This window comes from Methylovulum sp. (genome assembly GCF_028687615.1).
Classification (GTDB): Bacteria; Pseudomonadota; Gammaproteobacteria; order Methylococcales; family Methylomonadaceae; genus Methylovulum.
In genome coordinates, this window is sequence record NZ_JAQTZU010000021.1 from 1 (window position 1) to 57671 (window position 57671).

Below are 57671 nucleotides of genomic sequence, written 5' to 3' on the forward strand. Positions count from 1 at the left end.
ACATTTAACATTTAACATTTAACATTTAACATTTAACATTTAACATTTAACATTTAACATTTAACATTTAACATTTAACATTTAACATTTAACATTTAACATTTAACATTTAACATTTAACATTTATTAAATTGATTTTTTAAAAAAGTTAAAAATATCAATTGGTTATTTTTATAACAAAAAATTGGCATATATTTTTCAAAAAAGCGGGATACCTATCACAAAAAAATCTGTTAGTTTTAACAAAAAACTGGTGGCTATCTCACAATTTGGAAAAATGGCCTTAAATGAATTAGTAAACATCTACCTGAGCAAATTGGGAGCTTGTCCGTCTGGTCGCGCTAATAATTAAAACATACCGGGATTTACCACCTCTTACCAAGAGCATTTTTCTACCAGAGGATTTAACCGGAATAGACAACCTTATGGATCAAGCCCGGATCCCACGACCTTAAAATCCAATAATGCACCAAAGCTTAAACCAGCTTTGCCAAGGCTTTACCTAAGACCACAAACGGCAATAAATCCGCAAGCGGGGTGTTATTTACCTCCTGATAAACCCGCCTATAGTTTGCCAAGGATGGGTTGCCTGCCGTCATCGTAAAATAATCGGCGCATTGGTAAATGCGGCTGACCAGCATTTGTTTGATCATTTTGCCCGTGGTTTGCTTGATGTCAGCTTGCAAATCACGGGCGACGGTATGCTCCCACACGGTATGCAACGGCACTTTTGCCAACCGCGCCAGCACAGCGTCTATACCTAAAAACTCACTAAGCTCATGGTACAAAGCCAAAATCGTGGCGATTTTCTGGGTGTTGCCCGCCAAGGCGACCATGAACGCGAAATCGTCCATACAGGCCAGCACCGCCAAATCTTCCGCCAACCCAAGCGGAACGCCCGCTTGTTGATGTTCCTGGCATTGTGTCATGTACAACAAGCTGGAGTTTTGTTTGACATAACCACGGTAATCTTCGAAATAGCTCCGATATTGTGCCAAGGTTCCCGCGTCAGGGCGTAGCGGCTGCCCATGCGCCAAAGTCCATTGGCAAGCCGTCAGCAAGGTATTTTCCAATTGCAGGCAGCAAAAGTATTGCGAACCGGCGGAAAGCTGGTTGTCCAACGCGGCAATTGCGGCCCGCAGGGTGTCGCCGTCAAAAATCCTGTCAAAACTCAAATAACAACTGACTGCATCCAGCACATTGTCGGTTTCGGCGGCGAGGTTTAAAAATCCACAACCCGCTTGGTTGATGATTTTATTGCTGATCATCGTGGCTTTGATTTCTTTCGCCAAAGGATGGCTGCTGAGATGCGTTTGATATTGCCCAACAATTTGTGCGGGGAAATAAGCCTGCAAATAACAACCGCAACAATCGTCATGCAATAATTCGGCTTGGTGTTGGATTTGGGAGGTCAGATAGCGTTTGCTGGCAGCCAACAACACGGCAAATTCGGAGCGGGTGAGGGTTTGCGTAGGCCGCGTCAAAATGGCTTTGTTGGGCGGAAACGATTCCACGGCCTTATCAAGAAAACCCGCCGCTTCCAAGTGTTCGGCAAGATGCAGATAAGCTTCGGCCTGGCCTTCACTTCGGCATTGCTCCAGCGATAGGCACAAACTTTGGGCGATATTGTTCGCCAACACCAATTGGCAAACCGCGTCGGTCATATCCGTGAACAAGGCTTGGTAATCGTTGATAAGATTTCTTTTCTGCAAGCCCTTGAGCAGGATTTTTAAATTCACCTCATGATCGGAAGTGTCCACGCCCGCCGAATTGTCCACGGCATCGGTGTTGATGCGCCCGCCACGCAAGGCAAATTCAATCCGCGCTTTTTGCGTGAAGCCCAAATTCGCGCCTTCGCCGACAATCTTGGCCTGCAATTCGGCGGCGTTGATGCGGACATTGTCATTGCTGCGGTCGCCGACTTCCTCGTGTTTCTCGCTGCTGGCCTTGACATAAGTGCCGATGCCGCCCAACCACAACAAATCTGCGGGAGCGGCCAACAAGGCCCGGATCAATGCCTCGCCGTCCAAGGTTTTATAGCGTAGGCCTAGCCATTCCTTGAGTTCAGCGGAGATGGGAATATCTTTGTCGCTACGCGCATACACGCCACCACCAGCGGAAATCAAACTACGGCCATAATCATTCCAACTCGAACCCGCCAAGTTAAACAAACGTTTACGTTCGTTAATCGCACGGTCATCAGCAGGTGGATTGGGATCGATGAAAATATGCTGGCCGCTAAATGCCGCCAGTAAGCGAATGTGCGGCGACAACATCATGCCATTGCCAAACACATCGCCATCCATGCTACCGATGCCGACCACGGTAAAAGCCTGGTTTTGGATGTCTGTGCCAATTTCCCGAAAATGCCGTTTGACACATTCCCATGCTCCCCGCGCCGTTATCCCTAAAGCCTTATGGTCATAACCATGCGAGCCGCCGCTGGCAAACGCATCGCCCAGCCAGAATTGGTATTCGTCGGCAACGCCATTGGCAATGTCGGAAAACGCCGCCGTGCCTTTGTCCGCCGCCACCACCAGATACGGATCAGGATCATCGTAAACCACCAGATTAGGCGGTGCGACGATATGTCCGTCCACCCAGTTATCCGTCAAATCCAGCAAACCGTGCATCAGTTTGAGATAAGCTTGCTTGCCGGCGGCGCGAAAATCCAGCTTGCCGCCGTTCTTTTTGACGACAAAACCACCTTTCGCCCCCGTAGGGATAATCAGCGCGTTTTTGCTGATTTGGGTTTGCATCAGCCCCAAAATTTCGGTGCGGAAATCATCAGGACGGTCAGACCAACGGATGCCGCCGCGTGAGATTTTGCCGCCGCGCAAATGGATACCCTCCATATCGACGGCATGAACGTAAATCTCGGCCTGCGGTTTTGGCATGGGCATGTCGATAACACCCAGGCTATTGATTTTAAAAGAGATAAAATAATCATCTACATCACGACGGACATGAAAATTGCTACGCATGGTCGCGTCGATCAGATTAAACAAAGTCCGCAAAATACGGTCGGCGTTCATGTCGGTAACGCTTTTCAGGCTGTCCAACAATTGCAAACGCAACGGGAACAACGCCTGTTCTTCGCGGCGCATCGGGTCTTGCCACTCAGGATTAGGCCGGAAACGCGCGTCAAAATAAAGGCATAAACCTTTTGCCACTTCAGCATGGCCAGTCAAGGCATGGTGGACGCTGATCCGGCTGGTGTGGTGGTCTAGCTGCAAAAAATAATTGCGGTAAGCGCGTAGCAAATCAATGTCTTGCCAAGGCAAACCCGCCAATACGCACAATTTATTGAGCGGGTCATTTTCGATTTTGCCGTCCATCACCGCTTGCAAGGTCGCCAAGATCCGGCTACGCAATCTCGGGAAATCCTCATGCGGGATTTTCGCGGCGTGGATGGTGAAGCTTTTGATAAAAAACAATTTATCATCCGCGAATAGCCGAAATTGCACTTGATCCATCACCCGCAGGTTCAAGTTTTCCAAAAGCGGGATGTATTCATCAAGAAACCGCTCTTGTTGGCTGTAAAAATGCAGACGAAAATGTTCGACGCCTTGGCAAGGTCTTAACAGACTGACGCTTTGTGCATCCGCACCGCCCAGTTTCTGCAAATGTAGCAGGTCTTGCAAGGCGTAACGTGGCGATACCAAAATCTGGTATTCGCTACTGAACAGCGTTTGATAGCACTGGATGAGCTGGTCTGCACTGGCTTTGCCGATGGCTTTTGCCGCCAATTGTCCAAGCCGGGTTTGCCAAGATGGGTGCTGTGCCATTGTGGTCATAAATACTTGATGATTTCCAACACATTGCCGTCGGTTTGCCGTGTATAGGTGACCGAATCCATAAAAGTCCTGATGAAAAACAAGCCCATGCCGTTTTCTTTAGGATGCTCGAAATCCGGTGCCGGCACTTCTTCCAAATCAAATCCTTGGCCGTGGTCATAAACTTTTATCGTCAGTTGCCGTTCTTCGATGTGTATGCAAATCCTGACCGTGTCTTTGGGATCTTTGTCCTGTGCATGTTTGATGGCGTTGGCGGTGGCTTCCGTCAAAACCAGATTGAGATGGTAAGCCAGCGCGTTGCGGTCCCCCGAATAGCTATCCAGCTCTTTGGCGATACGCTCGCCAATGCTGCCGATAAGGTCAAGATAACGGGTTTGCGTGGGGATAATGACATCGACTTGAATGATCGCAGGACTCATGGCGCGGCTCTGTATTATGCTTGCGTGGCAAGGGCTTCATTGAGATCGGCATAAATCTCAAACACCCGGTTTAGGCGCGTGATTTCAAACATCGCCAGCACCGGTGGCTGGATATTGACCAAAATCAACCTGCCGGATTTGGCGACCGCCTGTTTATGCCCGGACAACAACGCCCCCAGACCGGAACTGTCGATAAAACGCACTTGCTCCAATTGCACAATGATGGGTTCGCCGCCCTGCTCGACCCGTTGCAACAATTCAGCTTTTAAGCCCGCTGAATTATGCGCGTCGATACGTTCGTCCTGAATGGACAGCACTTGGCATCCATTGATGGTTTCCTGCTTGAAGTTCATGGTGGGTTTTCCTAAGAAGATTTCAGTTGTTATACCACTAGCTGGAGCTTAAGCAAAAACTGCTTCCATCGAAATAACTGGGGCCAGAGTAAACTTAACACCCTGCTATACTGTTGATGTTTATATCTATCGACTTCGGGAAAAACAAATGGCGAGACTGGCCCGCGCGTGTCCAATCGAAATTCCTCAGTAAACAAAGGCATGGCGCTTGGCAGCGAGCGATTTAAAGCGGAAATAGAAAATTTGAGCGGTCGGCGGATGGCCGCCAAAAAAATGGGTAGGCCTGTCGGCTGGCGGAAGAAAAGAACGGATCAGTGATATATAAGTTTACTCTGACCCCAGTTATTTCATCGTCAGATTTTTTTACATGCCTAACTAACAAGCCCCAAAAAAATATGCTATATACTTATTTCATATAAATAAAGATTTTTTGGCACTCATATTGCTTGTTATAGAGGGCGATTGTCATTTTTCAAATGTCGCAATTTTAACCAAACCACAGAGAGAACTATCATGAATAAATATTTACTAATGGCTTCATTAGCCTTGGGGTCATCAAGCTTTGCAACCAGCTCACAAGCCCTTTCCCTATCTGGCGGCAGCTTCACCAATGCCGAACAGACCACTGAAATTAACCAAACTGGCTTATTGAACTTGTTTGACTCCACGTTAGGTATTCTGACAGGAGTAACCTTCACGTTCACAGGCTCAGGCACAACTTCATTCAATGCAACAAACAATGCGGCGCAAAGCCAAACATTTAAAATCGATTCTACTGTAAACCTGTTCTACAGTTCCACCAATGGAGCAATCCAAGCCGCATTAACCACATTGAGTAATCCGTTAGTGATTTTGACTGCCACTACGGGCTTCCAAACATTAGGAAGTAGTGCGAATGCTTCATACGGGCCATTTACCGACAGTGATTTATTAACAACCAGTGCGTTTGGTGGTTTCTTAGGCAATTTCCAAAATGCTGGCGGTGGTACATTTGATGTTGGCTGTAATTCATTATCAGGTGTAGCAGTAACTGGCGGCGGCGGCAATATCGCTACAAGTCAAACAACAACCGCTGGTTGTGGCGCATCAATTTCTTATGAATACGATCTAGCACCACCTCCAAGCCTTCCTGCTCCAACTAGCTTGAGCTTGATCGGTGTTGGTGTTGCAGCATTTGCAGCTTTACGTCGCCGTAAAGCCGCATAAATTTGGCTTGATTGCGGATTGCCCAAGCAATCCGCAATTTTAAAAAATAACTGGGGTCAGAGTAAACTTAAACATCTGCTATACTGTTGATGTTTATATCTATCGACTTCGGGAAAAACAAATGGCGAGACTAGCCCGCGCGTGTCCGATCGGAATTCCTCAGCATGTGATCCAACGTGGCAACAACCGACAGGTCTGCTTCGCCAACGAGCAAGACTTCGCAGCTTATGCGGGTTGGCTGGAAGGCCACTCAAAGAAATACCAGGTGGATATTCATGCCTGGGTATTGATGACCAACCATGTCCATTTGCTGTGTACGCCGCGGGGCCAAAATGCGGTTAGCCACATGATGCAGTCACTGGGCAGGCACTATGTGCGCTATTTCAATTTCAGCCACAAGCGGACGGGGACGCTTTGGGAAGGGCGGTTCAAATCCTGTCTGGTGCAGGAAGAAACTTACCTCATGCAACTTTATCGTTACATCGAGTTGAATCCGGTCAGGGCCGGGATGGTAGGGCAACCGTCCGATTATGCCTGGTCGAGCTACCCGGTAAACGCATTAGGAAAAGCATCAGGACTCTGTACGCCCCATGCCGTATACCTTGCGTTAGGCCAGGATGCAAACGGGAGGCAAGCCGGTTACCGTGAATTATCCAGGCATCATGTTGACGGGGCATTGCTGGAAGATATCCGGCTGGCGGTAAACAAAGGCATGGCGCTTGGCAGCGAGCGATTTAAAGCGGAAATAGAAAATTTGAGCGGTCGGCGGATGGCCGCCAAAAAAATGGGTAGGCCTGTCGGCTGGCGGAAGGAAAGGACGGATCAGTGATATATAAGTTTACTCTGACCCCAGTTATTCTGACCCCAGTTATTCCATACCGTAGGGTGCAATAGGCGATAGCCGTATTGCACCGCATGTTGGCGTTCAAACATCCGGCGCATTACGCTATCGCTAATGCGCCCTACGCGGGCTAAAGATTGCCCATAATTAAGGTGTAGTGCAGATGACAAATAAATATCTTCTTTTGAAAAAATATCAGGAAATGGATTCTTTTGAACAGGTTAATCTTTTGAGATTTGATCAAGCTGGTATTGATGAAGAAACCCCATTACATATAGCAAGTTATGGAGGCGACATAGATGAATTAATAATAATGCTGAATACGGATGTTGATATAAATGTTAGAGGGGATATTGGAAACACTCCTTTACACGATGCAGCATCGAAAAAGCATGAAAAAGTTGTCTCCGCTCTTCTGAAAGCCGGTGCTAATCCAATGATAAAAAATGATTATGGTGATTACGCAATAGACTTTGTAATGAGTGATGATGGGACAAACATTAAGGCAATACTTTTATCTGCAATGAATGCTTGCAAATCATAAGTCAGGTTAGCACGTAGGATGCGGTGAGGTACGAACCGCATCGTTCGAGAAAAAATATGGGGTCAGGTCTTGCAAAATAACACACAGGCGTTTTGAATATGATAACTGATGTTACGCACCGACTACGAACTATCAATAACTTACAACCCGTAAGGCGCATACCGTAGGGTGCAATAGGCGATAGCCGTATTGCACCGCATGTTGGCGTTCAAACATCCGGCGCATTACGCTATCGCTAATGCGCCCTACGCGGGCTTGTCGTGCACCAAACCAAGGATTGGATTATTGTGGTGCCAACAACGATCCAACAATTTATCTAAAAAATGCCTTTAATAAAAAACAGTGCGGTTCTTTGGGTTCGACAATAGAACACGAGGTTTCTCATTCTTCACCGTTAAATTATTCGGAAACGGATGCCTTCGTTCTTGAAAGAAAGACATTTAGTACTCCAATGCCTACACCTGAACAATTCTCAGATAAATATCCAGAATAACTGGGGTCAGAGTAAACTTAACCCCCTGCTATACTGTTGATGTTTATATCTATCGACTTCGGGAAAAACAAATGGCGAGACTGGCCCGCGCGTGTCCAATCGGAATTCCCCAGTAAACAAAGGCATGGCGCTTGGCAGCGAGCGATTTAAAGCGGAAATAGAAAATTTGAGCGGTCGGCGGATGACCGCCCAAAAAATGGGTAGGCCTGTCGGTTGGCGGAAGAAAAGGACGGATCAGTGATATATAAGTTTACTCTGACCCCAGTTATTTATAGCCAAAATGCTGGGATTCCTTGCGTCATCCCAGCCTACGAGCTTATTTGCAGTGATGGCAAACAATGAAGCACTTATTTTTTAACGATTATAATTGTGTCACCTTGAAAACAGATGGCATCAATTTTTTTTGCCAAAGCAATTTGTATAGGTGCTGGACGGCTCATTTGATAACTCAGATGTTTTTTTCCACGCCCACCCACCAAATAAGTCAAACGGCTGAAATAGGTAAATGCATCTTCATAAGAATCTGCATGAGCCCCTTCATTTTTAGGCGAAAAACTGGTGTTTATATCTTCAATAACAAATATACCTCCATCCGCCACAGTTTGAAAAAGTATTTCAAAAGAAAGTATCTGATGCGACCAGAAATGGCTGGCATCATCAATAACAATTTTGTTGGAGGGATATTTTTTTGCCAACATAGAAAGAAAATCTAAGGAACTCAAATCCCCTATTTCAATATCAACACGCTCCGTTTCTACAGTTTTTGCATCAGGCCGAATATCAACCCCGACGATATTGGCATTTTGAAAATAATCACGCCAAGTCAGCAATGATTTGCCTTTATTCCGCTGTGGGCCAACTCCTAGCTCAAGCAAGGTAAAGCTATCCTCTTTAAATTTTGAAAAATAAAACTCATAAAACCGCATATAGTCATGGCGATCACTTGATTTATCAGTGCCATGATGTAAAGAAAGCTCATCAAGCTCGCCCTTTGCAAAAAAAATTTTCGTTGTTGAAGCCATATCGTTTCTGGTTATATGTAGAGTGTTTAAATTGTGGAATTGGGAATCTTCAGTTATTTGGCCAAATGGCTCGTGCTTGACCTGTATAGTGAGCCTAGCCCAGTCATAATAATATTAAAAACTAATGGCGGGCAATGGATATTTATTATCCAAACGTTAATGCACCACTCTCTTCTCCGTCCCGTCCACCTGAATAAGCACACTGGCTTCCCGATATAAATCTTCGTCAAACATCCCTCAAACCGCTACGGACTTTCTCATTCAATTTGGATGCGTTTGGGGACAAAAGCTTTGACAGGTATTTTCGCCGGATTAGCCCCAGCCAACACCGCTGGCGCGATACGCCCGATTTCCGCACCAACTTCCTGGTAATCCGTGTGCTATATCAAATAGCGAACCGATTAATGACCGCGCAGGCTTAGAAGCCAAAATGCTGGGATTCCTTGCGTCATCCCAGCCTACGAGCTAGGCATTCATCGATTTCAACAACACCAGATAAGGGTTCTCGTACACTTCGCACCATCGCAATTCGAAACCGATGCAACATAGCCCATGTGGCACGGTATCTACAAGGCTTGAGTTTTTATGTTTTTTCAAGGGGGCGGAGTAGTTATGTATTTATACGTTTATTTTTATAAATTCGCCTATAATCCTGCTGTTAAGACATAACAAGTCAGTCACAGGACTGTTCGCCATTCCGTCTGGCTAAGTTTGTTTTTTTCACGGGTAAGCGGCTTCGCTTAAGGCACTCAAGCGGGCACCCTTACCGTAACGTTAGACTCCACAAGATAAGCCGAGTGTAGAGTGGGCAAGCGTCTTTTTGCTTGCCTACCGGGAACCGGGAGCAATCGGTGGGCGCGATAGATCCGCGCCAACCCTGCCTAGCTTGTTGTGTTTGCAACCTTAATATTTTCTGGAGCCGCTATGTCCATCAACCAATCTTCCGCCACCAGCGCCATTCGCGTGGCTATCGGCATCTTCGGACTCGGTTCTGCTTGCATCGCATCGACAATGGCACAAGCGGCGACAGTCGCCTACGACAATCTCGACCTATCCCGCTCCAACGGCGTGGACTCCATCAATCCCGTTATCGGCATAGGCCCTGCGGCTGATTCCTTTACCGCCAGTGCCGGGAACCGGCTGACCGATATTAAGCTGGATCTGTCCCGTGCCAACCTCGGCTCGACGGGGAGTTTTACGGTTTCGCTCCTCAGCGATAACGCCTTCACGCCCGGCTCGACCGTGGCCACCTTGGGGACGTTCAATGACAGCACCTTGGACGGCACGCTCAGAACGTATGATTTCTCTAATTTCTCTCCGGTCAACCTGACCATCGGCAGTCGTTACTGGATTCAGGTCGCAGGTTCCGCCAATTCCTCGGCAAGCTGGTCGTGGTCGTCAAACCTCAGCGGAACGACGGGCGTGGTGGGCGAGCGTTATGCCAATAAACTGGGCGAGTATCCCAATAGCGGCGGCCCTTACCAGATGCAGGTCACCACCGCGACTTACAACAGCCTGTTCGACAACTCGGCCTTGGCCAAATCCTCCGGTGTCGATTCTATCAATCCGGTCAATGGCTTAGGCCCCATCGCCGACTCCTTCTTCAGTCCCAAGGCAGAACGGCTGAGCGATGTGAAGCTGGCGCTCTCCCGTGCCAACCTTGGCTCGACGGGGAGTCTGACGGTTTCACTCTTCAGCGATAGTTCCTTCAAATCGGGTTCGTTCTTGGCCAACTTGGGGACAATCAGCGACAGCCTGTTGGACAACACGCTGAAGCTGGTCGATCTGTCTGGTTTTGGGATCATCGATTTGGCGGCCGACACCCGCTATTGGATCAAAGTCGCCGCTTCCAGCGGTTCCTCGGCAAACTGGTCGTGGTCGACCGACATTAGCGGGACGGGCGTGGCCGGCGAGCGTTATTCCAATAAGCTGGGCGAGTATCCTAATAGCGGCGGGCCTTACCAGATGCTAGTCAGCGCCGTGGATATCCCCAGCGGGCCGACCAGTGTCCCGGAACCTGGCAGCATCGCCCTGTTGATGGCGGGAATCGCGGCCTATGGTTTCGGCAGGCACCGCATGGCCCGGTCTTAAGGCCCGTAGGGCTGATAACGCGTTGCAGGACGTTGCCGCCGTATTCGCTTTTAGCGACGGGTTCGATGGTCGAAAGGGAATTTAGCGCTGAGCGGTGCAGCCAGCGATTCGGTCAGGCGAATTTCAATGGTGCAGTTTGGGCAGGTGATAGTCGGTTCAGTCATTTGCTTTAGTGCCAAGGGTGATTTAAATTGGGCAGTAGCCGATAGGCCATCGATTTGGCTTATAATACAGAAAATTTGACCACGGCAACGTAACCGTAATCTGTTAATCCGAGGTGTTATGACAGCTATCACGCAATTGTCCCAACTGGATTTAAACGCCACTTACAGTTATGCCGATTATCTGACCTGGCGGCTGGAAGAGTCGGTGGAGTTGATACGCGGGAAAATCATGCTGATGACCCCCGCGCCGAATGTGAAGCATCAGCGGATTGTCACTAATTTGGGCGGGGCGTTGTTTAATTATTTCCATAAAAAGCCCTGCCAATTGTTTTATGCGCCTTTTGATGTCAGCCTGTACGATAGCCGAAAATCACGTTTAGCGGACAGCGAAATTTTCACCGTCATGCAGCCGGACTTATGCGTGGTTTGTGACCCTGAAAAACTCACCACGCAAGGCTGTAATGGTGCGCCCGATTGGATTATTGAGGTGTTGTCGCCTGGCAATAGCAAGCGGGAAGTGCAACTGAAATACCAGCTTTATCAAGAAAACGGCGTGAGTGAATATTGGCTGGTTTACCCTTATGAACAATCGGTCTACCAGTTTGTGCTGAACCCGGAAACCGACAAGTACCAATTACAGGCCATGTACGCCGAAGATGATATTGCCATACCATATCTTTTCCCCGATTTGAATATCGACTTGGCAGACGTGTTTGCCGAATAACCCATTAACGCCATTCCGGCATGGCTACCGAAATTCAGTCGCCAAGCATGGCTATTTTAGAATGCCTCAATAATAAGGAATACACCGACTATGACCACCTGGGAAACCGTTATCGGCCTAGAAATCCACACCCAATTGTCCACCCATTCAAAAATCTTTTCCGGCGCATCCACTGCCTACGGTGCTGATCCTAACACCCAGGCTTGCGCGGTGGATTTGGGTTTTCCCGGCGTATTGCCGGTGTTGAACGAGGCCGCCGTAGAAAAAGCCGTAATGTTTGGTTTGGCGATAGACGCGGACATTGCCCCGCGTTCGGTGTTTGCGCGGAAAAATTATTTCTACCCAGATTTACCCAAAGGCTACCAAATCAGCCAGATGGATTTACCGATAGTCGGTAACGGACACATGGATATTGAAGTCGATGGCGAAACCAAACGCATTGGCATCACCCGTGCGCATTTGGAAGAGGACGCGGGCAAATCCCTGCACGAAACTTTCCACGGCATGAGCGGCATCGACTTGAACCGCGCCGGTACGCCGTTGCTGGAAATCGTTTCCGAACCGGACATGCGCTCCGCCAAAGAAGCCGTGGCTTACATGCGCAAACTGCATGAACTGGTGCGTTATCTGGGGATTTGTGACGGCAATATGCAGGAAGGCTCGTTCCGCTGTGATGCCAACGTCTCCGTGCGTCCGCTTGGGCAAGCCGAATTCGGCACCCGTGCCGAAATCAAAAACATCAACTCTTTCAAATTTGTTGAAAAAGCCATTAACCATGAAGTCGAGCGGCAAATCGAACTGATCGAAAACGGTGGCAAAGTCGTGCAGGAAACCCGTCTGTATGATGCCAATAAAGACGAAACCCGCGCCATGCGTAGCAAGGAAGAAGCCAACGATTACCGCTACTTCCCCGACCCGGACTTGTTGCCCGTGGTCATCACCGAAGAATTTAAGGCACAAGTCAAAACCACGTTACCGGAATTGCCCGAAGCCAAAAAACAACGCTTCAAAGACCAATACCAGCTTGATAATGAAAGCGCGGTGATTTTGACTTCATCACGTCCATTGGCGGATTATTTTGAAGCCGTGGTCGCCGAATGCGGCGCGGGTTCCCGACCCGCCGCCGCACTTCCACCATCCCTGGCGGTCGCGGGTTGCGAAGCCAAGTTGTGTGCCAACTGGGTGACAGGCGAATTGTCCGCCGCGCTCAACAAAGCCGATTTGGAAATTACCGGTTCGCCCGTCAGTGCCAGTCAATTGGCGGGCTTGTTGGCGCGGATCAACGACGGCACCATTTCCGGCAAAATCGCCAAGCAAGTGTTTGAAGAGCTTTGGCAAACGCCGGATTCAACTGCTGACGGCATCATCGAAGCCAAAGGCTTGAAACAAATCACCGACACCGGGGCGATTGAAGCGGTGATCGACCAAATCATCGCCGATAACGCCAAGCAGGTTGAACAGTATCAAAACGGCAACGACAAAGTGTTTGGCTTTTTTGTCGGGCAAGTGATGAAAGCCATGCAGGGCAAGGCGAATCCGGCGGAGGTGAATAAAATGTTGCTTGGTAAATTGAAGAAATGAGCAAGGGCTTATATGCGTTTGTTGAATACGCAATGGTTTTTTAGCAATCCTGATTTCTCCATCATTTTTATTCCCTAATATTGGAGCGTTTTATGTTGCCGCTATCGCCACGCATTTAACTGGGCTTGCGTTTCGCTGCAAGTTACGATGAAATAGAAAACATCCTATGTCCTCCAGATTTTGTTAAATTTGTAATGAACGAAAAACAAAAAATTGTTGTTGAAGCCACACCGCATTACTTAGCCTCGCAATCTGCGCCGCAGCAGCATCGCTATGTTTTTGCCTACACCGTTACGATTACCAATCATGGTACTGAACCCGCCAAACTGTTAAGCCGGCATTGGCTGATCACGGATGCTAACGGCAAAATCCAAGAAGTCCGGGGTGAGGGCGTGATTGGCGAGCAGCCTTATCTTAAGCCGGGGGAAATGTTCCAATACACCAGTGGTGCGATGTTGGAAACACCCGTTGGCACGATGCAAGGCGAATATACGATGCGCTCTGATGATGGCGGGCAGTTCAACGCGATGATCCCTAAATTTACCCTATCCATACCCAGGACTCTGCATTAACAAATGGCTATCTACGCTATTGGCGACGTTCAAGGCTGTTTTGATGATTTATTAAAGCTGCTGGACTTAATCGCATTCGATAACACTACCGACCAATTATGGTTTGCCGGGGATTTGGTCAACCGTGGCCCGAAATCCCTGGAAACCCTGCGTTTTGTCAAAGGGCTGGGCGACGCGGCGGTTATAGTGCTGGGCAACCATGACATGCACTTGCTGGCGGCTTCTTGCTCCCCCAAAATAGCCAACAAAAAAGACGCGCTCACACCGATATTGGAAGCACCTGATTGTGGTGAATTGATAGATTGGCTACGCTTCCGTCCATTGTTCCATTACGATCAGGGTTTTTGCATGATCCATGCTGGCTTGCCGCCGCAATGGGATTTTAACAAAACCCAGAAAATGGCCGCGCTGGCGGAGGGCACGTTAAAAAGCCCTGATTACGCGATATTTTTGAAACAAATGTACGGTAATAAGCCCAATATGTGGTCAGCCAACTTAAAAGGCATGTCCCGTTTACGCTTCATTGTCAATTGTTTTACACGGATGCGCTACTGCGATGCCGAAGGCCGTTTGGATTTTGCCAACAGTGGCCCTATCGGTTCTCAACCTAGGGGCTTGATGCCGTGGTTCCAAGTCCCCGGCCGACAAAATGCGGATATGCGTATCATCTGTGGACATTGGTCGACGCTGGGCTATTACGAAGGTGACAATTGTTATGCGATTGATACCGGTTGTCTTTGGGGGGGGCAATTGACTGCGATCAAGCTGGGTGAGCCGGTGGAGCGGTTCAGCATCGACTGCCCTGGGGAGAAAAAACCCAACAAGCTTCGCGTCATGGAAAAACCCACGCCCACTTGCGCGAATGATGCGCCGCTTGCATCGGCGGCTGTTTCTGCAAATTAAAACAGTCGGCGAATTAAAACAATTATTGGGCGACCTTAAGGAACTTGCGGTAATCAATTGAAACCTTAAGCCCCGCGAAATTGCCCGCCATGATAATCAGTTCCTGGTTTTTTTTATCAAAACTCAGCTTGACTTCATTCAAGGCGTTTTTTTCATAGCCTTCTTCGATACGCGGCGTGTCGAGCAGGAAACGGTAGAGATACACTTCCTGCCCGGGTTCATCCTGGATCGACAGCGGCTCACCCAATTTTGCCAGCACTTCAGACTTTTTGGGTAACGCGGCATTAATTTTTCCAACTAAATCGGTGTTGGCTTTCAGCGACTGATTTTCCTTGTCAATCTCCCCGCCGGCAATTGAGCGCAACGACACTTCCAAAAATGCCGGCGGGGCTATTTGTAAAAACAGCGATGAAAACGACCAGGCGGTGAGTTTCTTTTCTGCGTTAAAAGCCATATCCGAATAAAATTTGATGTCTGGCTTGACCAGATGGTTGTCCTTGTCGACTTTCCGAAACCAGTAACGCCAGCTTCTGCCGTCTTTAATGAGATTATCTTCGCTGGGATACAGCTTGGCGAGGGCGATGAAATCTTCGCTATACATTTTGGGGTCGTTAAATTGCAAAGTGAATTGGTCGGTGACCGCCACTTTGAAATAGCGGTCAAATTCGCTCATCTGTAAATAAGTTTGGTAAGCGCGTAGCCAGTATATGCAGCCAGTCAATGACGCCGCCAGAATGAACAGGCCGACAACCCGAAAACTGCGTTTGATCAATTTAGTTGGCTTCATGGTTTGCTCATGTTGGGTTAATGGCGGGTTTCTGACGTGATGCCCAGGCCATCCTGGGTCAAAATACTTTCTATATCGACTTTGTCAAATTGATAATGTGCACCGCAAAATTCGCAGATCACTTCAATCTGCTGTTGTTCGCGGAGAATGTCTTCCAGTTCGGCCCTGCCCATCGCCCGCAGGGTGCGTTCAATACGCGGACGTGAACAGGCGCATTGGAAGGCAATCGGTTCCGGCTCGAACAAGCGCACTTTTTCTTCATTGAACAAACGGTACAAGACTTGTTCGCAATCGAGTTCCAACAATTCCGTGCGGGTGATGGTGTCCGCGAGCATTTCGATGCGCTCCCAATCCGCCTGAAAATGTTTTTGCGCGGGCAATTCCTGTAGCAACAAGCCCGCCGCATGATGTTGATCGGCAAACAACCATAAACGGGTTTTGAGCTGTTCCGATTGTTGGAAATAAGTTTCCAAGGCATTCGCCAGGGTTTCGCCCTCTAACGGCACAATGCCTTGATACGGGTCACTATCAACCATCTCTATGGTCAGCACCAAACGGCCTTGTCCAAATAACGTTTCCAGAGTGCCGCCATCAACGTCAACATTGCTACGCACCAAGCCGCGGATTTTACGGTCATGGGTTGCTTGGGCGACCAAGGTTTTGATGTTGCCATCACCTTGCGCTTGCAAAATCATCGAGCCGGTAAATTTGACCGTGGCGGACAACAGGCTCACCGCCGCCAAGGCCTGTCCCAATAATTGCTGGACAAAGTCTGTGCCCTGTTGATGCTGGCGGGCGGCCTGCCAGCTTTGGCTTAACTTGACCCATTCACCACGCACACCCAGCTCTTCAAATAAAAATCGGTGTAAAATATCTTGCTTACTCATGTTGCCCTCAGAAAAAGTCCAAGCTTTATTATAAGGCAAATTCCTGATAGTCTTAGGAAAAAGCAACGTCAACATATAGGGTTATTATGAGTTTATTCAATATAAAACAAAGTTTGCCTGATCCTGACGAAGCCTTGCCGGGTCGGGATATTCCTATGCCTATATACAATCGGCATTTTGTCACGGGCAATCCGATTGCGCCGCCGTTCCCTACACATCTGCAACAAGCCGTGTTTGGGATGGGCTGTTTTTGGGGGGCGGAACGGAAGTTTTGGCAGCATCCAAACATTTATAGTACGGCGGTAGGCTATATGGGCGGCTATACGCCCAATCCGACGTATAAGGAATTATGCACCGGATTTACAGGCCATAACGAAGTCGTCAAGGTTATTTATGATCCTGCAAAAACGCATTATATGGATTTGTTACGCATTTTTTGGGAAGCCCACGATCCCACCCAAGGGATGGGTCAAGGCAATGATGTCGGCACCCAGTACCGATCCGGCCTTTATGCGTATACGGAAGAGCAACTGGATATGGCATTGGCCTCCAAGCAACATTATCAGGAACAACTGAGCCGTGCGGGATTGGGGATAATCACTACCGAAATCATGCTCGCCAGCGAATTTTATTATGCGGAGGAATACCATCAACAATACCTAGCCAAAGACCCACAAGGCTATTGTGGCTTAGGCGGCTTGGGTATTTCTTACGATTTATACAAATAAGCTATTGTTTTTAAATGAAACTTATGATTAAGATGCAAAAACGGCGGGCAAAAAAATAGGCGGTTTTTGCAAACCGCCTCAAGAGTATTAGGAAGGATATAACGCAACTTTCAGCCATTAAGCTCTAAGAGCTTTAAAAGTTAGGTTAATAATATCAACACATAGTGCAAATAAAAATGTGACATATTGTCGCAGGAGCAAATTAAATCAATATGATATTGTCTTTGATATACAAATGCTTGTGCAAAATATCCCCAACAATCTGCTGTTCCTGTGATTGTGGCTTTCGTTCTGCTTCGTTCAAATCGCCAGGTCAACCCGTTTTCTCGAACTAAAAAAACGGTAGGCTTTAATATTTATTGGATCTATTTTTCAATAAGTTAGTCATTAAAAAATGTGAATTGCAGCGCATATCTCATAATCTCGTTCCAGCGTGTCCGCCAATTTTTCCGCCACCATGATTCAAAATAGTTTTGAACCTTTCCCCCGTGTTTCGGAAATGATCTAGCAATGACAAGATAAAAACGTCCCTTGTCAGGGTTCGGAATGGTTTCCGAAAGTTCAGGCGGACATTGTGTTGCCTGGGTTTATTTCTTAAGGGTTTTGTAGTTCTGTGCTAAGCACCTATCCACAAAACCCGCATGACACCGCTCACTTGGAGAATTAATCAATGAACAATAAAACGCAGGCAAACAAGGCCTACAGCACGGGGCTATTTAGCTTAGCCAAATTAACGGCGATGCTGACGCTGGTTTTTGCAACAGAGGCGGCTTATGCCGAACCTAGCCGGTCAACCAATATCATATTGACCAAGGATGGGGCGCATTTGATCAACCTCAACCAGGACAACCATTCAGTCAGTATTTTTAAAGTCAACGCCGCCGGAACGGGCGGCAACTCGCTAAAAAAAGTTACGGAAATTGCAGTGGGTTTTGAGCCGCAATGTGTTGCCGTGAAACCCGATAACAGCGAAGCTTATGTCACGACTGCCGACGGTTCGGTCGTGGTCATTTCATTGGATGTGGGCAATACGCCTTTTTCTATTTTAAAACGTATCGTGGTCGGTACTGAGCCGCGCGGTTGTGCGCTAACTCCAACGGGTAATGTACTATACGTTGCCAACCACACCTTGGGTACGGTATCGATCATCGACACGGCCACCCGTAAAGTGGTTAAAACGGTGGCAGGTTTTAACCGTCCTTATGCCGTCGCCATATCCGATAATGGCAATAACAGCGACACTGATGAATTTATCTTTGTCAGTGAGTTTTTAGCCGAGCAAATCCCCAATGGGCCGGGTGAGCCATTTGATACGGGCAAACGTGGGGTTGTCCGTGCGTTTCCTTTTGGGCTTGCGGTATTTTTGCAAAAAATAGCCTTGTCACCGCTTCAAGACGCCGGTTTTACCGCAGACCGTAGCGCGTTTTGTCCCTTGACCAATGCCAATTTGCAAAGCCAGGTCTACTGTCCTGATGTGACGGGCGGGCCTGGCGACCCTGATAACGTCAATGCCGCGCAAGGGGCGTTTCCCAATCAGCTCCATGCCTTGCTGATCCATGACAATAAACTGTATGTGCCTAGCATCGGTGCCGCCCCTGCTCCTCCGGTCAAATTCAATGTCAATGTCCAGGCCTTGGTGCATGTTGTCGATCCGGTTTCATTGAAAGAAATCAAAGCCAACACCGTCAACCTGAACGCCCAAATCAAAACCGAAACCGCCCCTGCCGATCCTTTTAGCAGTTTGGGTAAATTATTTGGCAACGATATTGTCGCCATAGATGCCAAAGCCAATAATTTCGCCTTGGTCAGCCGGGGTGGCAACTATGTGTTACGCGCGGGTTTGGTAGGTGGCAAACTGAATATCGGCGCACCTAACAATGTTGTGCGCCTGCAAACTGGGCATATACCGACAGGCATTGTCATCAGTGGTGACGGCAGCCGCGCTTACACCAATAATTTGGTCGGACGTTCTGTGTCGGTGCTGAATTTAAGCAATAATACGGTGGTTGCAACGGATATTGAATCGACTTCTTTGCCGCTATTAGGCAGTTTTGAACATAATTTGTTGATGGGCAAACTGACATTTTTTACGGCCTTAGGTGTGCCGGACAATGGCTTGGCAAGCTTGCCGATACGCAGCATCAATCCCTTGGCGTTTCGTGGCAAACAATCGGACAATGCCTGGAGCACTTGTGCATCCTGCCATCCCGCCGGTTTGGCGGATGGCGTCACTTGGATATTCGCCGATGGCCCACGGCAAACCATTTCGCTGGATGCGACCTATTCCAAACGCAGTGCGGCACATGATACACGCTTGTTAAACTGGAGCGCGGTGCGCGGTAGCAATACGGATTTCAACAACAATTCGCGTGCAGTCCAAGGTGGTACTGGGTTTACCACGAATCCGGCGGCGGTGTTTAATCATGGCCCGACGCAAGGGGTTAGCGAAGCCTTGGATGATGAAACCTTATGGATTCAAAGCATACGGCCTTTGCAGATGCCGCAAGGAAATGTCGCAGCGGGCCGTAAGCTCTTCCAGGACAATTGTGCTTCTTGCCACGGCGGGCCAAAATGGACGAAAAGCCAGATCCTCTATCGTGAAAATCCGGCCTTGCTTGCCGGTGCGCCTCGTGACCCTGGCGTCACCTTAGCCGCCGGTGGTGGTGGGCAAATCCAATCCTTCACTTTAGATGGCAAGACCTTGGCGTATCTGGAAAAAGTCGCCACGTTCGATGGTGCCAATCCGCTGGAAATAAAAGGCAATGGCACCAAGGCATTGGGTGGCGATGGCTTTAACGTACCGTCCTTGTTGGGTGTGCGCTTTAACGCCCCTTATTTGCATAATGGTTCAGCCTTGCAATTGACGAATGTGTTTGCCAAGCATGGACTCAATGGCGGCACGATAGCCAATCAATTGGACGCAACCAAGCAGGCCAATCTGCTTAAATTCCTGAATACGATTGATGGCCGTACGAAACCGTTCACTTCTGACGCTGATGATTTCAGAAAGCCTTAATTCTAGAAAAATCATTTCATCCACGAAAAACACGAAAATTTTCAAAGAGATACCGAACTGTAGGCCGTCATCCAAAGGGTGGATAGCTAGATCAACACAACATTCCGATTTCTTTCGAGTCTTTCTTGATTTTCGTGGACTGGTTGCGGTTTTTAGGTTAATTAAGTTAGCGGCCTGTTGTTTATAACTGACCGCTGATCCACTATCGGGCGGCACAGCGTAAAACTGTGCCGCCCGATTTTTTTGTCTAGGAGTCCGTTTGTCAATGATGCGGCGATGGCCCGCTGTGAAAACAGCTTTGTATACCACCCTGATCGGGTTTCTGGTTTGCCCCATTGGTCTGGCAAGTGGTCTGGCAAGCTCCGATCCCAGCCTATTGTCCGCGCTTAAGTCTGGTCGCTTTGACCTTTTCCTGCGCTATCGTTTTGAGGCAGTCGAGGATGCCACGCCAAACTTGGCCCCGGCGTATGCGTCAACCTTGCGTTCAGCCTTGGGCTATCGGACAGGGGCTTTCCACAATGCCGATGGATATTTGCAAGTGGAGGATGTGCGCGTGGTCGGTGATGACAAGCTGTATAACGACGGTGGCGCGAATGGCGTCAGCCAAAGGGCGGTCGTCGCCGATCCTGAAGGTTTTGAGTTGCAGCAAGGGATTTTCCGTTACAGCGGTTTGCCGCGTACCGTGTTTACCGTAGGCCGTCAGGAAATCACCCACAGGCAAGCCCCGCTACATCGCTATATTGGCAATGTGTTGTGGCGGCAAAATTGGCAAAATTACGACTCGCTGCGTTTGCTCAATTTGTCTATACCTCACACGACGCTGGATTATGCCTATGTTTGGCAAGTCAACCGCATTTTTGGCGGGCATAACCCTCGCCCCGATGCCGGGCATTTTGAAATGGACAGCCATTTATTCAATCTCCAATACGCTGGCTTAAGATTCGCCAAATTGGAGGCTTACAGTTATTTGCTGGATTTTACGACACCCACCTCAACGGCCTTATCGACGGCGACTTTGGGTTTACGTCTGCAAGGCGATAAGCCAATCATGGGCAAAGCTCGGCTATTGTATGTCGGCGAATATGCCCGGCAACTGGATTACGGCAGCAATCCTAACGCCATCAGCGTCAGTTATTTGCTGGCCGAATTGGGCGTGAATTTTACCGTTGGCGGTTTTTTGCAAAGCATGGCGGTTAAATTCAGTTATGAACGCTTGGAAGGTAAGGGCGGTGTCAACGCATTCCAGACGCCGCTAGGCACTAACCATGCGTTCCAAGGCTTTGCCGATAGGTTTCTCGTCACGCCACCCGATGGCATACGCGATTATTTTGCCACCTTAAGCTTCAAATTTGCCGGGAGCACCCAATTGATTGCGGCTTACCACCATTTTGGCGCAGACCAGTGTGCGTATGCCTATGGCGACGAAGTCAATGTGGTGCTGGAACAGCCCTTCGGCGAGCAGCTTTTGGCGGGTGTCAAATACGCCGATTATCGTGCTGACAGCAATCCTGCCAACCTCATCCGTAATACCCAAAGCGGCCAAGCTTATGATTTGTCCAAATTCTGGGTTTATCTGCAATATTCCTTCTGAAAAAAAACAGCACGGCCTTTTGTCGGCAAATTTTTTTTAGTTGGGCATGAACCCTTATAACTTTTAGGGGAAATAAGGCTAAGAAGGACTTTTGTTTGGTTTTAGGTAGAATGACCGAATTTAACTACGATGCCAGGAGTAGCGATGATTCGTCATGCCGAACAAACGCAAGGCCTAAACGAAATAGCCCAAGAGAGTGAAAAGCAAGGCTTATTATTGATGGGCAAGATCGCTAATCAGGATCGTAAAGCTTTTGAAGACTTGTACTTTGGCTATACCCCCAGAATAGGCAGGTTTTTGATGAAATTGTTAAAAAAACGGGAGTTGGTCGATGAGGCGGTCAATGATGTCATGCTGGCGGTCTGGCAACAGGCAGGACGTTACGATCCGGCACAAGGCAAGCTTTCAACTTGGTTGTTCGGTATTGCCCATAACAAGGGTTTGAAACTATTGGAGCGGCAACGCCGCCATCAATGCGAAGAAACTTTTTTAAGCCAATCATCTCCTTCTGAAAATGGGCAAGAGCCTTCCGGCGTCGATGCCGAGTGGATCGGCTCCGACAATCCAGAGCGGACGGTTATGGGCTGGGAGATGGGCGAGCATTTGCTGTGGGCGATGGAGTTGTTATCCCTTGAACACCGTACCGTGATTGAATTGGCGATAAATGAACAGTGCAGCTATCAAGAAATTGCCTTGATTACCGATTGTCCGGTCAATACCGTCAAGACCCGCATGTTCCATGCCCGCAAAAAATTGGCGGAATTGTTAGCCAGTAAAGATTATCCATAGGCTGGTTAAAGGCAAAATTCTTGTTGAAAATAATGCCTTGCGATCCCCCCTACCTGTTAATTGATTTTAAATACACGGTATGAATTTGAAAAATAGTGACATTACTATTCCTGTTGCCCTTGGGTCCTTTTTTCCCCAAAATTTGGAAGAGTCCGCATTGATGAACAGAAAAGCTGACGATGGACATGGCATAGTCGCCGAATTGCTGCCTTGGTATGTAAACGGTACGCTGGGATCTAAAGAGCAAGAATGGGTGGCGGGGCATTTAGCCGATTGTCCGAAATGCCGTGTTGAGCTTGAGCAATATCAACAACTTAGCAGCGTAATTTCAAACAATACTGAAACACCGGATTGGCAGCCTTCTCCAGCCCATTTTGGACAAATTTTGTCCGCCCTTGATGCTGAAGAAAATGGAGTGATTAGAAACGTTGCCGTGGTAAAAAAGCCCTCGTTTCTTGGGCAATGCGCCGATTGGTTGCAAGCCCAGGCCAAACCGCTAGTCTGGGCATTGGCGTTGGAAACCATCGTGTTGGCGGCCTTGGTTTTGTTTGTGGTGTTGCCACGGCTTGACCAACAAACCTCCGGGCAAACGGTATTTCAAACCTTGTCGGATGCCCACGCGCCCACTGTTGCCGGACTGCCTCGCGTCCACATCGTTTTTGCCGACGATATAATGATTGGTGATTTGCGTCTGTTGCTGGTTTCAGTAAACGCGCGGCTAGTCGATGGCCCGTCAAAGCTGGGGGTTTATACCGTCGAATTGGCGACGGTGGGCAATCCTGATGCTACGGCTCTGGCAATCGCCACATTGAGAAAACATTCTAAGGTCAAACTCGCCGAGCCTGTGCATCCGTGAACCCAAAATGCCGTGGCTACCGGCTAATCCTGACGCTGGTTTGGTTATTGGCAAGCACGGGATGCGGGATGTTGCCTTTAGGCACAAATAGTCTCGCCAATACCCCCAAGCAGTTGCAGCCTAAGCAAATTATCGTCACCTTGTCGGAAAATAACCGAAGGCATTGGCTGGCGATTGATTATGAACTGCGAAAAAAATACGCCCTGCAATGGACAGGCGAGTTTCCGCTGACGTCCATCCGTGTCAATTGCCTCGTTTACCGTGTGCCCGAAACCCTTGCTGTTGACGAGTTGATCCATCGTTTGGGTGCGGACAAACGGATACAACTGGTGCAGGCCAACCAAGTGTTTGCCGGATTACAAGGCGGGGAAAGCGATGCCTATGCAGGTTTGTCTTATGGCCCGCAAACCATCCATGCCGATGCCGCCCACAAGATTAGCACGGGTAAAGGCGTGGCAATCACCATCATCGACACGGGCGCGGACAAGAACCATCCTGATTTGAAAGGGCGAATCGGACAGATCCGCAATTTTGTCGAAGGGGGCGAAGAGTCATTTAGCGAAGACCTTCACGGTACGGCGGTGGCGGGCATCATTGCCGCCCGCGCCAATGATGGCCTGGGCATTTACGGCATCGCCCCCGAAGCCGATATCGCCCAGTACAAAGCGTGTTGGTACATCCTACATTCTGATGATAAAGCCTTATGCAGTAGCTGGACGCTGGCAAAAGCCCTGGATGCGGCGATCACTTCAGGCAGCCGCATCATTAATCTCAGCCTCAGCGGCCCCGCCGACAAATTGCTCCAACAACTGCTAGAAGCCGCCCATCAACGGCATATTGTTTTGATAGCCGCCGCTACAGAGGGTGGTGAACCCGGATTTCCCGCCATTTTGGATTTTATTGTCCCCGTCCTTGCCTCCGGTCCCGATGGAAAAACTACGCTACCTTCTTGGGCGGCAAACCGCCATCCCTTGATAGCACCAGGCATTGAAATCCTGACCACCACGCCAAGGGAGGGTTATGATTTTCTGTCCGGCAGTTCTATGGCGGCAGCCCATGTCAGTGGCACGGTGGCGTTATTGCTGCAATACCAACCCCAGCTTAAACCTGGGCAAATTCAAGGCGTTTTACAAGCGACCAGCCAAGCCAGTGCATTAGGTGGCGCAAAAGTCATTGATGCTTGCCGGGCTTTGCTGGCTTTAGGTGCGAAGGTGGCTTGTCCATAAACGCTGGCTAGAGATTTTGATAAACCAAGTTATTTCTTATCAACCGGTTTTAAGGCACAATTTGGGACATAGCCATTAACCACAATGCTTCGATGCTGAATAAAACCCCATTCAAACCCGCCTGGTGGTTACGCAACCGCCATTTCCAAACCCTGTATCCGGCCTTATTACGCAGGACGCCCAAAGTCCCGCACTTATGGCGCGAACGGATAAGCACCCCTGACGGTGATTTTTTAGACTTAGACCATTGCGGAACAGGGGCTGGGCCACGGGTGATTTTGCTGCATGGTTTGACGGGCAGTTCCGGTTCCGGTTACATCAAAGGCCTGCAAGTGGAGTTTTTGCGTCGGGGTTGGCGCAGTGTGGTGATGAATTTTCGCGGTTGTAGCGGCGAATCGAATAATAAAGCCCGTTGTTACCATTCCGGTGAAACCGAAGATATTCAATTCGTCTATGAAAGCTTGCGCCAGCGCGAACCCGGCACACAGTGTGCCGCAGTTGGTTTTTCCCTAGGCGGCAATGTCTTGCTGAAATGGTTGGGTGAACAGGGCGGTCGCGTGGACTTGGCGGCGGCGGTTGCCGTGTCCGTACCCTTGGTGCTTAACCTGTGCGCCAGCAAACTGGATAACGGTTTTTCCAAAATCTACCGCGCTAACTTATTGAAGAGGCTTAAGACGTACATGCGTTTGAAACAAGCGCATTTGGAGCGTAACGGCCACCAGGCCGAAGCGGAAAAAATCAGGCGATTAGGCGATTGTTCCAAAATCAGCTCGTTCTGGCAATATGATGATGTCGTGGTTGCCGGTTTGCATGGTTTTAAGGATGTCCATGATTATTACCAACGCTCCAGCTCACGGCAATTTTTAAAACACATCACGGTTCCCACGCTAGTCATCCAGGCCGATGATGACCCGTTTATGACTTCGGCGGTGCTGCCTGCGGTGGATGAATTGTCCGCCCATGTGCAACTGGAAGTCACCTGTGGTGGCGGACATGTCGGTTTTGTCGCCCGTCAAAAGTTTTTTAAGCCGTATTACTGGTTGGAACAGCGGATTCCTGAGTTTTTGGGGCATTATTTGTGATGCTTTCTTTCAACTAAAACAAAATTACAAAAAGAAATAGTTGGATGATGTCATCAATTGGTCGCCTGATTGGAATTGGTGTTATTTCAAAGGTGAACAGTTGTTCGCCATTACAGCGGATCAAGGGCTGTTGGGCAGATTCTTAAAATATTGCACTTGGAACTTGAATCAACGTATTCTGGGCAAGAGTTTAAAAAACAGCGGGCTTGATAGGAAAAAGAACAAACCACATGAAACCATACCTGGACTTACTAACTAAAATCATCGCCGAAGGCCATCACAAAGCTGACCGGACTGGCACGGGTACGCTGTCACTATTTGGGCATCAGTTACGTTTTAACCTGCAAGAAGGCTTTCCGTTGGTGACCACCAAAAAAATCCACATCAAGTCGATCATCCATGAATTGCTGTGGTTCCTGCAAGGCGATACCAATATCGCTTATTTACGGGATAAAAACGTCAGCATCTGGAACGGATGGGCGGATGGACAAGGCGATTTAGGCCCGGTTTACGGTAAGCAATGGCGTTCCTGGCCGACGCCGACGGGTGGGTCCATCGACCAAATCAGCCAAGTCATCACGCAACTGAAAGAAACGCCCGACAGCCGCCGTATCATTGTGTCGGCTTGGAATGTGGCGGATTTGCCGGATGAGAGGATCAGTCCGCAAGCCAACGTGGCGCAAGGCAAAATGGCCTTAGCCCCTTGCCATGCCTTGTTTCAGTTTTATGTCGCGGATGGCACCTTGTCATGCCAGCTTTACCAGCGCAGTTGCGACACTTTTTTGGGCTTGCCGTTTAACATTGCCAGTTACGCGCTATTGACGCATATAGTCGCGCAACAAACGGGTTTGCAAGTCGGTGAGTTGGTTTGGACTGGCGGCGACGTGCATTTGTATCTGAACCATCTGGAACAAGCGCGGCTACAATTGACACGGAGTCCGTTTCCTTTGCCGCAATTAAGCTTAAAACGCCAACCCAACTCCTTGTTCGACTATGATTTCGATGCTTTTGAAATCAGCGGATACCAAGCGCACGACACGATCAAAGCCAAGATTTCGATATAGCGGCACTGAACCAAACAAAAGAAAATACTGAAAATTGACATCTATACGTCCCTGTTTTAGAGTTCGCCCACAACCATTCTGACTCAGTGGACACCGGTTGTTTGATAATTATAATTTAAAGAGGAGTGACAATCATGGCTAGACCTTTAATACAATTGGCATTGGATTCGCTGGATTTTGACCAGACCCTCAGCCTTGCCGAACAAACCGCGCCGTATATCGACATTTTTGAAATCGGCACGCCCTGCATCAAACACAACGGCGTGGAACTGGTGAAAGCCCTACGCGCTAAATTCCCCGACAAACTGATTTTGGTTGACCTGAAAACGATGGACGCGGGCGAATACGAAGCCACGCCGTTTTATGCCGCCGGTGCCGATATTTGCACCGTGCTGGGCGTGTCCGGCATGGCGACTATCGCCGGCGTCATCAACGCCGCCAAAGCCCATCGTGCCGAAGCGCAAATCGACCTGATCAACGTCCCCGACAAACTCGCCTGTGCCAAGGCCGCCGCAGAATTGGGCGCAAACATCATCGGCGTACACACTGGCCTGGACGCGCAAGCCGCCGGACAAACCCCGTTTGAAGATTTGCAAGCAATTGCCGGATTGGGCCTGAAAGTGCGCGTTTCCGTCGCTGGCGGCATCAAACAAGCCACCGTCAAACAAGTCGTTGAAGCCGGTGCGGACATTATCGTCGTCGGCGCGGCGATTTATGGCGCGTCATCCCCTGCCGAGGCCGCGCAGCACATCCGCGACATTGCCGATGGCAAATCCACCCATCAACAAATGATCACCAACAAAATCGGCGACATCCTAAATGCGACCGACCAAGCCAATGCGTTCAGGCTCACCCGTATCCTGGACAAGGCCAAGCGCATTTTCCTGTCCGGCGCGGGCCGTTCCGGCCTGATTGCCAAATTTTTCGCCATGCGCCTGATGCACAGCGGTTACACCGTCAGCGTCGTCGGTGAAATCGTCACGCCCAGTATCAAACGCGGCGATTTGCTGATCATCATCTCCGGCTCCGGCGAAACCGAGCAATTGATCGCGTTCACCAAACGCGCCGTCGAACTCCGCGCCGATATTTTGCTGATCACCGCCAAAGCGGGCTCTACCATTGGCGACATGGCGGACGACGTGTTCCAAATGGGTGCGCCAGAACAATACGGCAAAGTCCAAGGCATGCCGATGGGAACCATATTTGAACTGTCCACTTTGTTCTTCCTGGAATCTTATATCTCGCATCTGATCCACGAAAAAGGCATTGCCGAAGAAGAAATGCGCTACCGTCACGCGAATCTCGAATAAACGGCTACCACGCTTATTTCAATAAGCCGTACAGCCAATTAAGAAGGGCAAGAAGTTTTCACGAAGGGGTAACTCCGTAAATTTCTTGCCCTTTGTGTTTTGCCCCCTGGATTTAGCCCTTTAGATTTTTTAAATGGCCTGCCTGCTAACCCCCACTGATTTTTGCCAAATAACCGATTAACGCATCATGATACTTGAGCTTCGGGTAAAAATTATATAGTATTGCCCCGAAACAAACTGGAGCTTGTGACGATGAAAACAATAACAACACCCCCTTATTTAGCGATGCTTGCCGGATTGACCGCCATGCTGTTGCCGTTAAACGTACCTGCAAACGAAGATGCCAAGCCATCCCCCCATAAACTATACGAAAACAACTGCGCCAGTTGCCACGGTTCCGACCACGGCGGCTATCTGGCTCCCGCGCTCAATGCCGATACCCTCAAAGGCCGCAGCCCGACCGCATTGCGCACGATAGTCATGGCGGGCAGCTTCGACACCTTGATGCCTCCGTTCTACGGCAAATTGACCGACGACGAGATTCGCGGGGTCATCAAGCATTTGCAAACCGCGCCGAAATTGCCCAATCCGGCGTGGACGATAGACGATATGAAAAAATCGCTAAAAATCTACGTCAGCGACGAAAGCAAACTGCCGGAAAAACCGACGTTTGCCATCGACAATATGGATGACGTGATCGGCGTGGCGGCTCGCGGCAAATACGGACGCGGTGACGGCTCACGGGCCGTGTTCATCAACAGTAAAACCCACCAAAAAATCGGCGAAATCCCCACCGGCACTGCCGCGCACATTATTGACTACAACCCTGCCAACCCCCGTTGGGCTTACGTCAAAACCGACACGGCAGAAATTTTCAAAGTCGATTTGTATTCCATGCAAGCCGTGCGTAGCATCAAAACGGGCTGGAATGGCCCCGGCATGGGCGTATCGCGTGACGGCAAATACATTATGGCGGGCTCCTTCGTACCGCACAACGCTGTGATTTTGAACGCCGACACCTTAGAGCCGTTAAAAACTTTTGAACTCGAAGGCATAGACCCGGACGGCAAACAAGTCTCGTCCGATTCCGGCATGATTATTGGCACACCGTTCGCCGACATTTTCGCCATCGCCTTGGAAAACGCCGGACAAGTTTGGGTGGTGGATTTGACTGAAGGCTTTCCCGTCACCCGCATCACCGACGTGGGCCGCCATTTGCATGATGCGTTCCTGACGCACGGCGGGCAAAAACTGATGATCGCCTCTTACGATGACAGCATCGTCGCCGCCATCGACTTGAAAGAGCGCAAAATCATCAAAAAACTCGAAGCGGGCTGTGTGCCACATGTGGGCGGTGGTTCAGCGGTGGTCGTGGATGGGCGTACGTTAGGTTTTGGCACCAACTTTGGCGATTGCGACAAAACCGTGGTCAGCGTTTGGGACTTGGACAAAATGGAAGTCGTCAAACAAGTGCCTGTCGCTGGCGGCACCGAATCGCCAGCAGCCCACGCCAACGCGCCATACGTCGCCGTGGACATCATCAGCAAAGACCGCCGCGCCCGCACTATCCAGTTGATCGACAAAAAATCCTTGGAAGTCGTCAAAACCTTGGATGTTGGCGGTCACGCTTACTTCCCGGAATACAGCGCGGACGGTAAATTCTTGTACGTCAGCGCGGGCTACAACGGCGATGAAGTGGTTGTATACGATTCCACCAGTTTGGAAAAAGTCGCTTCGGTCGGCATGGAAAGCCCGGCGGGAATTTTCTCGCACGGTCGTGTCCGCTACATGACCCGTGGCCTGTCGCCTGATGATCTGGCGGCGCGTGACGGTGGCTTGCCAGGAGCAAAAAAATGAACCGCTGGCTATTTTTAGCAGGGCTGCCATTGGCATTATCGGCACACACCGCCCACGCCACCAGCATCTACGCCGGACAAGCACGGGCGGCGGCAGTGTGTTCACAATGCCACGGCATCCGCACCCCGTCCAACGATTCGGTGTTCCCGACGTTAGCTGGACGCGATGCTGATTACCTGAAAACCGCGCTCAAGCAATACCGCGACAAAACCCGTAAATCCGACATTATGAACGCCATTGCCGGTTCATTGACGGATGACGATATTGCCAATGTCGCGGCGTATTACGCCAAGTTGAAACCGTAACAACAGCACAAAGTAGGGCGCAATAACCAACGGGCATTGCGCCGAATTTGAAGCCTCATCCGGTGCAATACGCTAACGCTATTGCGCCCTACACAATTGTCTTACTCAATATTGACGATGAAACAATCACTACTCTTAGGATGCTTAGTTGCAACTGGCTTGTTACAAAATGGCTGGGCAGAACCACTACCCGCAAGACAAACCGAACTCCGCAACCTGCTTAAAAACGATTGCGGAGCTTGTCATGGCCTCACCTTAAAAGGCGGAATGGGGCCAGCGTTATTGCCGGAAAACCTCGCCGGAAAACCGGACGGATTATTGGTGACAACGATTTTGGAAGGCCGGAAAGGCACGGCTATGCCGCCCTGGAAGCCGTTTATGAAGCGGGAAGAGGTGGTTTGGTTGGTTGGGGTTTTGCGGGGCGGGAAGTCAGAAATTGAGTGATCGGGTCACGCTATCGCAACCCGATCTGCAAAACAACTTGGTTACCGTTTATTTGAGAATAGTATAGACGCAATCAAATGTCGCTTGTGCATCAAGATTTTGTTTTGTATCCGAAGAATAGGTGTTCAATGCAGATGCAATCCAAGGCGTTATTGCCGCAATTCCGTCGGTGGTCTTGAAATTAATCCTAAACGTCAAGCGACCCAATGAAGTATCTGTCAATATGTCTCGTGTATTAAGCGTGTTTGCCGCAAAAGGTTTCATGGGTTCTTGGAAGCCTGCGGGATAACCGGAAGGCGAGTATGATGCCATTAACGAGCCATTATTCCTGTACACCCGTATTTTGGTGATGGAGATGGAATGGGTCGGATCAAAATTGCGGAATACAACGGACGAATCTTGACTTGCACCAAAATATCCATAGCATTCGGCCTCTCCTGAAACCGCTTTGATCGCTTTATCTGTAGCAAACGCTTCAGACGCTGCAAACAAAGACGCAACACATAAAACAGGTATTAACAATTTTTTGAACATAAAAATCCTTAAAATAAGTAATTGATAACAGTATTGCTCATCCTATCAACAGGTTAGTCGATAGGCTTAAGATGATTCCCGTAAGCCCGGCTTTAAACAAGGGCAAACAAAAATCATCAGTTGATTCTGGTGTTAAAAATGGCAAAAAACCACCAAGCCAAACTAGGCATTTCCACAGTATGAGTGTGCAACTATGAAAATTAACGAAAAAATTCGCTTTGTACGGCAATTGCGGGAACTGTCTCAAGAAGATATGGCTGAAAAACTGGGTTTGTCCCTCAATGGTTATGCCAACATCGAGCGTGGTGATACCGACGTACAAATGTCTAGGCTGGAACAAATTGCCCAGATTTTTGGAATGGATTTATTGGAACTGTTCAATTACGGGGAAAGGATAGTGAACTGTGCGTTTTCAATTGGTGACAACAATCCTGTCAGCAATGCTGGCAACCATTACACGGGCGATGCCAAAGAAACCCAATTTGAATTACAAAAACAGCAACTCATCATTGAGCAACAACTGAAAGAAATTGCTTATCTCAAAGAAATAATTACCTTAACCAAAGGTAAGCAAGAATGAGCCAGGTAGGGTACGCTGTGCGTACCTTCATCGGTTACAACGATGGTGATGCAAAAGGTACGCACAGCGTACCCTACTTGAGCGGGTCGGGGCTTAACGTTTCAATTTACTCATAGCAACCAAAAACATTACGAAACGGGTTACAAACCCGTTCCAGCCTTTACCTCATGGCCAAACAAGAAAAATTATTAGCATCGCTACGCAATAACCCCAAAGCCGTGCGTTTTGATGATGCTTGCAAGATAGCCGAATGGTTGGGTTTTACACTACGGGGCGGCAAAGGCTCGCATCGGACTTTTGGCAAAATGGACGAGCCGCTTTTATTGAATTTTCAAAATCGTGGTGGTTATATCCTGCCGTATCAGGCAAAACAATGACTCGATAGGGTGGAAAAATATGCAGACCTATCTGATTGAAACGTTTTGGAGCGAAGAAGACGAGGCGTATTTATGTATAGCCCCTGACTTGCCCGGATGTAGTGCGGCGGGCAACACGCCATTGGAAGCGATACAAGAAATGCAGGATGCTATTGTCTTGGCTGCAAGCCTGTGCCAGCATGGGGCGGGAGCGGCCATTGCCTTTAGCTAAACCTCGTAAAGTTGCTTAATACGCTGGTTCCCAATCTCCCGCTTGGGAATCCAAGGCTCAGAAGCTCTAGCTTCGAGAATTACAGGAAGCTAGAGCTTCCTGCCCTGCATTCCCAAGCTAGAGCTTGGGAACGAGCACCGAACCCAGCTTGAATAATTAAAATAAAAACCCAGGATCATGAACAAATTACTACCCGCCTTAGCCCTGCTCTGCTCACTTACAGCCCAAGCCGAACCCCGTGCCACGGGCGATTTAGGCTTGGTCATTGAACGCGAAGACAGCGCGGCCTTGATAATCAACACGACAACACATACGCAGCTCGCCGAAATCAAAGGCTTGGGTGATTTGTCGCACGCCTCTGTCGTTTTTTCGCGTGACCAACGCTATGCCTACGTTTTTGGGCGTGATGGCGGCTTGAGCAAAATCGACTTGCTGCAAGACCAACTCGTGGGGCGCATCGTGCAAGCGGGTAACAGCATCGGCGGAGCGATTTCCCAGGACGGCAAGCTCATCGCCGTATCGAATTACGAACCCGGCGGCGTGAAAGTGTTTGCCTCTGATACATTGGAATTGGTCGCCGACATTCCCGCCGACTACGCGCCCGGCAAACGGGCCAAAGTGGTCGGTTTGGTCGATGCGCCGGAGCAAAAGTTTGTGTTCAGCCTGTTCGATGCCGGAGAAATTTGGACACTGGACATGCGCGATACCAAGCATCCCGCCATCGAAAAATTCAAGAACATCGGCAAAGAGCCGTATGACGCGCTGATGTCACCGGAAGGTCGTTTTTATATCGCCGGATTGTTTGGTGAAAGTGGCTTGGCCTTGTTGGATTTGTGGGATACCGCCGCTGGCGTGAAGCGCATCTTGCCGACTTACGGCAAAGATGACGACAAACTGCCCGTGTACAAAATGCCGCACTTGGAAAGCTGGGCGATGGCGGGGGATTTGTTGTTCGCGCCCGCCATTGGCAAGCATGAGGTGTTGGTCATCAACAAACGCGATTGGACGCTGTTAAAAGCCATTCCCGTAGCCGGGCAACCCGTGTTTGTCATGGCGCGGCCTGATGCCCGGCAAGTGTGGGTGAATTTTGCTATGCCCGACAATAACCAGTTGCAAGTCATTGATGTGAAAGACTTAGCGGTCACGAACACGCTCACGCCCGGTAAAGCCGTGTTGCACATGGAATTTACCCCGCGCGGCGAACAGGTTTGGGTGGCCTTGCGCGATGACAACCAAGTGGTGGTCTATGACACCGCAACACTGCAAGAAGCCGCACGATTGCCCGCCCAACATCCAAACGGGATTTTTTTCAGCTCACGGGCGCACAAAATCGGATTTTAACCATGCTGACGGATTTGCATAAACAGTTGTTAAACGATTTCCAACGTGATTTCCCGTTGTCGCCCACGCCTTACCGTGATATTGCCGACACGCTGGGCGCAACGGAAACCGACGTGCTGGCGGCGTTGGCGGAATTGACCGGGCAACAATTCATCAGCCGCATTGGCGCGGTGATCCCGCCCAACCAAATCGGCGCGAGCATGTTGGTGGCAATGGCTGTGCCGGAAGCCGAACTGCAAACCGTCGCCGACCAAATCAGTGCCTTTCCAGAGGTGAACCACAATTATGAACGTGAACATCGTTTTAATTTGTGGTTTGTCGCCGTCGCCGCCTCCGCCCAGCAATTGCAGGCCGTTATCGGACGTATTGAGCAACAAACGGGCTATGCCGCATTGCAACTGCCGTTGGTGGATGATTTTTTCATTGATTTAGGCTTTAAACTGGATTGGCAACATGCTTGAAGCACGCGATTTGGCGGTATTGGCGCAAGTGTCGGCGGGCTTGCCTTTATGTCCGCGTCCCTACGCACAAATCGGTATGGAATTGGGCATGGACGAGGCGGAAATCATCAACCGTGTGGCGGCATTGAAAGCCCAAGGCTTGATTAAGCGGCTAGGCGTCATCGTCAAACACCGCCCGCTAGGCTACCGCGCCAATGCGATGGTGGTCTGGGATGTGCCTGATGAATTGATTAAGGAATTGGGCGCGACCATCAGCCGTTTCAGTTTTGTGAATCTGTGTTACCAACGCCCCAGACAACCGGAATGGCCTTATAACCTGTACTGCATGATTCACGGCAAAGACCGCACTACGGTGCTGGCGCAATTGGAGCAGCTTAACGATGTGTGCAGCTTGGCGCGTTACGGGCGGCAGATTTTGTTTAGCCGCCGCTGTTTTAAGCAGCGCGGGGCGGTGTATCAAGCCCAGCAACTCACGGTGGCGGCGCATGGATGACATTGACCGCAATATTGTCAATACCTTACAAGTCGGCTTCCCGATTTGTGATGCGCCTTACCGCCAAGTAGCCGAATCTTTAGGTATCAGCGAAAGCGAGTTATTGGCGCGTCTGCAAGCCTTATTGGCAAATGGCACGTTGACCCGTTTCGGGCCGCTGTACAACGCGGAACAAATGGGTGGCGCGTTGACCTTAGCCGCCGTCAAAATCCCCGCCGAACGCTTTGAAGAAGTCACCGAAATCATCAACGCTTTCCCCGAAGTCGCCCACAACTATGCCCGCAGCCATGAATTGAACATGTGGTTTGTGCTGGCGACGGAAACGCCGGAGCAACAACAGCAAACCATCGACGCGATTGCACGGCAAACTGGCTTGATCGTGTACAACATGCCTAAGCTAAAAGAATATTTTGTCAACTTGAGATTGGAAGCCTGACATGGACGACACCGACCGCCGCATCATGCACGCCACCCAAGCTGGCTTGCCGCTCACGCCCGAACCCTATCAAACCCTAGCCGAACAATTAGGCTTAAGCAAAGAGGAAGTGATGCAGCGCATGGCGGCGATGCAAACCAGCGGCATTATCCGCCGCATCGGCGCCGTGCCTAACCATTACCAACTCGGCTACCGCTTTAACGGCATGACCGTCTGGGATGTGCCGGACGAACAGATTGACAAGCTAGGCCAACACGTCGGGCAATTGCCGTTTGTCAGCCATTGCTACCACCGCCCACGGCACAAACCCGATTGGCCTTACAACTTGTTTGCGATGGTGCATGGGAAAACGCAAGCAGAGGCGGATGGGCAAATCATGCAGATTGCGGAGGTGTTGGGTGAGTATTGTCGCGGCAGGGATGTGTTGTATAGCACGAAGATATTGAAGAAGACGGGGTTTCGTAGCAGCGGCGCATAAGAATGCACCGACATTGACCTACCAAGGATTAATCCTTACTATTACGCCTTACCCAGATAAAAAAGTAAGGAATTGTCATGCAGCAAACGACGCTCACCAGCAAAGGCCAAATCACCATCCCGAAAAAAGTCAGGGATGCCTTAGGCTTGCATTTCGGCGACAAAATTGAATTTGTCATGACCGACAAAAACGAAGTGTTGCTACGCCCGATCACAAAAAAAGTGGATGATGTTTTTGGCTTGCTCTTTCAGGCAAACAGAAAACCCGTGTCGGTCGGACAAATGGACGCGGCAATCCGGCAAAAAATGCAGGACGATTGCAAATGATGGCGTTGGACATCAACGTTTTAATCCGTTTTCTGCTCAAAGATGATGAGCAACAAGCCCAACGGGTTTACCAGCTTTTTAAACAAACCGAAGCAAAACAAGACGTTTTGTTTGTGCCTTTGTTGGTTGTGCTGGAAACTATTTGGGTGTTGCAATCGGCTTATGGCATAGCCGATGCCGCCATCTTAGCCGCGTTGGGGGAATTGTTGCTGATGCCTGTGCTAAGGTTTGAAAAGCCTTCGGTCATCCAAGGCCTTATCGCTTCAGGCCGGGACAGCAACTTTGATCTGGCTGATTTGTTAATCTCTTATTCGGCAATATCTGCGGATTGTAATGGAATTTACACGTTTGATAAAAAGGCGGCGAAATTTAAGCATTTTGAGCGATTTGGGCTTTAGGGAGCCGCCTTAATTTCTGGCTTATAGTGTTCCAGCGTCAGGCCGTTCACCATAACAAAATGTTTGATGTTGCTGGTACACAGCACCTCGTCTTTTGCCAATGCCGTAGCGGCAATCAAAGCATCGCCCATTTCCATGCTATGGCTGAGGGCGTATTGTTTGACCAGTTGGCGGGCTTGGTAGGAAATGTCCGCGTCGATTTCGTGGATGGTGACAGACAAGGCTTTGAGCATGTTTTCAAAAATGGCCAGATCCTGTTTGTTGCGGCAAAACGGCACATATTCCATATAGGTTACGGCAGAAATGGCACGTTGCGGCGTGCCCATGAGCAAATCTCTGGCGGACGCTACGCCCCGGTCTGCATAAATGAAAATATTGGTGTCAAAGATCACGCAACCCCCGGCGATTAGAACGGATGCCCCGCAATTCATCTTCAACAGTGTCAATGGGAGCATCACGGTGCATCCCAAAAAAATCCGCCATTGCCGCTGCTTGGGCTTTAGTGTCAATGCTGGCCGGTGTTGCAGGATGGACAACGCCTAAAATGCGCCCATGATAGGTTATTTCAACTTTCTCACCGCGCTTGAGCGCCTCCACCAGAGCCTTGTGTTTGGATTGTAATTGCGATGTCGTCAATTGCATGGCTAAAAAATAGTTATTTTAAAACAGTTATATTTTAGCCAATACCTTGTTGTTCCGCCAGCTTATAAAACCATAACAAAATTATCATCATGTTCCGACTCAGCCAATACATGCGCGAACTGCTTGCGCCCACGCCCTTAAAACCCACGCGCAAACCTGCCGCGCCTGTGGTGATTTGGAACTTGATCCGTCGCTGCAACTTGACTTGCAAACATTGCTACACCACGTCCGCCGATGTGGATTTTCCGGGCGAATTGACCACGCCGGAAATTTACACGGTCATGGACGACCTGAAAGCCTTTAAAGTCCCGGTGCTGATTTTGTCCGGCGGCGAACCGTTGCTGCATCCTGATATTTTTGACATTTCCCGCAGCGCCAAGGACATGGGCTTTTATGTGGCCTTATCGAGCAACGGCACCAAAATTTCCCAAGACAATATCCAGCAAATTGCCGAGATTAATTACCAATATATCGGTGTCAGTTTGGATGGCATTAAAGATACGCATGACCAATTCCGGCGGGTCAAAGGCTCGTTTGACGAAGCCATGCGCGGCATCCATTTGTGTTTGGATAAAGGCATTAAAGTCGGTATCCGCTTTACGCTCACCGAAGACAATTACCACGATTTTCCGGCCTTGTTAGCGTTGATGGACGACCATGACATCGACAAATTTTACCTGTCGCATTTGAATTACGGCGGACGCGGCAACCGCAACCGCAAAGACGACGCGCATTTTGACCGCACCCGCACGGCGATGGACTTGATGTTCGAGACTTGTTACGACTGGCTAAGTGCAGGCAAGGATAGGGAATTTGTCACGGGCAATAACGATGCCGATGCCGTGTATTTTTTGCATTGGGTGCGCCGCCGTTTTCCTGAACAAGCCGCGCATATCCAAGCTAAACTCGCGCAATGGGGCGGCAATTCGTCGGGCGTGAATGTCGCCAATATCGACAACCTCGGCAATGTCCATCCAGATACGTTTTGGTGGCACTATAACTTAGGCAATGTTAAACAACGCCCGTTTTCTGAGATTTGGCAGGATGTGTCTGATCCGGTGATGGCGGGATTAAAACAAAGCCCTAGGCCGCTGGAAGGCCGTTGTGCAAGTTGCCATTATCAAGCGATTTGCAACGGCAACACGCGGGTTCGGGCGATGCAGATGACAGGCAATGTCTGGGCGGAAGATCCGGGCTGTTATTTGACCGATACGGAAATCAGCTCCGCCATTGTTTGAAATACCTGAGAATTACGCCAATAATCACCAAAGGGACAACCAAGGCTGTTGGTTCCCATAAGCCCATCGTCAACAAGACAATCTGGTTGCCCAGCAAAACCACCATATAGACAAACGCCGCCCAGCGGCGCAAAAACCATAAACCGATGATACATGCCAGGCTGATTAACGCCGCCGTGCCAAAATACAATAGATAAAACGTCCCTAATTGTTTGATTACAGGTGACAGCAAGACATTGAGCATTTGGATGGCGTTAATCAAACCGATAATACAAATGGCGGTGACGGCAATCGGTTTGGCGGGGTTGAAACGGGATTCGGTCATGGTTATCTCCTTCGTGGTTTTATGCTGGATCTTTCCTGAAAATGCGTTTTGAGGCAAGCGATATGAACACGCTAAAACAATCTTTCACCATTCCTTAACACAGGCACTGGATAATGCAATCTCATTTTTTACCGATGAACACAACATCAAAAACAAAAAAGGTATCTCCATGAAAAAGTCTATATCTGTACCTGTTTGCGGACCACTTATTGCGTGGGCTGTGATGGGGTTAACAGCCTTGGTTACCACAACAGAGGCTAACGCCGCCGTTCCAAAATATGCAGTCAACCATATTGACCATGTTCTTGTAATAGATTTGGAAAATGAGGATTACAACACAACCTTTGGCCCCAATTCCCCTGCTGTTTACCTGAATTCAAACTTGCTCAAGCAAGGGCAGTTAATCGTCAATTATTTTGCCACTAGCCATGTCAGCTTGGGGAACTATCTATCCCAAGTTTCTGGCCAAGCCCCCACCCCTGCTATCAATAATGACTGTTTGGATTTAGCTTCATTGGATCATCCGCCTCTAGTAGGCGGCTTTACCGATGTGTCGCCAGGCGAAGACGCTGACCAAGTTGCTTATCCGGGTCAAGTGGTTGGTGATGGCTGCGTGTTCCCAGCACCGACAGCACATTCTCATGGTGCCATCACTATCGGCGATCAGCTTGATGAACTGTACCCCGAGAAACCATTGAACTGGCGTTCTTATGCGGAAGACATGGGTGATGATCCCGCCCGTGATTACGGCACGCCGGATCTGCTAGGCGGCACCGCCTGCGCGCACCCGCCTATCGGGGGGGTTGACCATTCCAACAGTGCCGCCGCCAATGACCAATATGCGACCCGTCATAACCCGTTTGTCTATTTCCATTCCGTCATTGACGACCAGGCCCGTTGTGATAGCCATGTCGTCCCGTTAGGAAAATTGGAAGTCGGCACCAACGGTACTGAAGACAAATTCACCGGCCATCTTTACAACGACCTGAAACGCATCGGTAGTACGCCGAAATTTATGTTCGTTACACCAAACCTTTGCAATGACGGTCACGATGCGACTTGCGTCGCCCCCAATGTTGAAGGGACTAAAGACATCAACGGTAAAAACATTGGCGGCTTGGTTGCCGCTGATCTTTGGTTGAAACACTGGATGCCGATGATTTTTTCCTCACCTGCGTATCGCTCCGGCAAAATGCTGGTGGTGCTGACCTTCGACGAATCCGGTTTCACCGATTCCAGAGCCTGTCCGGCAGTCAATCAAGCGCAATGCAGATCACCCATCGGGCCGAATACTAACAATCCCGGATTCAGCCCGATTTTAGGCATGTTCCATTTGCAAACACCACCGACTAAACCTTATGTTTATGCGGGCGGTGGACAAGTCGGTGCCGTATTATTCAACAAACTCTTTATTACTCCAGGTAGCGTAAACACTATCGGTCACTACAACCACTACTCGGCACTGCGTAGTTATGAAGATCTGCTCGGAATCACGCAGGGTGGTGATGACGGCTTGGGTCATTTGGGTTACGCGGCGGTTCATAGCCGGAAACCCTTTGGTAAAGATGTGTTCGTGCGTCAGGGTAATTAATTTGCCAGAAGACAGATGAAACAAAAGGCGGGCAAGTAAACTTGCCCGCCTTTTTTATTGCTGGGTTGTTTCGCAAGAATGTCGGAATCAGATGCTAATCAGGTCAAGTTGGCGAAATATGGCCACATACAGAGTAATTGTTAAAGCATAAAAAAATATTTTATAAGCACTTGTCTGCACTTCACATAGGTGCGGATAGATAATTAACTGATTTTCGTGGATAATGCACTACTTTATTTAGATTTAACCGTGCAATGTGGCAATGAAACAAAAGATAGAGGAACTGCTCCGGCAAGCCGTCAACACCCTTAAAACCGAGGGTGTTTTAGAACAGGACATGGCGGCACAAATAGTCGTAGAACGCGCCCGTGATGCACAACACGGCGATTTCGCATCCAATTTGGCCATGATGCTGGCAAAACCCGCCAAAGCCAATCCCCGCCAACTTGCCGAAAAAATCATCGCCGCCTTACCCGAAGATGCCGCGATCACCAAAGTGGAACTGGCCGGCCCTGGCTTCATCAATTTTTTCGTCAATCCCGACACCCAATATCAAATCATTAGGCAAATCCACGAACAAGGAGCCAGTTTCGGCTTAAGCCAAGTGGGTGCAGGTAAAAAAGTCCAAGTCGAATTTGTTTCCGCCAACCCGACCGGCCCCTTGCATGTCGGGCACGGACGTGGTGCGGCTTACGGCTCGGTGCTGGCGGATTTGTTGGCGGCGGTGGGTTTTGAGGTGCACCGTGAATATTACGTCAACGATGCGGGCCGGCAAATGGACATCCTGGCGACCAGTATCTGGTTGCGTTATTTGGAAGAATGCGGCGAAGTGCTGCCGTTTCCAAGCAACGCCTATCGTGGCGATTATGTCCGCGATATCGCCCGCGATATTCACCAGAATGCCGGCAACGATTACCGCCGCCCTGCCGCTTTGGTGCAAGAAGACATCCCCGCCGACGAACCGCAAGGCGGCGATAAGGAAACGCATATCGACGCGTTGATCGCGCGGGCAAAAACTTTGCTGGGTACAAATTTATACCGTGATTTTTTCCAAATCGGCCTCAAAAATATTTTGGCGGACATTAAAGACGACTTGCAGGAATTTGGCGTTGACTATCAACAGTGGTTTTCCGAGCGGCGGTTGATGGATGATGGTTCGGTCGATAAAGCCTTGGCGCGGTTGCGTGAGGGTGGGCATTTATATGAAAAAGATGGCGCGGTTTGGTTTGCGTCCAGTGCCTTGGGTGATGAGAAAGATCGGGTGGTCATACGCGAAAATGGTCAATACACCTATTTTGCGTCCGATATTGCTTATCACCACCACAAACTGGAGCGCGGTTTTGACCAGGTTATCGACATCTGGGGAGCCGACCATCACGGTTATATCCCGCGTGTTAAAGCCGCCATCATGGCCTTGGGCGCGGATGCCGAAAAATTGAAAGTGTTGCTGGTGCAGTTTGCGACGCTGTACCGTGGCGAAGAAAAAGTGCAAATGTCCACCCGTTCCGGCGAATTCGTCACCTTACGGCAATTGCGCAATGAAGTCGGCAAAGACGCGGCGCGGTTTTTTTATGTCATGCGCCGCTGTGAACAGCACATGGATTTTGATTTGCAATTGGCGACATCAAGAAGCAATGAAAACCCCGTGTTTTATGTGCAGTACGCATTCGCGCGCGTGTGCAGCGTGTTGCGGCAATTGGATGAAAAGGGCTGGGAGCGTGATATTGAGTTGGGCATGGATAACTTGCCCTGCTTGGTGGAAAGCCATGAAACCGCCTTGCTTGCCACGTTGGCACGCTATCCCGAAATGTTGGCGAAGGCGGCGTTGCAGTATGAGCCGCATCAGATCGTGATGTATGTGCGCGAATTGGCGACCGATTTCCACACTTATTACAATGCCCATCCTTTTTTGGTTGACGATGCGGTTTTGCGCAACGCCCGTCTGAATCTGGTTTGTGCCGTCAAGCAAGTGCTGGCAAACGGCTTGCGCCTTTTGAATATCACCACTCCCGAAGTCATGTGATGTATGGCTAGAGATTATAAACACCGGGTTTCCAACAAAAAGAAAAGTGCGCCTAAGCATGTTGTCGGCACTTGGCAATGGCTGCTGATTGCCGCCTTGGTGCTGGGTTTTGTGGTGTTTTTGGTTTATTTGCGGATCACCGCCCCTGAAGAAAAAGCCGTGTCCGCTCCTGCAGAAGCCACCACAAAAAACGATAAAGTTTCAGCTCCGACAAATGCCAAAAAAGCGGATGCGGATAAAAAAACCGATCCAGGCAAACCCAAACTTCCGCATTTTGAGTTTTATAGCGTTTTGCCGGACAAAGAAAAAATCATCCCCGATTATGAAATCAAGACCCGTGAACGTGAGGAGCGGATAGGTAAAGCCAAAGAAGCCAAGTACATCATGCAGGTCGGTTCTTTTAAAACCTTTAAGGAAGCCGACCAATTACGGGCGAAACTGGCATTGATGGGAATCGCGTCAAAAGTGGATAAGGCAAAAATTGATGGCGTCCCTTTGCATCGCGTCAAGCTGGGGCCTTTTACGCAGATGAAAAGCGTCAACGACATACGGTTACGCTTGAAATCCATGGGGGCAAATGTGATTGTCACCGAAATTGCGGCGACCAAACCGGTTGTCGTGCAGCCTATCAAGCCACACCGTCAACGTGATTCTAAGCCTGGTCAGTAGTTTGCAAGAAAAGTCATGATGGGCAGTCTTTTGTGTATCAGCTTGTTCTTCCGGCATAATCCGTTATTTGGGTTGCACGGCAACAACTCTACGATCTTGGCTAAACAATTATGGCATCTGTTCTAATCATTGGCTGTGGGGCTATTGGTACCGGCTTGGCAATGGCTTTAGGCGCACAAGGCCATGTTGTCACAGGTTTGAAACGCCAACCTCCAGAAACACCATCCCTCATCCAGTACATCAAGGCCGATATTACTTCGACCGAGTCCATCAATGCCTTGGATTTGGCGGTTGATGTGGTGTTTTTTATCGTCTCCGCCGATGGGCGTACTGAGTCCAGCTACCGAAGCGTCTATGTGGATGGCCTTCAAAATGCGTTGGCAAAATTTCCTAAGCAAGCTTGGTTTTTTGTGTCGTCCACCCGCGTTTATGGGCAATCACAAGGGGAGTGGGTTGATGAGGATTCGGCAACTGAACCGGAGGCCATCACTAGCCAATTGATCTGTCAGGCCGAACAACGGGTGGTTGCCACCAATCCTAACCATGTCGTCGTGCGTTTTTCAGGCATTTACGGGCCAGGCCGGGACTATTTGTTGCGGACGGCAAGGCAAAGCCCGGCTATCCAGCAAACCCCCCCTTATTTTACCAACCGTATCCATCAGCAGGATTGTATTGGGGTTTTGGTGTTTCTATTGCAAAAACGCTTGGCGGGTGCGCCGTTGGCCGCGTGTTATTTAGCCAGTGATGATGATCCCGCCCCGTTATGGGAGGTGGTTTCATGGCTGGCGGCCCAGATGGCTTGCGGGCCACCCGTTGCAAAAACCATTGATGGCCTGGCGGATGGCAATAAACGTTGCCGCAACCAACGCTTGAAAGCCTTAGGTTATCAATTCCGGTATCCTAGTTATCGGGCGGGTTATGCCGGGTTGGTCAAATGAGCAAAAAAACCAAGACCGCTTTTGTCTGTGAACAATGCGGCGCCGATTTTCCGCGCTGGGGTGGGCAATGTACGAGTTGCGGCGAATGGAATACGATTAAGGAAGTGCGCCTAGGCAATGCCGCGTCTGACCGTCATGACCGTGCGGCGGGATATGCGGGCAGTATTTCGGAAGTGAAGCGATTGTCCGATGTTAATCTGTCGCAAGCCGAACGTGTCCTGACCGATATTTCCGAGTTTGACCGTGTCCTGGGCGGCGGTATGGTCGTGGGTAGCGTGGTGTTGATTGGCGGCGCACCCGGGGCGGGTAAAAGCACCTTGCTGTTGCAAGCCATCGCCAATATGGCAGACCGCGATGTGGGCGTGCTGTATGTGTCAGGCGAAGAATCCTTGCAACAAATCGCCGAACGGGCGCACCGTCTCAAGCTTCCTGCCAGCAAGATCCTGATGTTGGCGGAAACCTCGGTGCAGCGGATTTGCGATGTCATGGACGGCATCAAGCCACAGATTTTGGTGGTCGATTCTATCCAGGTCATGCACACCCAGGATGCCGATTCCGCGCCCGGTTCGGTGTCGCAAGTGCGTGAATCGGCTAGCTATTTGACGCAATATGCGAAAAAACACCAGGTCAGCATTTTCATGGTCGGACATGTGACTAAAGACCAATCGCTGGCGGGGCCTATGACTTTAAGCCATATCGTTGATACGCAAGTAATGCTGGGTTCCACCGACGATGCCCGTTACCGCGTGTTGCGGGCTGACAAGAACCGCTTTGGCAGCGTCGGCGAACTGGGTTTTTTTGCGATGGACAGCACGGGGCTAAAGGAAGTCAAAAATCCGTCGGCGATGTTTTTGAACCGCGCCGAAACTCCGGCATCCGGCAGCGTGGTCACTGTGCTGTGGGAAGGCACCCGCCCCTTGTTGGTGGAAATCCAAGCCTTGGTGGTGGATTGCCAATACGGCAACCCGCGCCGCTTGGCGGTGGGATTCGACCAAAATCGCTTGGCGATGTTGCTGGCGGTGTTGGCTAGGCATGGCAATATCATGACCGCGCAGGATGAGATTTATGCCAATGTCGTCGGCGGTATTAAAGTCAGTGAGACAGGTTCAGATTTGGCGATAGTCATGAGCGTGGTGTCCAGCCTGAAAAACAAGCTGATTCCGCATGATGCGCTGTTTTTTGGTGAAATCGGTTTGAGTGGGGAAATCAGGCCGGTGGCGAACGGTCATGCGCGGCTGAACGATGCCGCCAAACATGGCTTTAAAAAGGCGGTGGTGCCTAAGGCGAACGCGCCTAAGCATAAGTTGGCTGATTTGCGGGTCTATCCAGTGTCCACGCTATCTGAGGCACTGGATGTTTTGGATGATTTTGATTAACTTAGAAAAAACTGCAATGAAGTTTGGTTAATGACGATAATATCATTGTTTGATAATTTGATATTGCTGTCTTCCAAGTCCAACTCATTGATTTTTAAAGTACCTTTTTTTTCCAATGCGGATATGTAATAAGCATCTTTTCTTTTTGAGATGACGACAACACCGCTGCCAGCATTGCCAAGACGGGTCATGGATTTTTTGATTGGCAGAACTTTGCCGATATTGGCTCCATTCAAAACTTGCAGGTTGGCTGGCGGTAAGGACAACTCCTGATCCATGTCAAACATTACCGTGTTTGTTTTGCTGTAATCGAAGTTTTCGGTTTCTTGAGGGGGTTCTGGGTCAATGGATTCGGTGGTGTTGTAGACAATATCGTGCTTACCGATGGTTATGGTGTCGTTATTGTTCAGGTCGCATTCCTTGACTTTTTTGCCGTTGACAATTAACGGAAAATTTTCGTTTAATTGTTTAACGGTACAAATATGGTCGCGGGTGATAATTGCCGCATGAGCGGGGGCGACGGCGAGGCTGTCGATGGTTAAATCGTTAGTCTCTTCCCTACCAATATGGACAACGCCTTTTTCAAACAAGTACGAGTCGATTGCTTTGTATTTAAAAAAAACAGTGAGCTTTGCCATGTAACATTACATTTAGCTTTCAATTAGGTTTAATTATAGACCTTATATTTTTAGATACTCAAGAAAAACCACTATTTATGGCAGTAAAAATTCGAATTCTTAATATAGGCTATTGTTTGGGCAAAAATTTGACGAGTTTTACTGTGTTTTTATTGCGTTTTATCACTTCCAGATGGTAGCCATGCAAGTCAATGCTGGTGCCGGGTTCCGGGATTGTTTCAATGACTTCAATGATCAGCCCATTAAGTGTCTTCGGCCCTTCGGTCGGCAAAGACCATTGGGTGAGGCGGTTCAATTCCCTGATGGTGATGCCGGCATCAACCAAATAGCTGCCATCACTTTGCAATTGCGCGGCGGAAACTTCATCGGTGATCAACTCACCGACGATTTCTTGCAACAAATCATCCAGCGTGACCAAGCCCTGCACATCGCCATATTCATCGACGACCAAACCTATGCGTATTTTTTCGTTTTTAAAGTTGAGCATTTGGGTATGCACAGGGGTGCTTTCAGGAATGAACACCGGTTTGCTCAATAAATTGATGATGCACTGTTTGTCGAAATGTGCTTGGTTGACTTCAACCAACACTTTCCTTAAGTGTAAAAAGCCAATCACACGGTCTATGCTTTTTTTATAGACTGCCATTTGGGTATGGGGGCTGGTTTTAATTTGCCCGATAATTTCTTCAATCGGATCTTCCAAGTCTATACCGACAATCTCATTGCGCGGGGTCATGATGTCTTCAACCGTTGCCGATTCCAGGTCCAGGATGCCTAGCAACATTTTTTGGTAGCGCAGTGGCATTAAGCTTTCTGCTTCGGTGATAATGCTCTTTAATTCCTCGCTATTGAGGGAGTCAGGTGCTTTTTTGTTGACATCGACACCGACGATGCGTAGCAATAGGTTGACGAACAAATTGACGAAAACAACGACCGGGTAAAGTATTTTTAGCAAAGGCGTGTAAATCCAGGCGGCAGGGAAGGCCAGCAATTCGGGTTTGATGGCTGCTAGTGTCTTTGGGGTTACGTCTGAGCAAATTAGCATGACGATAGTCAATATCCCGGTAGCGACGGCGATGATGGATTCATCATTGGCATACATTTTTATGGCAATGACGGTGGCTATCGACGCGGCGAAATTATTGACAAAATTGTTGCAGAGCAAAATCAGGCCCAGTAAACGGTCTGGACGTTGCAACAGTTTATGGGTTTTTATTGCGCCCGGATTTTTGAGTTTGACCAAATGCCTTAATCGGTATCGGTTTAACGACATTAAAGAAGTTTCTGATCCGGCGAAAAAAGCGGAAAGGATCAGCATCAGTGCGAGTATGCCAAAGAGCATACTAAGGGGCAGTTCGTTCAAAGAGGATACTCTTGGGTAGTTAAAACGGTTTTAGTTTCTACTATGCAGGTTTTTTGTCAAGCATCAATATTATGGCGGTCAAGCATTATTTAGTTTTTCTGCAATCGGGAATATTCAAAAGTACAGATAATGCTTTGTTGATAATGGAAAAATCTTTATAATACGCGGTTCCACGGAGCTGTACGCTCCTCCTTGCTTTACCCTTGCTCTAAATTTAAGGGAAGGCTTTACCCGAAAGGAAAAATAATGCGACATTATGAAATCATCTTTTTAGTCCATCCTGACCAAAGTGCCCAAGTGCCAGGAATGGTTGAACGTTATAAATCTATCATCGAAGCGGCTGCCGGGAAAATCCACCGCTTAGAAGATTGGGGACGCAGACATCTGGCGTATCCCATCAAAAAAATCCACAAAGCCCATTATGTGCTGATGAATGTTGAGTGCGACCAAGCTACTTTGGAAGAGCTTGAAAGCGGTTTTCGTTTCAACGACGCCATTCTCCGTAGCATGACCCTGTTGCAAAAACACGCTGAGACTGAGCCATCGCCAATTGCCATTGCAACGGCGGAAGGTAATCGGCAAGCTGAATCCAGGGCAAAAGATGCGGCGGCCAAAGAAGTTGTGGTTGGTGACGGCGGCGATGATTTGGATGACATTGATGACGAGTTCGATGCCAACGAAAGCGTTGCTTAATAAACATTTATAACAGTAGAGAATCATTATGGCCCGTAACATCAGACGTAAAAAAGTCACCCGCTCCTCAGAAAATGGCGTTCAAGTTGATTACAAAGACTTGGATTTATTAAGCGATTACATCACCGAAACCGGAAAAATTGTTCCCAGCCGTATCACCGGAACCACTGCCAAATATCAACGGGAAATGTGCGTGGCGATTAAACGTGCGCGTTTTATTGCTTTGTTGCCTTTCTGTGATGCACATAAGTAACGCTAAACAAATATAAACTGGATCGGTAATAATGGATTTTATAGCGGCCTATATTATGCGGGGAAGGTTACAGGCTATGGTTGTAGCCTCTTCCTTGGCATTGCTGTCGCTCATTATGCCTCCGGTTAGTGTCGTAAGTTCGGCCGCGGTCGCGTTGGTCACGTTAAGGCTAGGGGCGATGGAAGGCTTATATGTCTTGGGCTGTTCCAGTTTGGCGGCAGGATTATTGGGTTTGCTGTTATTAGGCAATTACCAATTTGCCTTGATTTATGTGCTGGTGTTGTGGTTGCCGGTTTGGCTGATTTCCATCGTTTTGCGGGAAGGCAGGCATTTATCATTGGCAGTGGAAATTGCCGTGTTGCTGGGCGTTATTGCCGTAATTGGCTGTTATTTGTACAACCCGAATATGGTTGCCATCTGGAACGCCTTGTTTGCCCAAATGTTACCGGCACGTTTGCCTCTGGATACGCCTGTTGATGATTTTAAGCGGGCAACTGATCTGTTGGCGCATTATATGACCGGCGTGGCGGCTGCGGGAACGGTTTTTAGCCTACTGTTTGGCCTATTTTTGGGGCGTTGGTGGCAAGCTAATCTTTACAATCCTGGCGGATTCAAAACCGAGTATTTATCGCTGAGGATGCAGCCGAGATTGGCGATAGGGAGTATGGTGGTCATTGCCATCGCTTTAGTGCTCCCAGGGACCGTTTCTGAAATCGCCTGGAATGCCGCCATCCTGCTGTTTGTGCTTTATAGCGTGGTGGGCACCTCCGTGCTGCATACCTTGTTTGCCGCCATGAAACTGGCACGGTTTACTGTGCCGATGCTGTATATCACCTTGTTTTTAATACCCCACGCCCTATTGCTGGTAGCTGTGGTCGGCTTGGTCGATGCGTGGCTGGACTTACGAAAATATCAATCTACACACAATACGCCGAAAGCGTAAATAATGGGCTAACCCCCACTGACGAGGATTAAAAAGATGGAAGTCATTCTTCTTGAGAAAGTAGCAAACCTGGGTAACCTGGGCGATAAAGTCAACATCAAAGCCGGATATGGCAGAAATTACCTGATCCCACAAGGTAAGGCCGTTCCTGCAACCGCAAACAAGATTGCCGAGTTTGAAGTGCGCCGTGCCGAACTTGAAAAAGCGGCTTCTGAAAAATTGGCGGATGCACAAACCCGGGCCACCGCTTTAAGCAAACTGGAAATTGTCATCGCACACAAAGCCGGTGATGAGGGCCGCTTGTTTGGTTCAATTGGCACCCATAATATTTCTGAGGCCATCACGTCTGCCGGTATTGCTGTCGGCAAACATGAAATCCGTTTGCCGCATGGCGCAATCCGCCATATTGGCGATTTTGACATCGACATTATGGTACACACTGATGTCATTGTGGCCTTAGCCATTAAAGTCGTACCAGAAGTCTAGGGTGCCAGTAAGGGCGCATTGCCTTGGCGTAAATGCGTCCTTTCTTCTGCGGATATGCTACAGGCCATTCAGCAACGGATTCCCTTAAGCAGGGTTGACCATAAAAGCAATCTTGTACCATGCTGACCTGATTCTTTGAGCCAACTGCGTTTATGCGGATTTTTTACACCTGTTTGTTTTATCTGCTGATGCCGGGCATCCTGCTACGCTTGTGGTGGCGGGGCATCAAAGCCCCTGAATACCGGAAGCGGTGGCATGAGCGGCTGGCTTTTTATACGCAAAGCTATCCTGACCATGTCATCTGGTTCCATGCCGTTTCCGTTGGCGAAGCCGAAGCATTGTTCCCGTTGGTCAAACGTTTGCAGCAAGCTTATCCTCAAGAACGCCTGCTCATCACCACGACTACCCCGACCGGTTCGGCGCGGGTCAAGTCCGTGTTAAAAGACACGGTCAGCCATGTCTATCTGCCCTATGATGTGCCGGATGTCCTCAAGCGTTTTACGCGCTGTTTCAAGCCTAGGCTGGCGGTGGTCATGGAAACGGAAATCTGGCCGAATCTCTACGCCCTCTGCGGTCAACAGCAGATCCCCTTGTTTCTCATCAATGCCCGTTTATCTGAACGCTCGGCAAAATCATACCGGCGTATAGCGTGGCTTATCCGGCCTGCCTTGGCGCAAATCAAGCATATTGCCGCACAAACCGAAGAAGACTGCCAACGTTTTGCCGCGATAGGTGCAAAAAACAACGTCAGTACCATCGGCAATATCAAATTCGACGTGGAAATTGCCGGAGACCTTTCCGAACAGGGCGGGAAACTCAAGGCGAATTTATTTCCCGGACGCTTTGTCTGGTTGGCGGCAAGTACACACAAAGGTGAAGAAGCGCGTTTATTGCCACTTTACCTACAGCTAAAACAACGAATTCCCGAATTATTGTTGTTAATCGCACCACGCCATCCCGAGCGGTTTGACGAAGCCGTCCAATTGTGCAGCCAGCAAGGGTTGGGTTGCGTCACCCGCACTTCCGGCATGGGCTGCACCGACGGCACTGATGTGTATCTGCTCGACACCTTGGGCGAGCTGAAACTGTTTTATGGGGCGGCGGATGCGGCTTTTGTCGGCGGAAGCCTGGTCCCTGTCGGCGGCCATAATGTTTTGGAAGCCGCAGCTATGGGTGTGCCGGTGATATTTGGCCCCTACATGGCAAATTTCAAAGCCATTGCCGCCAGTATTTTACAACACGACGCCGCCATCCAATGCCAGACGGACGCAGGGCTTATCCAAGCCATCATGGACTTATACGCCAAACCCGATTACAGGGCGGCCTTGATAGCCAACGGCTTGGCTTTTATCCAGGCCAACCAAGGGGCGACCATCCGTATCTTCAACTTGTTGGAACCGGCTTTGTCCAAAACCAACCCAAGCCCATCAGGTTTATAAAAGCGACGGGGCCAATTCCAGCCGTTCCAACCCGCCCAATGGCTTATGCTATTGCCCAAGCTTGCCGCAACCCCTATCATGTACCGCTAACAAGAACCCGAAACAAGCCAACCCGAAACAAGCCAACCCGAAACAAGCCAACCCGAAACAAGCCAACCGACACCCAGGAGACATTCGTTTTGAACAGCGTACAAGACATCACCAGCCCCATGACCCCGTCGGAACGCTACGCGACCCTGTCGTTGGCGGGCATTTACGCCCTGCGGATGCTGGGCTTGTTTATGATTTTGCCGGTGCTGTCCTTATTTGCCCAGCAACTGGAAGGCTCGACACCCGCCTTGCTCGGCTTGGCGATGAGCATCTACGGTTTACCGCAAGTGCTGTTGCAAATTCCTTTCGGCCTGATTTCCGACCGCTTCGGGCGCAAAAAAGTGATTATTTTCGGCCTGCTGCTGTTTTTCATTGGTAGCGTTATCGCCGCCTTGTCCACCACCATCCACGGCGTGCTGATAGGCCGTGCGTTTCAAGGTGCCGGCGCGATCTCATCCGCCGTGATGGCCTTGGTCGCCGATTTGACCCAAGAAGTCCATCGCACCAAAGCGATGGCGACCATCGGTATTAGCATCGGTTTGTCGTTTGGTGTCGGCATCGTCGCAGGGCCGATCATTTCCGGTTTTGGCGGCGTACAAACCGTGTTTTGGGCCACCGCCGTACTGACGGTGCTGGCGATGGCGACATTGCTTTGGTTAGTCCCCAATCCCACCCTCTCCAAATTGCACCGCGACACCGAGTTTGTGCCGTCGCAAATGCTGGACGCGCTGAAAAATCCTGATTTGCTACGCCTGGATTACGGCATTTTTATCCTGCATTTGATTTTAATGGCGATTTTTGTCGTCGTGCCCATCGACATGCGTACCGCTGGCCTACCTGTGGGTCATGAATGGATGGTTTATTTGCCTGTGTTCGTGTTGTCTATGGGTTTGGCGGTACCGTTTATCATCATTGCTGAAAAAAAACGCAAAATGAAACAAGTATTTATAGGCGCAATTGCCGTGATCTTGCTGGCGGAACTGGGGCTGTCGCAAGCGGGGCAAAATTTGTATGCGATTATCGGCTGTCTGGGCGTGTTTTTTTGTGGCTTTAACTTGCTGGAAGCGACTTTGCCGTCGCTGGTGTCAAAAACTGCGCCCGCCGACTTAAAAGGCACGGCGATGGGCGCGTATTCCAGTTGCCAATTCATGGGCTTGTTTATTGGCGGGCTGATGGGCGGCTGGTTTAAGGGCGAGTATGGCGAAACCGCCGTATTTTTATTTTGCGCCGCCGCCGCGTTAAGCTGGCTGGTGGTCGCCCTATGGATGAACCCGCCGCGTTATCTCGCCAATATGCTGATTTCCCTAGCTAATCTTAATGAAGAAAAGGCCAACGAATTGGCTGACAATATGCTGGGTATCAAGGGCGTGGCGGAAGTGACGTTAAATTTTAGCGATGCCGTCGCTTATCTTAAAGTCGATAGCCAGCAGTTGGATAAGGCCCGGTTGCAGGACTTGTTGATGCAATACAGCCAGGCATAAAGGTGGGTTAAACAATAGGCTATTTGTCGTCATTTCGCATCGGTCTATTTGTTAGACTGATCCGCGAAAGTATTTGGCTACCATACCACTAAAAACCGAAAAATTGACCGATTGGAGTCTATTTGGCATCAGTGCAGCCGCAAGACGGCTGGCTGGAATAAGCCTGATAATAACCAGTGGGATTACAGGGGACGAGATTGAACAGCCAAAAAACAGCACAAGATTCAGGCCAAGCCTTGATTCACGCCCTCTGTGATGCAGGGGCATATTCCCATCAAACCGCTTCCATCCAACTCATCGAAACCCATATTTCCTGGGTGTTGCTGACGGGTCAATACGCCTACAAAATCAAAAAACCGGTCAATTTCGGGTTCCTGGATTTTTCTACCCTGGAAAAACGCCAGTTTTATTGCCATGAAGAATTAAGGCTGAACCAACGCCTGGCTGCAAATTGGTATCTTGATGTCGTGCCGATCACGGGGGAAGCAGGGCATCCCCAAATGGCCGGTCAAGGTGAGGCTATCGAATATGCCGTCAAGATGCGGCAATTCCCTTCAGTGCAAACCTTGCGCGAATCCGCCGGGCGTGCTCAGTTGGGGGTCGGAGAAATTGACCAAATCACTGGCATTATTGCCGATTTTCATCAGGTTATTGCAAAAACCGACGGACTATCCCCTTTTGGCGGCAGCCAGGAAATCCGCTATTGGTTTAACGAGAATTTTGATGGTATCAGGCATTTCTTGGACGATAAAGTACAGTTGCAGCAATTGGAGACCATCCAAGCTTGGGGAGACGACGAATTTAACAATAAATCCCTGCTGATGCAGCAACGCCAGCAACAGGGTTTTATACGCGAATGCCACGGCGATTTGCATTTGGGCAATATGACGCTGATCGACGGCAAGGTCATCCTGTTTGACTGTATCGAGTTCAACCCGATGCTGCGCTGGATTGATGTCATGAGCGAGGTGGCGTTTTTGATGGTTGACCTGCTACGTTTCGGCTATGCCGATTATGCCTACCGCTTTCTCAACCGCTATCTCCAAGAGACTGGCGATTACCAAGGGCTGGCAGTATTGCGTTATTACTTGGTTTATCGTGCGCTGGTGCGGGCTAAAATCGCCTTATTGCGGGCGAATCAAAACCAAGATGCCGATGTTTTTGTCCAAATCCGTTCCGAGTACGCCCTTTTCGCCAATCTGGCCGGGCGGTTTATCCAAAACAACAAGGCAATGCTGATCATCACCCACGGTTTTTCGGGTTCAGGAAAATCCACTTTTGCCGGCCAATTGGCGGAAAAAATAGGCGCGTTACAAATACGTTCGGATATAGAACGCAAACGATTGTTTGGTTACACCGCGCAAGCCAATACCGGTAGCGGGGTTGATGACGGGGTTTATACCCAGGAAGCCAGCCAACAGACTTATCAGCATTTGGCTGGACTGGCGAAGCGGGTGCTGGATGCCGGTTTTTCCGCAATAGTCGATGCGGCTTTTCTTAAAACAGCACAACGGGATTTATTTCGCCAGCTTGCCAGCGAATGCCAAACGCCATTTTTAATCATTGATTTTCAAGCATCAGATGAAACCTTGTGCAGACGTATCGGGCAACGCCAGCAGGATGTATCCGAAGCAACGGTTGCGGTTTTGCAGCAACAACGGCAATCGGCGCAAGCGTTATCGGAAGAAGAGCGAAATATAAGCATAACCGTGGATACTGAAAGCGGCCATGTTGACAATGTTTTGGAGACGCTGCTGGGCCGTTTAAAGAATTCGTAGGCCCACTGAAAGCACGGTCTCAATAACTCAATAAGGATTTGGTCATTAATAATTTCCCGGCATTTAGACCTGGCAGGTTTTAAAAACCTGCCAGGTCTCTACGATTTCGGTAGTGATTTAGGGAAGTTATTTTTAACCAAATCATAAGCGGATTGTTCCATCGCCACCGCTTGCCGTTTCGCCCCCCCAATTGCCCGGTTGTGGCTTGAAAACACCGGCACAAGGCTCCCCGCAAAACCGGCAACAAGCCTGCGTGTCCAAATTCCATTCAGACAATTCATACCAATCGCGGCCTATCAATAACTTGCCGCAGCCGTGGCAATAAGTGCTGTCGGCGGATTTGTCATGAGTGTTGCCTATGTATGCATAATGCACGCCATTTTTTAACGCGATCTGCCGCGCTTGCAACAACGATGAAACGGGTGTGCGTGGTTTGTCCAACATTTTCCAATCAGGGTGGAAGGCGGTGAAGTGCATCGGCACATCCGCTCCCAGATTTTCGACCACCCATTGCGTCATCGCTTCCAATTCGGCTTCCGAATCATTTTCGCCGGGGATAATCAGCGTCGTCAGCTCCAACCAAACCGACGTTTCCTGTTTGATGTATTGCAGCGTTTCCAATACGGGCTGCAAATGGCTACCGGTGATCTTGTGGTAAAAATCTTCAGTAAACGCCTTCAAGTCGATATTGGCGGCATCCATCCATTGGTAAAATTCCGCCCTGGGCTGCTCGCAGACATAACCCGCCGACACCGCGACTGATTTGAGCCCTAAACTTCTACAGGCCTGTGCCGTGTCGATGGCATATTCATGGAACACCACCGGATCATTGTAGGTATAGGCCACGCTGTCACAGCCATGCGCCAGGGCCGCTTGGGCAATCGCTTCGGGCGATACTTGGCCCATCAGCGTGTCCATTTCCCGCGATTTGCTGATGTCCCAATTCTGGCAAAACTTGCAGGCGAGGTTGCAGCCAGCGGTGCCAAAAGAAAACACGGGCGTGCCTGGCAGGAAATGGTTCAGCGGTTTTTTCTCGATAGGGTCAATCGCAAAACCGCTGGATCGCCCATAACTGGTCATGACCACCTGACCATCCAGGTTTTGCCTGACGAAGCACAAGCCGCGCTGATCCTTATGCAGTTTGCAAAACCGTGGGCATAGGTCACATTGGATGCGGCCATCATCCAGCGTATGCCAATAGCGGGTGCTTACCGTGTCGTGCGTAATAAATTCAGTCATTGCCTGGCTCCTAAAACTGGTTATGGACTCTTGGAAAACAGCATATACTGATACAGATAGATTTTATAGAGTAATTTTATCGGAAGAGGATATGCTCATGAACAGACTACCTGCCGTGGCCGGGGCTTTTTACCCGGCCGATTCCAAACAACTCCATGCTTTGCTGGATCAGTATCTCACTGATGCGGATTGTGGTGCTTTAGTGCCCAAAGCCATGATAGTACCCCATGCGGGCTACATTTATTCAGGGCCGGTCGCCGCATCCGCCTACACCCGTTTAAAAAAAGCCCATGATTTGATCACGCGGGTCGTCCTCATCGGCCCTTCCCATCGGGTGGCTTTCACAGGCTTGTCCGTGAGCAGGGCGGAAAACTTCATCACGCCTTTAGGTGCTATCCCCATCGACCAGGAGGCTGTGCAGGCCATAGCGCAGTTGCCGTTTGTCGACTACCTTGAACAAGCGCATCTGTACGAACATAGTTTGGAAGTGCATCTGCCTTTTTTGCAGGAAATGCTGGACAGTTTCAACATCGTACCGATAGTCGCAGGTGACGCGACACCGGCACAGGTGGCCCAAGTGATCAATGCCTTGTGGGGCGGCGAAGAAACGCTGATCGTCATCAGTTCTGACCTTAGCCACTACCATGATTACGCAAACGCGCAACGGCTGGACAAAGCAACCAGCCAATTGATAGAAAACCTACAATATGACCGCCTCTCTTTTGAATCCGCCTGTGGCAGGGTGCCGGTCAGCGGCTTGTTGAAAGTGGCCCAGGAAAAATCACTCAGCATTAAAACTATCGACTTGCGCAACTCCGGCGATACCGCAGGCGATAAAAACCGGGTCGTGGGGTATGGCGCGTATGTCATTGAATAAAGCCCATCAACAGCAACTACTGGCCTTGGCGAAAAGCTCCATCGCACAGGGTTTGCAGACAGGCAAGCCCTTGAAAATCAATTTGGCGGATTTTCCCGCTGAATTGCTGGAGATTCGGGCGACCTTTGTAACCTTGCAAAAACATCAGCAGTTGCGCGGTTGTATCGGCATGTTGCAAGCCGTCAGACCCTTGGCGGAAGACATCGCCGAAAACGCATTTTCCGCCGCATTTAAAGACCCACGGTTTCCGCCGCTGCAAACCGATGAACTGGACAGTTTGGAAATACATTTGTCGATACTTACACCCGCCGAGCCGATTGCCTTCACCTCTGAACAGGATTTGCTGGATAAACTCCAGCCGGACATAGACGGCCTGATTTTGGAAGAAGGCTACCGGCGCGGCACGTTTCTGCCCGCCGTGTGGGAATCACTGCCTGAACCCAGGCAATTTCTGAGGCATTTGAAACAAAAAGCCGGGTTGCCTGCCAATTACTGGTCTGATACGGTCAGGGTGTCCCGCTATCGTGCTGACGTGATAGATTGAGCCGAAACCGCACAAAAATGCCGGATAGGGTATAGATTTTTCATGTTTTTCTTAGGGTTGTCGCTTATCGGCAATGCCTCCAAAATTCCTTCGCCTCTTAGGTTTTGCCGGTAAAAATCGGTTTAGGCAAGGGAATAATTTGAAGAAAAACAAGCTTAAAACCACGAAATATGCCGATGTTTAAAGGCCAACATGCGGTTATGCTATGATGCCGAACGTATCATCATTCTAGGCCAAACATGAGAGAACCTGCTTTATGAAACTAACCATTGACGGACAAATCACCATTCCCGAACACATCCGGCGGCAGGCTGGTTTGTCACCGGATTCCGAGCTGGAAATCCGCTACGAAAATGGACGCTTGTGGCTGGAGAAAGTGGCTACGGACAGCGTAGAGAAACGGCAGAAGATACTTCAGGCGATGGGGCAAGTCGAAGGTAGCGCAACCGCGAATGCTGACCTTAGCACCGATGAGATCATGCACATGACCCGTGGAGAGGATTAAAACAATGGTCTTGGCTGACAGCAATGTGCTTTATCAAGCACGATCCGCAGTGGTTGCCATGGGCTAGGGCAACGCTGACCGATGCCTTGCTGCATGACCAGGTTTTCATCAACCCATTAATCTATGCCGAATTGTCGATCATGTATCAAGCATCTGCGCAACTCGATCAGGTACTCAATGTACTGGGTATCGAACGCGCCGAACTGCCATGGGAAGCCGCCTATCTGGCAGGCCAAGCTTTTGTCCGATATCG

General features: G+C 49.5%; 60 protein-coding genes (1 of these 60 running past the window's edge). 47 read left to right on the top strand and 13 right to left on the bottom strand.

Features of this window, described 5'->3' with window-relative positions; genetic code table 11:
* Positions 1-476 precede the first annotated feature (476 nt).
* Genes PHH59_RS12700 through PHH59_RS12710 form a run of 3 tightly spaced genes read right to left on the bottom strand, consistent with a single transcriptional unit; the run spans position 477 to position 4569 of the window.
* Complete coding sequence (locus PHH59_RS12700; protein ID WP_300016652.1) at positions 477-3797, bottom strand: NAD-glutamate dehydrogenase domain-containing protein; 3321 nt, start codon at positions 3795-3797, stop codon at positions 477-479.
* The gene (locus PHH59_RS12705) at positions 3794-4216 is read right to left on the bottom strand and encodes an ATP-binding protein (protein WP_300016655.1); all 423 of its coding nucleotides are present in this window, start codon (positions 4214-4216) and stop codon (positions 3794-3796) included. Before PHH59_RS12705 ends, PHH59_RS12700 begins: the two co-directional genes overlap by 4 nt.
* A 14-nt stretch (positions 4217-4230) precedes the next feature.
* A complete protein-coding gene (locus PHH59_RS12710) occupies positions 4231-4569 on the bottom strand; it encodes an STAS domain-containing protein (protein WP_300016658.1) in 339 nt (112 codons plus the stop codon).
* A gap of 513 nt (positions 4570-5082) precedes the next feature.
* On the opposite strand from PHH59_RS12710, the gene PHH59_RS12715 reads away from it, so the two are divergent.
* The 3 genes from PHH59_RS12715 to PHH59_RS12725 all read left to right on the top strand — a co-directional run bounded on the left by PHH59_RS12715 (position 5083) and on the right by PHH59_RS12725 (position 7160).
* Positions 5083-5775, top strand: coding sequence for a choice-of-anchor E domain-containing protein (locus PHH59_RS12715; protein WP_300016661.1), 693 nt, complete (start codon positions 5083-5085; stop codon positions 5773-5775).
* Between the two features lie 121 nt (positions 5776-5896).
* Positions 5897-6604, top strand: a complete 708-nt coding sequence (locus PHH59_RS12720; protein ID WP_300016666.1) for a transposase — start codon at positions 5897-5899, stop codon at positions 6602-6604.
* 175 nt (positions 6605-6779) lie between these two features.
* Complete coding sequence (locus PHH59_RS12725; RefSeq protein ID WP_300016669.1) at positions 6780-7160, top strand: ankyrin repeat domain-containing protein; 381 nt, start codon at positions 6780-6782, stop codon at positions 7158-7160.
* Between the two features lie 840 nt (positions 7161-8000).
* On the opposite strand, the gene PHH59_RS12730 is transcribed toward PHH59_RS12725, so the two are convergent.
* On the bottom strand, positions 8001-8675 hold the full coding sequence (locus PHH59_RS12730; RefSeq protein ID WP_300016672.1) for a hypothetical protein: 675 nt from the start codon (positions 8673-8675) through the stop codon (positions 8001-8003).
* 924 nt (positions 8676-9599) lie between these two features.
* Between PHH59_RS12730 and PHH59_RS12735 the strand changes: the two genes are divergently transcribed.
* The 5 genes from PHH59_RS12735 (at position 9600) to PHH59_RS12755 (ending at position 14710) form a co-directional block, all read left to right on the top strand.
* The gene (locus PHH59_RS12735; protein ID WP_300016675.1) at positions 9600-10766 is read left to right on the top strand and encodes a choice-of-anchor R domain-containing protein; all 1167 of its coding nucleotides are present in this window, start codon (positions 9600-9602) and stop codon (positions 10764-10766) included.
* A gap of 282 nt (positions 10767-11048) precedes the next feature.
* On the top strand, positions 11049-11654 hold the full coding sequence (locus tag PHH59_RS12740) for a Uma2 family endonuclease (protein WP_300016678.1): 606 nt from the start codon (positions 11049-11051) through the stop codon (positions 11652-11654).
* A 90-nt stretch (positions 11655-11744) separates the two neighbouring features.
* Positions 11745-13235, top strand: a complete 1491-nt coding sequence (gene gatB / locus PHH59_RS12745) for an Asp-tRNA(Asn)/Glu-tRNA(Gln) amidotransferase subunit GatB (protein WP_300016681.1) — start codon at positions 11745-11747, stop codon at positions 13233-13235.
* A gap of 194 nt (positions 13236-13429) precedes the next feature.
* Positions 13430-13807 carry a Co2+/Mg2+ efflux protein ApaG gene (gene apaG / locus PHH59_RS12750; protein WP_300016684.1) on the top strand — a complete coding sequence of 126 codons (378 nt, stop codon included), beginning with the start codon at positions 13430-13432 and terminating at the stop codon, positions 13805-13807.
* A 3-nt stretch (positions 13808-13810) separates the two neighbouring features.
* Positions 13811-14710 carry a symmetrical bis(5'-nucleosyl)-tetraphosphatase gene (locus tag PHH59_RS12755; RefSeq protein WP_300016687.1) on the top strand — a complete coding sequence of 300 codons (900 nt, stop codon included), beginning with the start codon at positions 13811-13813 and terminating at the stop codon, positions 14708-14710.
* 22 nt (positions 14711-14732) lie between these two features.
* On the opposite strand, the gene PHH59_RS12760 is transcribed toward PHH59_RS12755, so the two are convergent.
* Entirely contained in the window at positions 14733-15497 is a 765-nt protein-coding gene (locus tag PHH59_RS12760; protein WP_300016690.1) for a hypothetical protein, read from the bottom strand.
* 17 nt (positions 15498-15514) lie between these two features.
* Positions 15515-16384, bottom strand: a complete 870-nt coding sequence (gene hslO / locus PHH59_RS12765; protein WP_300016693.1) for an Hsp33 family molecular chaperone HslO — start codon at positions 16382-16384, stop codon at positions 15515-15517.
* 86 nt (positions 16385-16470) lie between these two features.
* Between hslO and msrA the strand changes: the two genes are divergently transcribed.
* The 12 genes from msrA to PHH59_RS12825 all read left to right on the top strand — a co-directional run bounded on the left by msrA (position 16471) and on the right by PHH59_RS12825 (position 30652).
* The gene (gene msrA / locus PHH59_RS12770) at positions 16471-17112 is read left to right on the top strand and encodes a peptide-methionine (S)-S-oxide reductase MsrA (protein ID WP_300016696.1); all 642 of its coding nucleotides are present in this window, start codon (positions 16471-16473) and stop codon (positions 17110-17112) included.
* A gap of 670 nt (positions 17113-17782) precedes the next feature.
* Complete coding sequence (locus PHH59_RS12775) at positions 17783-20128, top strand: hypothetical protein (protein WP_300016699.1); 2346 nt, start codon at positions 17783-17785, stop codon at positions 20126-20128.
* 286 nt (positions 20129-20414) lie between these two features.
* A complete protein-coding gene (locus PHH59_RS12780) occupies positions 20415-21719 on the top strand; it encodes a hypothetical protein (RefSeq protein WP_300016702.1) in 1305 nt (434 codons plus the stop codon).
* 144 nt (positions 21720-21863) lie between these two features.
* Positions 21864-22508: a sigma-70 family RNA polymerase sigma factor gene (locus tag PHH59_RS12785; RefSeq protein WP_300016704.1), complete on the top strand. Its 645-nt coding sequence runs from the start codon at positions 21864-21866 to the stop codon at positions 22506-22508.
* Positions 22509-22668: 160 nt separating this feature from the next.
* Positions 22669-23364, top strand: a complete 696-nt coding sequence (locus PHH59_RS12790) for a zf-HC2 domain-containing protein (protein ID WP_300016707.1) — start codon at positions 22669-22671, stop codon at positions 23362-23364.
* Positions 23361-24590, top strand: a complete 1230-nt coding sequence (locus PHH59_RS12795; RefSeq protein WP_300016710.1) for a S8 family serine peptidase — start codon at positions 23361-23363, stop codon at positions 24588-24590. Before PHH59_RS12790 ends, PHH59_RS12795 begins: the two co-directional genes overlap by 4 nt.
* 92 nt (positions 24591-24682) lie before the next feature.
* Complete coding sequence (locus tag PHH59_RS12800; protein WP_300016713.1) at positions 24683-25672, top strand: hydrolase; 990 nt, start codon at positions 24683-24685, stop codon at positions 25670-25672.
* A gap of 230 nt (positions 25673-25902) precedes the next feature.
* A complete protein-coding gene (thyA, locus tag PHH59_RS12805; RefSeq protein WP_300016716.1) occupies positions 25903-26736 on the top strand; it encodes a thymidylate synthase in 834 nt (277 codons plus the stop codon).
* Between the two features lie 134 nt (positions 26737-26870).
* The gene (gene hxlAB / locus PHH59_RS12810; protein WP_300016719.1) at positions 26871-28046 is read left to right on the top strand and encodes a bifunctional 3-hexulose-6-phosphate synthase/6-phospho-3-hexuloisomerase; all 1176 of its coding nucleotides are present in this window, start codon (positions 26871-26873) and stop codon (positions 28044-28046) included.
* 306 nt (positions 28047-28352) lie between these two features.
* Positions 28353-29903 (top strand): nitrite reductase, encoded by a 1551-nt coding sequence (locus PHH59_RS12815; protein ID WP_300016840.1) that lies wholly within the window; start codon positions 28353-28355, stop codon positions 29901-29903.
* A complete protein-coding gene (locus PHH59_RS12820) occupies positions 29900-30208 on the top strand; it encodes a cytochrome c (RefSeq protein ID WP_300016722.1) in 309 nt (102 codons plus the stop codon). Before PHH59_RS12815 ends, PHH59_RS12820 begins: the two co-directional genes overlap by 4 nt.
* A gap of 117 nt (positions 30209-30325) precedes the next feature.
* Complete coding sequence (locus tag PHH59_RS12825; RefSeq protein WP_300016725.1) at positions 30326-30652, top strand: cytochrome c; 327 nt, start codon at positions 30326-30328, stop codon at positions 30650-30652.
* Between the two features lie 48 nt (positions 30653-30700).
* Here the strand turns inward: PHH59_RS12825 and PHH59_RS12830 are convergent, their stop codons facing one another.
* Positions 30701-31186, bottom strand: a complete 486-nt coding sequence (locus PHH59_RS12830; RefSeq protein ID WP_300016728.1) for a hypothetical protein — start codon at positions 31184-31186, stop codon at positions 30701-30703.
* A gap of 193 nt (positions 31187-31379) precedes the next feature.
* Between PHH59_RS12830 and PHH59_RS12835 the strand changes: the two genes are divergently transcribed.
* From PHH59_RS12835 to PHH59_RS12880, 10 genes are all read left to right on the top strand, one after another.
* The gene (locus PHH59_RS12835; protein ID WP_300016731.1) at positions 31380-31766 is read left to right on the top strand and encodes a helix-turn-helix transcriptional regulator; all 387 of its coding nucleotides are present in this window, start codon (positions 31380-31382) and stop codon (positions 31764-31766) included.
* Positions 31767-31933: 167 nt separating this feature from the next.
* A complete protein-coding gene (locus tag PHH59_RS12840; protein WP_300016734.1) occupies positions 31934-32143 on the top strand; it encodes a type II toxin-antitoxin system HicA family toxin in 210 nt (69 codons plus the stop codon).
* 19 nt (positions 32144-32162) lie between these two features.
* A complete protein-coding gene (locus PHH59_RS12845; protein ID WP_300016737.1) occupies positions 32163-32354 on the top strand; it encodes a type II toxin-antitoxin system HicB family antitoxin in 192 nt (63 codons plus the stop codon).
* A 177-nt stretch (positions 32355-32531) separates the two neighbouring features.
* A complete protein-coding gene (locus tag PHH59_RS12850; RefSeq protein ID WP_300016740.1) occupies positions 32532-33695 on the top strand; it encodes a cytochrome D1 domain-containing protein in 1164 nt (387 codons plus the stop codon).
* A gap of 2 nt (positions 33696-33697) precedes the next feature.
* Complete coding sequence (locus PHH59_RS12855; RefSeq protein ID WP_300016743.1) at positions 33698-34156, top strand: Lrp/AsnC family transcriptional regulator; 459 nt, start codon at positions 33698-33700, stop codon at positions 34154-34156.
* Positions 34149-34649: an AsnC family protein gene (locus tag PHH59_RS12860; protein WP_300016746.1), complete on the top strand. Its 501-nt coding sequence runs from the start codon at positions 34149-34151 to the stop codon at positions 34647-34649. Before PHH59_RS12855 ends, PHH59_RS12860 begins: the two co-directional genes overlap by 8 nt.
* Positions 34642-35085 (top strand): AsnC family transcriptional regulator, encoded by a 444-nt coding sequence (locus PHH59_RS12865; RefSeq protein WP_300016750.1) that lies wholly within the window; start codon positions 34642-34644, stop codon positions 35083-35085. Before PHH59_RS12860 ends, PHH59_RS12865 begins: the two co-directional genes overlap by 8 nt.
* 1 nt (position 35086) lies before the next feature.
* Complete coding sequence (locus PHH59_RS12870; RefSeq protein WP_300016753.1) at positions 35087-35563, top strand: AsnC family transcriptional regulator; 477 nt, start codon at positions 35087-35089, stop codon at positions 35561-35563.
* A gap of 77 nt (positions 35564-35640) precedes the next feature.
* Complete coding sequence (locus PHH59_RS12875; protein ID WP_300016756.1) at positions 35641-35889, top strand: AbrB/MazE/SpoVT family DNA-binding domain-containing protein; 249 nt, start codon at positions 35641-35643, stop codon at positions 35887-35889.
* A complete protein-coding gene (locus PHH59_RS12880; protein ID WP_300016759.1) occupies positions 35886-36287 on the top strand; it encodes a PIN domain-containing protein in 402 nt (133 codons plus the stop codon). The genes PHH59_RS12875 and PHH59_RS12880 overlap by 4 nt, the downstream gene beginning before the upstream one ends.
* Here the strand turns inward: PHH59_RS12880 and PHH59_RS12885 are convergent.
* The gene (locus PHH59_RS12885) at positions 36284-36679 is read right to left on the bottom strand and encodes a type II toxin-antitoxin system VapC family toxin (protein ID WP_300016762.1); all 396 of its coding nucleotides are present in this window, start codon (positions 36677-36679) and stop codon (positions 36284-36286) included. The two genes, PHH59_RS12880 and PHH59_RS12885, sit on opposite strands and share 4 nt — an antisense overlap.
* Entirely contained in the window at positions 36669-36929 is a 261-nt protein-coding gene (locus PHH59_RS12890; RefSeq protein WP_300016765.1) for a hypothetical protein, read from the bottom strand. Before PHH59_RS12890 ends, PHH59_RS12885 begins: the two co-directional genes overlap by 11 nt.
* Before the next feature lie 89 nt (positions 36930-37018).
* Between PHH59_RS12890 and nirJ the strand changes: the two genes are divergently transcribed.
* The gene (gene nirJ, locus PHH59_RS12895; protein WP_300016768.1) at positions 37019-38167 is read left to right on the top strand and encodes a heme d1 biosynthesis radical SAM protein NirJ; all 1149 of its coding nucleotides are present in this window, start codon (positions 37019-37021) and stop codon (positions 38165-38167) included.
* Here nirJ and PHH59_RS12900 read toward each other — a convergent pair.
* On the bottom strand, positions 38148-38492 hold the full coding sequence (locus tag PHH59_RS12900) for a hypothetical protein (protein ID WP_300016771.1): 345 nt from the start codon (positions 38490-38492) through the stop codon (positions 38148-38150). The two genes, nirJ and PHH59_RS12900, sit on opposite strands and share 20 nt — an antisense overlap.
* Before the next feature lie 238 nt (positions 38493-38730).
* Between PHH59_RS12900 and PHH59_RS12905 the strand changes: the two genes are divergently transcribed.
* From PHH59_RS12905 to radA, 5 genes are all read left to right on the top strand, one after another.
* Positions 38731-40083 (top strand): phosphoesterase, encoded by a 1353-nt coding sequence (locus PHH59_RS12905; RefSeq protein WP_300016774.1) that lies wholly within the window; start codon positions 38731-38733, stop codon positions 40081-40083.
* Positions 40084-40345: 262 nt separating this feature from the next.
* Positions 40346-42106, top strand: a complete 1761-nt coding sequence (gene argS, locus PHH59_RS12910; protein WP_300016777.1) for an arginine--tRNA ligase — start codon at positions 40346-40348, stop codon at positions 42104-42106.
* 3 nt (positions 42107-42109) lie between these two features.
* Positions 42110-42775: an SPOR domain-containing protein gene (locus PHH59_RS12915; protein WP_300016780.1), complete on the top strand. Its 666-nt coding sequence runs from the start codon at positions 42110-42112 to the stop codon at positions 42773-42775.
* A 110-nt stretch (positions 42776-42885) separates the two neighbouring features.
* A complete protein-coding gene (locus PHH59_RS12920; protein ID WP_300016783.1) occupies positions 42886-43713 on the top strand; it encodes an NAD-dependent epimerase/dehydratase family protein in 828 nt (275 codons plus the stop codon).
* Positions 43710-45089 carry a DNA repair protein RadA gene (gene radA / locus PHH59_RS12925; RefSeq protein ID WP_300016786.1) on the top strand — a complete coding sequence of 460 codons (1380 nt, stop codon included), beginning with the start codon at positions 43710-43712 and terminating at the stop codon, positions 45087-45089. The genes PHH59_RS12920 and radA overlap by 4 nt, the downstream gene beginning before the upstream one ends.
* On the opposite strand, the gene PHH59_RS12930 is transcribed toward radA, so the two are convergent.
* Both PHH59_RS12930 and PHH59_RS12935 read right to left on the bottom strand, forming a co-directional pair.
* Complete coding sequence (locus PHH59_RS12930; protein WP_300016789.1) at positions 45086-45727, bottom strand: FHA domain-containing protein; 642 nt, start codon at positions 45725-45727, stop codon at positions 45086-45088. The genes radA and PHH59_RS12930 overlap by 4 nt on opposite strands.
* Positions 45728-45836: 109 nt before the next feature.
* Positions 45837-47090, bottom strand: coding sequence for an HlyC/CorC family transporter (locus tag PHH59_RS12935; protein ID WP_300016792.1), 1254 nt, complete (start codon positions 47088-47090; stop codon positions 45837-45839).
* A 246-nt stretch (positions 47091-47336) separates the two neighbouring features.
* Here PHH59_RS12935 and rpsF point away from each other — a divergent pair, with 246 nt between their 5' ends.
* The 7 genes from rpsF (at position 47337) to PHH59_RS12970 (ending at position 54253) form a co-directional block, all read left to right on the top strand.
* Complete coding sequence (gene rpsF / locus PHH59_RS12940; protein WP_300016795.1) at positions 47337-47783, top strand: 30S ribosomal protein S6; 447 nt, start codon at positions 47337-47339, stop codon at positions 47781-47783.
* Positions 47784-47811: 28 nt separating this feature from the next.
* On the top strand, positions 47812-48036 hold the full coding sequence (gene rpsR / locus PHH59_RS12945) for a 30S ribosomal protein S18 (protein ID WP_300016798.1): 225 nt from the start codon (positions 47812-47814) through the stop codon (positions 48034-48036).
* Positions 48037-48112: 76 nt separating this feature from the next.
* Positions 48113-48979 carry a DUF2232 domain-containing protein gene (locus PHH59_RS12950; RefSeq protein WP_300016801.1) on the top strand — a complete coding sequence of 289 codons (867 nt, stop codon included), beginning with the start codon at positions 48113-48115 and terminating at the stop codon, positions 48977-48979.
* Between the two features lie 36 nt (positions 48980-49015).
* Complete coding sequence (gene rplI, locus PHH59_RS12955) at positions 49016-49465, top strand: 50S ribosomal protein L9 (RefSeq protein WP_300016804.1); 450 nt, start codon at positions 49016-49018, stop codon at positions 49463-49465.
* 152 nt (positions 49466-49617) lie between these two features.
* Entirely contained in the window at positions 49618-50904 is a 1287-nt protein-coding gene (gene waaA / locus PHH59_RS12960; protein ID WP_300016807.1) for a lipid IV(A) 3-deoxy-D-manno-octulosonic acid transferase, read from the top strand.
* Between the two features lie 179 nt (positions 50905-51083).
* The gene (locus PHH59_RS12965; protein WP_300016810.1) at positions 51084-52475 is read left to right on the top strand and encodes an MFS transporter; all 1392 of its coding nucleotides are present in this window, start codon (positions 51084-51086) and stop codon (positions 52473-52475) included.
* 197 nt (positions 52476-52672) lie between these two features.
* Positions 52673-54253: a bifunctional aminoglycoside phosphotransferase/ATP-binding protein gene (locus PHH59_RS12970; protein WP_300016813.1), complete on the top strand. Its 1581-nt coding sequence runs from the start codon at positions 52673-52675 to the stop codon at positions 54251-54253.
* 141 nt (positions 54254-54394) lie between these two features.
* Here the strand turns inward: PHH59_RS12970 and amrS are convergent, their stop codons facing one another.
* Positions 54395-55492, bottom strand: coding sequence for an AmmeMemoRadiSam system radical SAM enzyme (amrS, locus tag PHH59_RS12975; RefSeq protein ID WP_300016816.1), 1098 nt, complete (start codon positions 55490-55492; stop codon positions 54395-54397).
* A 97-nt stretch (positions 55493-55589) separates the two neighbouring features.
* Here amrS and amrB point away from each other — a divergent pair, with 97 nt between their 5' ends.
* The 4 genes from amrB to PHH59_RS12995 form a co-directional block, all read left to right on the top strand.
* Positions 55590-56369, top strand: coding sequence for an AmmeMemoRadiSam system protein B (gene amrB, locus PHH59_RS12980; protein WP_300016819.1), 780 nt, complete (start codon positions 55590-55592; stop codon positions 56367-56369).
* Positions 56356-56913 carry an AmmeMemoRadiSam system protein A gene (gene amrA / locus PHH59_RS12985; protein ID WP_300016822.1) on the top strand — a complete coding sequence of 186 codons (558 nt, stop codon included), beginning with the start codon at positions 56356-56358 and terminating at the stop codon, positions 56911-56913. Before amrB ends, amrA begins: the two co-directional genes overlap by 14 nt.
* Positions 56914-57169: 256 nt before the next feature.
* On the top strand, positions 57170-57418 hold the full coding sequence (locus PHH59_RS12990) for an AbrB/MazE/SpoVT family DNA-binding domain-containing protein (protein ID WP_300016825.1): 249 nt from the start codon (positions 57170-57172) through the stop codon (positions 57416-57418).
* Between the two features lie 23 nt (positions 57419-57441).
* Positions 57442-57671 carry the 5' portion of a type II toxin-antitoxin system VapC family toxin gene (locus PHH59_RS12995; protein ID WP_300016828.1) on the top strand. Its footprint extends 160 nt past the window's final position, so 230 of the gene's 390 nt are visible here — the first part of the coding sequence; its start codon is at positions 57442-57444; its stop codon lies off the right edge, out of view.

Bases quoted from the DNA above. Each gene is read 5' to 3' on its own strand.
- PHH59_RS12835 (WP_300016731.1), top strand. From the start codon at position 31,380: ATGAAAATTAACGAAAAAATTCGCTTTGTACGGCAATTGCGGGAACTG.
- PHH59_RS12880 (WP_300016759.1), top strand. From the start codon at position 35,886: ATGATGGCGTTGGACATCAACGTTTTAATCCGTTTTCTGCTCAAAGAT.
- PHH59_RS12860 (WP_300016746.1), top strand. From the start codon at position 34,149: ATGCTTGAAGCACGCGATTTGGCGGTATTGGCGCAAGTGTCGGCGGGC.
- rpsF (WP_300016795.1), top strand. From the start codon at position 47,337: ATGCGACATTATGAAATCATCTTTTTAGTCCATCCTGACCAAAGTGCC.
- PHH59_RS12815 (WP_300016840.1), top strand. From the start codon at position 28,353: ATGCTGTTGCCGTTAAACGTACCTGCAAACGAAGATGCCAAGCCATCC.
- PHH59_RS12710 (WP_300016658.1), bottom strand. From the start codon at position 4,569: ATGAACTTCAAGCAGGAAACCATCAATGGATGCCAAGTGCTGTCCATT.
- PHH59_RS12930 (WP_300016789.1), bottom strand. From the start codon at position 45,727: ATGGCAAAGCTCACTGTTTTTTTTAAATACAAAGCAATCGACTCGTAC.
- rpsR (WP_300016798.1), top strand. From the start codon at position 47,812: ATGGCCCGTAACATCAGACGTAAAAAAGTCACCCGCTCCTCAGAAAAT.
- PHH59_RS12900 (WP_300016771.1), bottom strand. From the start codon at position 38,492: ATGACCGAATCCCGTTTCAACCCCGCCAAACCGATTGCCGTCACCGCC.
- PHH59_RS12840 (WP_300016734.1), top strand. From the start codon at position 31,934: ATGGCCAAACAAGAAAAATTATTAGCATCGCTACGCAATAACCCCAAA.
- PHH59_RS12755 (WP_300016687.1), top strand. From the start codon at position 13,811: ATGGCTATCTACGCTATTGGCGACGTTCAAGGCTGTTTTGATGATTTA.
- PHH59_RS12735 (WP_300016675.1), top strand. From the start codon at position 9,600: ATGTCCATCAACCAATCTTCCGCCACCAGCGCCATTCGCGTGGCTATC.
- waaA (WP_300016807.1), top strand. From the start codon at position 49,618: ATGCGGATTTTTTACACCTGTTTGTTTTATCTGCTGATGCCGGGCATC.
- thyA (WP_300016716.1), top strand. From the start codon at position 25,903: ATGAAACCATACCTGGACTTACTAACTAAAATCATCGCCGAAGGCCAT.
- PHH59_RS12715 (WP_300016661.1), top strand. From the start codon at position 5,083: ATGAATAAATATTTACTAATGGCTTCATTAGCCTTGGGGTCATCAAGC.
- PHH59_RS12845 (WP_300016737.1), top strand. From the start codon at position 32,163: ATGCAGACCTATCTGATTGAAACGTTTTGGAGCGAAGAAGACGAGGCG.
- PHH59_RS12915 (WP_300016780.1), top strand. From the start codon at position 42,110: ATGGCTAGAGATTATAAACACCGGGTTTCCAACAAAAAGAAAAGTGCG.
- PHH59_RS12705 (WP_300016655.1), bottom strand. From the start codon at position 4,216: ATGAGTCCTGCGATCATTCAAGTCGATGTCATTATCCCCACGCAAACC.
- PHH59_RS12725 (WP_300016669.1), top strand. From the start codon at position 6,780: ATGACAAATAAATATCTTCTTTTGAAAAAATATCAGGAAATGGATTCT.
- PHH59_RS12700 (WP_300016652.1), bottom strand. From the start codon at position 3,797: ATGACCACAATGGCACAGCACCCATCTTGGCAAACCCGGCTTGGACAA.
- PHH59_RS12785 (WP_300016704.1), top strand. From the start codon at position 21,864: ATGATTCGTCATGCCGAACAAACGCAAGGCCTAAACGAAATAGCCCAA.
- amrA (WP_300016822.1), top strand. From the start codon at position 56,356: ATGTCATTGAATAAAGCCCATCAACAGCAACTACTGGCCTTGGCGAAA.
- PHH59_RS12990 (WP_300016825.1), top strand. From the start codon at position 57,170: ATGAAACTAACCATTGACGGACAAATCACCATTCCCGAACACATCCGG.
- PHH59_RS12720 (WP_300016666.1), top strand. From the start codon at position 5,897: ATGGCGAGACTAGCCCGCGCGTGTCCGATCGGAATTCCTCAGCATGTG.
- PHH59_RS12790 (WP_300016707.1), top strand. From the start codon at position 22,669: ATGAACAGAAAAGCTGACGATGGACATGGCATAGTCGCCGAATTGCTG.
- msrA (WP_300016696.1), top strand. From the start codon at position 16,471: ATGAGTTTATTCAATATAAAACAAAGTTTGCCTGATCCTGACGAAGCC.
- PHH59_RS12950 (WP_300016801.1), top strand. From the start codon at position 48,113: ATGGTTGTAGCCTCTTCCTTGGCATTGCTGTCGCTCATTATGCCTCCG.
- hxlAB (WP_300016719.1), top strand. From the start codon at position 26,871: ATGGCTAGACCTTTAATACAATTGGCATTGGATTCGCTGGATTTTGAC.
- PHH59_RS12820 (WP_300016722.1), top strand. From the start codon at position 29,900: ATGAACCGCTGGCTATTTTTAGCAGGGCTGCCATTGGCATTATCGGCA.
- PHH59_RS12730 (WP_300016672.1), bottom strand. From the start codon at position 8,675: ATGGCTTCAACAACGAAAATTTTTTTTGCAAAGGGCGAGCTTGATGAG.
- apaG (WP_300016684.1), top strand. From the start codon at position 13,430: ATGAACGAAAAACAAAAAATTGTTGTTGAAGCCACACCGCATTACTTA.
- amrB (WP_300016819.1), top strand. From the start codon at position 55,590: ATGAACAGACTACCTGCCGTGGCCGGGGCTTTTTACCCGGCCGATTCC.
- PHH59_RS12800 (WP_300016713.1), top strand. From the start codon at position 24,683: ATGCTGAATAAAACCCCATTCAAACCCGCCTGGTGGTTACGCAACCGC.
- amrS (WP_300016816.1), bottom strand. From the start codon at position 55,492: ATGACTGAATTTATTACGCACGACACGGTAAGCACCCGCTATTGGCAT.
- rplI (WP_300016804.1), top strand. From the start codon at position 49,016: ATGGAAGTCATTCTTCTTGAGAAAGTAGCAAACCTGGGTAACCTGGGC.
- PHH59_RS12855 (WP_300016743.1), top strand. From the start codon at position 33,698: ATGCTGACGGATTTGCATAAACAGTTGTTAAACGATTTCCAACGTGAT.
- PHH59_RS12825 (WP_300016725.1), top strand. From the start codon at position 30,326: ATGAAACAATCACTACTCTTAGGATGCTTAGTTGCAACTGGCTTGTTA.
- nirJ (WP_300016768.1), top strand. From the start codon at position 37,019: ATGTTCCGACTCAGCCAATACATGCGCGAACTGCTTGCGCCCACGCCC.
- PHH59_RS12760 (WP_300016690.1), bottom strand. From the start codon at position 15,497: ATGAAGCCAACTAAATTGATCAAACGCAGTTTTCGGGTTGTCGGCCTG.
- PHH59_RS12775 (WP_300016699.1), top strand. From the start codon at position 17,783: ATGAACAATAAAACGCAGGCAAACAAGGCCTACAGCACGGGGCTATTT.
- PHH59_RS12850 (WP_300016740.1), top strand. From the start codon at position 32,532: ATGAACAAATTACTACCCGCCTTAGCCCTGCTCTGCTCACTTACAGCC.
- radA (WP_300016786.1), top strand. From the start codon at position 43,710: ATGAGCAAAAAAACCAAGACCGCTTTTGTCTGTGAACAATGCGGCGCC.
- PHH59_RS12830 (WP_300016728.1), bottom strand. From the start codon at position 31,186: ATGTTCAAAAAATTGTTAATACCTGTTTTATGTGTTGCGTCTTTGTTT.
- argS (WP_300016777.1), top strand. From the start codon at position 40,346: ATGAAACAAAAGATAGAGGAACTGCTCCGGCAAGCCGTCAACACCCTT.
- PHH59_RS12870 (WP_300016753.1), top strand. From the start codon at position 35,087: ATGGACGACACCGACCGCCGCATCATGCACGCCACCCAAGCTGGCTTG.
- PHH59_RS12740 (WP_300016678.1), top strand. From the start codon at position 11,049: ATGACAGCTATCACGCAATTGTCCCAACTGGATTTAAACGCCACTTAC.
- PHH59_RS12865 (WP_300016750.1), top strand. From the start codon at position 34,642: ATGGATGACATTGACCGCAATATTGTCAATACCTTACAAGTCGGCTTC.
- PHH59_RS12875 (WP_300016756.1), top strand. From the start codon at position 35,641: ATGCAGCAAACGACGCTCACCAGCAAAGGCCAAATCACCATCCCGAAA.
- PHH59_RS12920 (WP_300016783.1), top strand. From the start codon at position 42,886: ATGGCATCTGTTCTAATCATTGGCTGTGGGGCTATTGGTACCGGCTTG.
- PHH59_RS12890 (WP_300016765.1), bottom strand. From the start codon at position 36,929: ATGCAATTGACGACATCGCAATTACAATCCAAACACAAGGCTCTGGTG.
- gatB (WP_300016681.1), top strand. From the start codon at position 11,745: ATGACCACCTGGGAAACCGTTATCGGCCTAGAAATCCACACCCAATTG.
- hslO (WP_300016693.1), bottom strand. From the start codon at position 16,384: ATGAGTAAGCAAGATATTTTACACCGATTTTTATTTGAAGAGCTGGGT.